This is a genomic window from Propionivibrio soli, assembly GCF_025770765.1.
Taxonomy (GTDB): domain Bacteria; phylum Pseudomonadota; class Gammaproteobacteria; order Burkholderiales; family Rhodocyclaceae; genus Propionivibrio; species Propionivibrio soli.
The window spans coordinates 170,620-227,473 of the sequence record NZ_JANZKY010000009.1; the positions used below are offsets into that span (position 1 = coordinate 170,620).

The window sequence follows — 56,854 nt, forward strand, 5'->3', positions numbered from 1 at the left end:
GATGTTTGGGAGCCTGCTAGATGCTGCGCGTCGGGTCCGGCGTGCGGGCGTAGTGGATCAGGTTATGGAAGACTGCCGGCTCCGCCGACGGGTTGCGGTAACCATGCGGGCGGTCGGCCGGAAAGCGCACGGCTTCGCCCTCGCCCAGCGCAATCCAGGATTCCTCGACGAGCACCTCCATCGTCCCGCGCACGACGAGCACCGATTCGGTGACGCCTGGCTCATGCGCTTCCGACAGGCGCTCGTACCCCGGCGGCAGGGTCAGCTCGAAAACCTCGAAACCGAATCGCGCCTCGTAGGGAAAAAGCGGCGCAACGAGCATGCCGCCATTGCCCGGCTGGGTGCGGAGAGCGTCAGCGGAGCGGAAGAGATGGCCACCCTCCGCCGCTGGTGGCACGGGTTCAAGAAAGGTCGAGAGCGAGGTGGCGAAACCCGTGGCGATCTTCCACAGCGTGGCCACCGTCGGACTCGACTCGCCGCGCTCGATCTGCCCGAGCATGGCCTTGCTGACCCCGGTTTCCCGGGCCGCCCGGTCGAGACTCCAGCCGCGCTCGTTGCGCAGGGTACGCAGCGTAGCGGCAAGGTGGTCGTTACGTTCTTGCGGGTTCACGGTGCTTGCTTCGTTCGGGTTCATTGATTCGTGATATTCGACTTGTGCGTTATAGCGCACAAGTGTTAGTCTCGCGCTGTTGGCTTTGTGCGTTATGGCGCACGACCAATTACACCATACCGAGGCACTCATGGGACGACTTTTCGGGTTCTCGCACCTTTCGGCCGGCTTGATCGCGGTGCTCGTCGGCTATTCGAGTTCGGCGGCGATCGTTTTCCAGGCGGCGACCGCGGCGGGCGCGGGTCCGGCGGACATCACGTCGTGGCTGCTGGCGCTCGGGCTGGGCATGGGAATAACGTGCATCGGGCTGTCGCTCTACTATCGCGCGCCGGTGCTGACGGCCTGGTCGACGCCCGGGGCGGCTCTTCTGACGACGGCGCTCGTTGGTGTGCCGATGGGCGAGGCGATCGGTGCCTTCATCGTCGCCTCGGCTTTGATTACCTTGTGCGGCGTTGCGGGCTGGTTCGAAGCGATCATGAAGCACGTACCGAAGTCGCTCGCGGGTGGGATGCTCGCCGGTGTGCTGTTGCGCTTTGGGCTCAATGTCTTTGTATCGCTCGGTTCGCAGTTCGGTCTCGTGGCGTTGATGCTGGTCGTGTACTTTGCCGGTCGCCGCCTCAGGTCACGTTACACCGTACCGCTAACCTTCCTTGCCGGGCTCGGATGGGCGGCGGTGAGCGGACTGATCCATTTCGACGCCGTGACGGTGACGCTCGCACAGCCGGTGTTCACGATGCCTGTGTTCTCCATCGCGAGCGCCATCGGCGTCGGGTTGCCGCTGTTCGTCGTTACGATGGCTTCGCAAAACGTGCCCGGAATCGCGGTCCTGCGCGCCAACGGTTACACGACGCCGGTATCACCGTTGATTTCGTGGACGGGTTTGACGGGCCTTGTTCTCGCGCCTTTCGGTGGCTTTTCGTTCAACCTTGCGGCCATCACGGCCGCCATCTGCATGAGTCCGGAGGCGGATCGCGACCCGCAACGTCGTTACCTTGCCGCCGTCTGCGCCGGGCTTTTCTATATCGCGACCGGACTGCTCGGCGCGACCGTCGCCAGCCTGTTTGCGGCCCTGCCCAAGGAGTTGATCGCCGCCATCGCCGGCATTGCGCTCTTCGGCACGATCGGCAACAGTCTCGCCGGCGCGCTGCATCATGAGGGCGAGCGGGATGCCGCGCTGATCACCTTCCTGGTCACTGCCTCTGGGTTGACGTTCGGCGGGTTGGGCAGCGCTTTTTGGGGCCTATTGCTCGGGATCGCCGTACATCGGATGCGGCTCAACGGCTGATCGCTACACTCTGCGGCGTACTCGCCCACCGTGCGCCGCTTGAGCGGAAACGGTGGCGGGCCGTGGCGGCGGCGAAAACCGGTCCGGCTCGGCATTTTGCGGGCCTACCGTATAATCGGTCTGTGGAACCAACGACCAGACGCCTTCTGAAACCTTCGAGTCTTGCTTCGGCATGGCAGCGGTTGCGCGGCCGGGCACACGACCGCTCTCTGCTCGACGACTTGCCGCGCATCGCCGTTCCGGCGAAAGACTTCACGACGTTGAGCGGGCCGACCAACTACCGTGAAACCCTGCTGGCTTTAATCGCCGGCGCGCAACGGCGCATCCTGATTGCCGCGCTTTACTTGCAGGACGACGACGGCGGGCGCGAAATCCTCTCCGCCCTCTACGACGCCAAGGCCGCGCGCCCGCAATTGGAAATCGCGGTCTTCGTCGACTGGCATCGGGCGCAGCGCGGGCTGATCGGAAAAGCGAAATCGGCCGGCAATTCCGCCTTGTACCGCGATATGGCGAGGCGCCTCGGGCCGGGTGTCAATATCTACGGCGTGCCGGTGCAGCGGCGCGAATTCCTCGGCGTCATGCACCTCAAGGGGTTTGTGGTCGACGACACGGTGCTCTACAGCGGCGCCAGCCTGAATGACGTCTACTTGCAGCGGCACGAGCGCTACCGCCTCGACCGGTACCATGTGATCCGCAGCCGAGCGCTGGCTGACAGCCTGGCCGGTCTGCTGACGGAAATCGTACGCGGTAATCCGGCGGTGCATCCGTTCGGGCCCGGCCGGCCGCCGGCCACGGCGGCCATCGGCAACGCGATCATCCGCTTCCGCCGCCTGCTCGCGAAAAGCCGATACCAGTTTGCTCCGGGAAAACCCGGTTCCGGAGAGGTTGGCATCACGCCGTTGGTCGGTCTTGGCATGCGCAACAACGAGCTGAATGCCACGATCCTGAAGCTGCTCGCGCGCGCCGAAAAACACCTTGTACTCTTCACGCCGTACTTCAACTTGCCGACGCCGATGCGCAAGGCCATCGGCAATCGCATCAAGGCCGGATGCCAGGTGACGATCATCCTCGGCGACAAAACGGCGAACGATTTCTACATTCCGCCGGATGAGCCGTTCAAGACAATCGGTGCCCTGCCTTATCTGTACGAAGCCAACCTGCGCCGGTTCTGCCGTACTTTTCAGAAGGCGATCGACAACGGCTTGCTCAACGTGCACCTGTGGAAGCACGACGACAATACCTTCCACCTCAAAGGCATGCTCGTCGACTCCGATTACGCGTTGCTCACCGGCAACAACTTCAACCCGCGCGCGTGGCGGCTGGACGTCGAGAACGGTCTGGTGATCCACGATCCGGAGAACCTGCTGCTCGGTCAGCATCTCGCCGAACTCGACCGTATCCTCGAGCACGCCCGGCGACTGAATAACCACCAGGCGCTTGATGCCGTCGAGAGCTATCCGCTGCCCGTGCAGCGCCTGATCAAGCGGTTGGCGCGCGTACGCGCGGACCGTCTGGTCAATCAAATGCTGTAGGTCGTTCGAGCATTACCCGAGCAGCCCGGCATGATCGCGTGCAGAGGCAAGGAACGCTAAGAAGCAGCAGTTAATTCCGGCCCCTCCGCTGCCAAGTCCCGCGTTCTCAGTGAACGCCCCCCTATCGCGGCGTTTGTGAGCCTATCTCGTTCGGGCTCGTGCCGTTGCCTTGAAGAAGCCGACCGCTCGATCAGCGGTCGGCGAGCGCGACGCCGCCGATTCGCCGGTTACTCGCTCATCCCCGGTGCGGAACACCGAGGTCGCTCGCCCGAATATGACTGCGTCGCTGGATCTACTGCCAGAACTTCCACCAGTGCCTGGCTTCCTCCGCCCGCGCGACGTTGCCTGCTGTATCCGGTGTCGACGTTCTGTGTCGTATGGACTTGATAAAAAAGGCGCCGAACTGTTTGTCCACGACTTGTATGTGCTGCGTAAGCCAGTTCTTCAGAAAATGAAGCAACTCGAACGAAATCCCGGTTTCTCCGGCAGCGACCTTTTTCTGCAGCGCGACAACTTGCTGGATCAACGCCTCGTGCTTGACCTTGTGCGAGTCATACTCCGGATAGCTTGACGCTTGCATCAGGCTTTCCTCGGTAGCGAAGTGGACGCGCGTGTATTCCGTCAAATCGCGAAGCATATCGCGCGCCACACTCGACCCGTGGTGTTCGCGAATCGCCCGATGCAGGTTGTTGAGCAGTTCCACCAAATGCTTGTGCTGCTTATCAACTTCTTGAATGCCAACCGAAAGGTCATCTGACCACGAAATCAACTCCTCCGTCATATCGACACCTCCCCGGGACTGAGTAACGTTTTGGATTGGAACTCGCCAGCTAACGATATAGATATACATTAGCAGCGATTGCCACGAAAACGGCTACGCCGAGGTCTGAATCCGGCGCTTGTCTTGTTTGCGCGCCAAAAAGAAGACGGTTGGCCAAGTAAAGACCGGTGGCGTCATTGAGGGTCACGCAGCAAATGTCGACGCATTCGGTAGGGCTTCCTTCTCTCCATTTCATGAACCGAGCGGAGAACGACGGTGCATCAGGCCGGGGCCAACAATTCCTGCATCAGGCATTGCCGCGCGGCAACGTCACCGTCATGCACAGGCCGCCTTCGGGGCGGTTCGCCGCGTCGATGCGGCCGCCATGGTTCTCGACGACCTGGCGCGCGATGGCGAGGCCCAGGCCGTAACCCTTGGCATCCGGCGTGGGCGCGCTGCGGAAAAAGGGGACGAAGAGGCGTTCGAGATCGAAGCCCGAAACCCCCGGTCCGCGGTCCTCGACGCGGATCGTGACGGCTTCTGCCGACGACGACGCGGTGATCCCGATCCAGCCTCCTGCGTGGGCGTAGGCCAGCGCGTTGCGCAGCAGATTGTCGAATACGCGGTGCAACATCTCCGGGTCGCCGGCGACAATGACGTCGCGGCCTACCGCAAGCTCGATTCGGCAACCGGCGAGTTCCGCCTCCGGTACCGCATCCTCGACGACGTCGGCAAGCAGCTCGGCGAGGTCGACCGCTTCGTTGGCGCGTTCCTGCATCCGCGATTCGAGGCGCGACAACGTCAGCAATTCACTGAGCAACCGGTCCATGCGCGATGACTCATGTTCCAGCCGCGACAGGCAATCGTCGAGTCGGCCGGGCTGTTGCCGCATCAGGCCGATGATGGCGTTCAGGCGCGCGAGTGGCGACCGCAGTTCGTGCGACACGTCGTGGAGCAAACGCCGCTGGCTCTGCATCAACTGGGCGAGATGTTGCGCCATGCGATCGAAATCGCGGCCGAGGTCGGCGAGTTCGTCGCGCCGGTTTCCCATCGCGGCGCCCGCGCCGGGCGTAAGTTGGCCATTGGCCGCCATCTGCAGGGCGTGGCGCAAGCGACGAATCGGCCGCGCCACGTAGGCGGCGAGCAGGCCGGCGAAGACGAGGCTGACCAGGGCCCCGGTCAGCAGGTGGGCTACCGGAATGCGGGCGCGCGGTGGCGGAGGAAACCGGCGCAGTTCCGGTGGTGGCTCTCCGGGCCGCTCGGGGCGCGGTGCCGCGAAGGGTGGCGGTTCGGTGGGGCTGGGTCCGAAATCGCGGTCCGCCGTCCAGATCCAGATGGCCAGGCCGATGCCGAGAACAGCCGTTACCTGTGCGAGGAAGAAGAAGACCAGGAATTTCCAGAACAAGCGGCCGAACGGCAGAAAAGACATTTAAGCTATCCGCGAAAACAGGAGACGGCGAGGTGCGAACGCCTAGGCCGGACGACTGGGGTGTGAGACTCGCCTGGGATGCCAGAAAGCAAGCTGTATCGTCTCATCGTCGGCGGCGGTCGGCAGAGCTACCCCGTAAGCAGTTGATAACCCTTGCGCAGCACCGCCTGGATGCGCGGACGTCCGTCGGGGAGAGGCGGCATCTTGCGCCGGATGCTGCTCAGGTGCACATCGATGCTGCGATCATAACGTTCGAACGGCCGCCCGAGCCCTTGCTCGGAAAGCACATTCTTGCTCACGACGTGCCCAGCCTTTTGGATCAGAATTTCGAGCAGGTTGAATTCGGCATTGGTCAGCGGCAGGTCCTTGTCGTCCCAGGTGATGCGCCGTTGCCCCGAGTAGAGCGTGAGTTCGCCGAGGCGTACGCCGTCGCGCGCGCCGCCGCTCGCCACGGAAGGCGCCTGCGTCCGGCGCAGGATCGCGCGCAGGCGGGCGCTGAGCTCGCGCGGCGTACAAGGCTTCGGGACGTAGTCGTCAGCGCCGAGATCGAGGCCGAGAACGCGGCTTTCTTCATCGCCGCGTGCGGTGAGCATAAGGACTGGCAGGCTGCTGCGCGCGCGTATACGCCGTAGCACTTCGATGCCGCTGAAGCCCGGCATCATGACGTCGATGACAGCGATATCGGGCAGTTGGGTCGCTACCGCCTTGATCGCCGCCTCGCCGTCATGCGCGGTGGATACCCGAAATCCATCGCTGACCAGATAGGCGTCGAGCAGGCCAACCAGCTCGACGTCGTCATCGACGAGCAAGACGTGCGCAGGATCGGTAAGCGTCATCTTTCACAAAACGAGTTGCAGTCGGCAAATGATACCGCTGGACGGTATGTCGCATCCGGCCGCTTTACGCGGATTTACGGCGCCGGCCAAACTTGCCGAGACTCCCGGCAAATGCGGCGTATGCCCATGAAATAGTTCAAGAAAATACGGTAGTGGATTGCCGCTTCCGGCGCCCGGTGGATCGTCATGGGTGCTATCCATGACTCCCTCGATTCTCTTATGCGAAATTCCAGCTGATTAGGCCGCTTTGCTTCACGCAGTTTTACTCGGCTTAACCCGAAACGCCCTGATTGGCAGGGATTTCTGGCCGATAACTTGCCAGTAGGCGAGTGGTTCCGCGTGTTGGCCAAGGCGACCTGCCGGCCGGCGTAACCAATTGAGAGGAGGCAATCATGAGCTCAGTGAGCAGCATCGGCAGCAGTTTCAGCGTCAGTGCCCTGTATTCGAAACTCGATACCAGCGGAAAGGGCTATTTCGAAGTCAGCGATCTTGAAACCGCGCTGTCCAGTTTGGATTCGAGCAGCTCGGATAAAGAGGTGACCGCCGCAAGCGAACTGTTCTCGCAACTCGACAGCGATGGCGACGGCAAGGTGACCGAGAGCGAGTTGACCACGAGTCTGAACAAACTCGCCGAGACACTCGACAACCAGTTCAATATGTCGCGCATGGAAGGGGCGATGCCCCCGCCACCCCCACCGGAGGACGACGAAGGGTTCACGGAAGACGAGTTGAACAGCCAACTCGAGGAGATCGGCAGCACCGATTCGGCGCGGTCGACGTTGATCAGCAGCATCGTCGAGAACTTCGACGCCGCCGACACCAACGAGGACGGCAAGGTGAGCAATGCCGAGGCGATGGCGTATGCGCAGGCGAACAACATCTTACCGGCTTCGGGTTCGTCGGCTTCGAACTCGGAAAGCGCCTCGTCAGCGTCGAGCAATACGAACTCGCAAAGCACGGTGAGCGATGCGCAGGTTTACCGCCAGTTGATGGACTTGATGCGTGCCTATGGTTCAGACGATACAGCGAACACCTTCGCTGAGACTTTGTCGAGCTTGTCGGCGCTCGCTTGAGCCGCGCCTACGACGTCCGCTCCCCGGCGTTTGCCGCCTCGCCTCGCGACTGTTCAGCCAACGAAAAGGCAGGCGGCGATGCCGGTGGCGACGCCGTCCGCCATGCGCGTCTGCAATACCGGATCGCGCAGCGCCATCTCCTCCGCCCTGTGCTTGATGATGCCGGCCTCGAGGAGTACGGCCGGCAGAGTCGTTCGGTACAGCACGATGAGCTTGTCGTAGTAGTGCACCGAGTTGGCGGCGTCGGCGTATGGGCGCGGCCGCCCGGGTATCGAATCGGCATGATGCGTGGCGCCGACGAAGCCGAGGCGGCGTAGTCGCGCGCCGATCGACGACGCGCAGCGCAAGCTCGTCGCCAGGTCGGGGTTGTCGTGCGAAACGAAAAGGGAGAAGCCGATGTAGCGGTCGCTGTACGTCTGTGGCTTGCCTTCCCATTGCCACGTTTCGAGCAGGCTTTCCTGGACTGAGTCGTGGTGCACTGAGAGAAAGAAATCGGTGCCGGCCGCCTGCCGAGGACGTTCGTCGAGGCTCGCCACGCGGCCGTCGAAGTTGATCGGACGCACCGTGATGCCGCGCTCGGCCAGTGCCACGGCGACGCGTTCGGCCAGCACCCGGTTGAAGTCGAACTCGCGGCCACCGCGAGCGCTCACCGCACCGGTCGCCGCCAGCGTATGGCCGACGTCGACCGCGACCTCAAGCGCGTGGCCAGATAGAGGAACCGAGCAGGCGCATGCAAGAAGGATCGCCGCCATTGCCCCACCACCGCCTGGTACCGCGGATCGGCGTGGCGGAGTATCTGCCGTATCGGGCGAACATCCGGATGAACTGCTGTTAGAAATCTTTCGCCGCCTCCCAGACGATGTAGCCCTTCTCCTTCTGGGTCAGCTCCATCAGATGGATCAGCGGATACGCGCGCTGCGCGAGATGGACCCGGTTACGTCCGGCGCGACGTTTCTCTTCGTCTTCCGCGCGGCCGTCCTCGCCCTCTTCGTCCTCATCTTCGCCTTCTTCGCGGGCCTTGCGTTCCGCCTCCTGCGCTGCGGTCTTGTCGTCCTCCGCGGCCTGCCGCAGCTTCTCGATCGCTTCGGGGAGCTGCTCAAGGGTAAAGATGCCGCGTGCCGTTCCGGTCTTTCCCATGATGTCGAACAGGGGACGTAGGTGTTCGGCCAGCATGACCATTTCCCCCGATTTACTCGAAGTCAGCCTGACCAGCATAGTGATCCTCCGTAAAGTCGTGCGTGAGGGTTAGGCGCGAATCCGGCGACAGGTTCCCGGGAGCGAATCAACATCGTCAGGCGCAAAGGAGAAAGACGAAGCCAACGACAGGGCTTCGCCGCCCGGCTGCCAGGGAGTGGCCGACGCTATGCGCCGCGTCAACTTGATTTTACACGCCGCTGGATATGCCGGTGGCGATCGTTGCCGTGCGAGGCGGGGAGGCTACCTCCCCGCGTGCGCAGGAGGAAAGGCTAGAACGGCGTCCATTTGGCCGTCGAATGGGCAGACTCGACGGTTTTCTCGATGAATCGCACTCCGCGTGCGCCGTCCTGAAGCGTCGGAAAATCGGCTTCAAGATGAGCCGGCGAGCGCCGCTCGTGACGTGCTCGAATCGCCTCGCCGGCCCCGGCGTAGATATTGGCGAACGCTTCGAAAAAGGCCTCTGGATGTCCGGCCGGAAGGCGCGTCGCCTTGATGGCTTCTGCGCACAACCACGGTGAGCCGCGCGTGAACAGCCGTGGAGGAGCGTCGAGCGGTGCGTGCCACAGGCGATTCGGGTTTTCCTGCTGCCAGGTCAACGAGCCCTGGGTTCCGAAGATGCGGATACGCAAGTCGTTTTCGCAACCGATCTCGATCTGCGAGGAGATTAGGATGCCACGCGCGCCGTTGGTGTACCGCAGCAGCAGATTGCCGTCGTCATCGAGCTTGCGGCCCGACACGAAGGTGGTCAGATCGGCGCACAATGCATCGATCTCCAGCCCGGTGATGGTCGCCGCCAGATTCTCGGCGTGCGACCCGATGTCGCCGATGCAGCCGGCGATGCCGCTGCGGGCGGGGTCGGTGCGCCAGTCGGCCTGCTTGTTTCCGGAGCCTTCCAGCAGGGTCGACAGCCAGCCCTGGTTGTACTCGATGATCACCTTGCGTATTTCGCCAAGCTCCCCGCTGCGCACCATGTGCCTCGCCTGGCGGACGAGGGGATAGCCCGTGTAGTTGTAGGTAACGGCGAAGACGACTCCCGACTTGGCCGCTGCCTCGATGAGGTCCTGCGCCTGGGCCGAGGTGTGCACCAGCGGTTTGTCGCAGACGACGTTGATGCCGACGTCGACGAAGGCCTTGGCCACCGGGTAATGCATGTGGTTGGGGGTAACGATGCTGACGAAGTCGATCCGTTCGCCGGTCGGGCGGCGCAGTTCGTCATCCAACAGATCCTGCCAGCAGGCATGGTTCCGGTCGTCGGCGAGGCCGAGTTCGCGGCCAGAGGCAAGCGCCTTGTCCGGGCTCGACGACAGCGCGCCGGCCACCAGCTCCATTTGCCCGTCAAGGGCCATGGCTTTGCGATGAACGCCGCCGATGAACGCTCCCTGACCGCCTCCTACCATGGCATAGCGCAGTTTTCGCATGTGGGTCTTCCTCCCTATTTTTCGAATGCCGCGTCGAAGGCTACGCCGGACGGTTTGAAATCCAGCCGCCGGCAGAACGCCGCGCTCTCCGTCGCACCGTGCACGCGGTCCATGCGGCTGTCTTCCCACTCGACCGACAGCGGACCGTGGTAGCCGATGTCGTTGAGCGCGACGATGATCGTTTCGAAATCGATCTGGCCGCGTCCGACACTGCGGAAGTCCCAGTAACGGCGCGCGTCGCCGAAACTCGTATGGCCGCCGAAGACACCGACGGAGCCGTCGCCCTTGCCCCACCATGCGTCCTTCATGTGCACGTTGTAGATGCGTTCGCCAAAGGTGCGCAGGAGCTTCACGTAGTCGACGCCCTGGTAGCCGAGGTGGCTCGGGTCGAAATTGACGCCGAAGCGGCGGTGATGTTTGACGGCCTCCAGCGCACGCTGCATGGAAACGATGTCGAAGGCGATTTCGGTGGGGTGGATTTCCAGCGCAAAGTTGACGTCGACCTGGTCGAACACGTCGAGGATCGGCGTCCAGCGCGCGGCGAAGTCGGCGTAGCCCTTGGCCCAATAATCCTGGGTAGTCGGAGGAAAGGCATAGTTTGAATGCCAGATCGACGAACCGGTGAAACCGGTAACCGTCTTGACGCCGAACTTCGCGGCCGCGCGGGCACAGTCCATCATCTCCGCGGCTGCGCGCTGACGCACGCCTTCCGGATCGCCGTCGCCCCACACGTGTGGCGGCAGGATGCCCTGATGACGCTCGTCGATGCGGTCGCAGACCGCCTGACCCACGAGATGACAGCCGACGGCGAAACATTGCAGTCCGTGCTGCTCGAGCAATGCGCGCTTCTCGCGTAGATAGGCATCGGATTTGAGTGCCGCCTGGATGTCGAAGTGGTCTCCCCAGCAGGCGAGTTCGAGTCCGTCGTAGCCCATCGACTTGGCGAGTGGCGCGAGTTCGGCCAGGGGCAGGTCGCCCCATTGGCCAGTAAAGAGTGTGATCGGTCGGGTCATGCTTGTCCTCCTCATGCAACGTGCTTGATGCTCCACTGACTGGGCCACGGACCACCGGGCCGCCGCGGCGCCGGACAACGGCAAGCCTCGGCGTCCCGGCGGCCCTGCCGCCATCCGTCTTCAGAACGGCGAATCGGGGAAGTAGTACTTGGCGGCGTTTTCCTTGGTGATCAGGATCGACGGGATGATGGTGGTTGCCGGCATGCTGGTGCCCTTGACGCGGGCTTCGGCGGTGAGCTTCATGGCATCCGCGATCATGCTCGGCGAATACGTGACGTTGGCCTTGACGATCGGGTCGCCGTCCATCACTTTCTTCACATAGCCTTTGGCGCCGGCGCCGCCGATGACCAGCTTGATATCGGTGCGCTTGGCCTGCTCGATGGCTTTTTGCACACCGACGGCCATATCGTCGTCGGACGCCCATACCGCGTCGATCTTCTTGAAGCGGGTGAGGTAGTCCTGCATGACCTTGAACGCATCGTCGCGGTTCCAGTTGCCGTGCTTGGCATCGAGTACTTTCATCCCCGGATGCGATTTGATGACTTCATTGAAGGCATCGACGCGCTGGTTGTCGATGACGGTCGGGATTCCGCGCAGTATGACGATGTCGCCCTTTCCGCCCAGCTCCTTGGCCATGAACTCGGCGGCCACCTTGCCGAACCCCGGGTTGTCGCCCGCGACGTAGGCGTCCTGCGCAGCGGCATCGGTCAGGCCGCGGTCGACCACGGTAACGAAGACGCCCTTGCTCTTGATCTGGGCCACCGGTTGCGTCAGCGGCGCCGACTCGAACGGCAGGATGACGAGCGTGTTGATCTTGTTGACCGTCTGCAGATCCTGGATCTGGTTGGCCTGTTCGGCCGCCGAGCCGGCGGTTTTGACCACCACCTTGATGCCCGGGTACTGTTTCTCCAGCTCGCCCTTGGTGCGATTGGCCCAATACACGACGCCGCCTGCCCAACCGTGCGTGGCGGCGGGAATGGAGACGCCCATCACCACCTTGTCGGCCTGGGCGAAGGCGACGGAGGAAGCGACGAGCGCGCCGGATACCAACAACTTGCGAACGATCGATTTCATGGTCCTCTCCTGTAAGAGTCCTGCCGGCTAGTGCGGGAACGGCGCGATCGGCGCCAACGCGGCGTCCGATCGCGTCCGGCCAGAACGGTTGAAACGGTCAGAACGGCGAATCCGGGAAGTAAAACTGTTTCGCGTTCTCGCGGGTGATCAGTACCGACGGGATGATGTAGGTGGCCGGCAGCTTCTCGCCCTTGGCGCGAGCCTCGCCAGTCAGCTTGATCGCGTCGTACATGAACTTCGGCGAGTACGAGACGTTGGCCTGGATGCGCGGGTCCTTGCCGTCCATCAGGGTCTTGATCATGCCCTTGGCGCCAGCACCGCCGAAGACGATCTTGATGTCCTTGCGCTTCGACTGGTCGATGGCCTTCAACACGCCGACCGCCATGTCGTCGTCGGCCGCCCATACGGCGTCAATTTCCTTGAAGCGCGTCAGGTAGTCCTGCATCACCTTGAAGGCGTCGTCGCGGTTCCAGTTGGCATACTTGGCGTCGAGGATCTTGATGTCCGGGTAGTTCTTCATGACGCCCGTGAATGCGTCCCAACGCTCGTTGTCGAGGGTGGTGGCGATGCCGCGCAAGGCGACCAGGTTGCCCTTGCCGTTCATCGCCTTGGCCAGGTACTCGGCCGGAATCTTGCCGAAAGCGGTGTTGTCGCCGGAGACGTAGGCGTCCTGCGCGCTGGTGTCGGTCAGTCCGCGATCGACCACCGTCACGTACACGCCCTTGTTGTGCACCTCGGCCACCGGCTTGGTCAACGCCGCTGATTCGAACGGGAAGACGACCAGCGTATTGATCTTGCTCACCGCCAGCAGGTCTTGCAGCTGGTTGGCTTGCTCGGCCGCGTTGGCCGCCGTCTTTACGATCACCTTCATCCCGGGATGGGCCTTCTCCAGATCCTTCTTCGCCTGGTTGGCCCAGAACACGATACCGCCGGTGAAGCCGTGCGTGGCGGCCGGAATGGCCACGCCGAGCACGACGTTGCTTTGCGCCATGGCGGGAAGTGCCGCCAGCGACGTGAGTACCAACGCGCCTAGCGCCAGTTTGCGAAATGCTGATTTCATGTCGAACGCCTCCTCTTGTTGCGGTTGGAAGGGGATAGTCCGCCGGACGTCCCGGCGGCTACCCGTTGATGAACTTCAGGTACGGAAGAAACCGGGTCATCGCCGACTGCGCTGCATGAATGCAACGATGATGATGACCACGCCCTGCACGGCGGCGTTGAGATACACGCTGATGATGCTGGTCAGGTTGAGAATGTTGCTGATCACCGAAAGCAGGATGGCGCCGATCACAGTGCCCGCAATCCGGCCCTCGCCGCCCTTGAGCGCGGTGCCGCCGACGATGACCGATGCGATGGCCTCGAGCTCCCAGAGCAACCCGGTGGTCGGCGACGCGGAACCCAGACGCGGCACGTAGAGTACGGTAGCGACCCCGACGCAGATGCCAAGGATGACGTAGGTGGCGATCTTGATGCGGTCGACCTCGACCGCCGCGTAGCGCGCCACCTGCTCGTTGGAACCGATGGCCTGAACGTAGCGGCCGTATTTCGTGCGATTGAGCACCAGGCCGCCGACCAGCGCCGTCACCAGAAAGACCCAGATCGGTATCGGCACGCCGAGCAGGCTGCTGTAATACACCGGGCTGTAGACGTCGGACACTTCGTTGTCGAGCGTTATCGCGCCGCCGTTGGCGAAGTAGGTCAGGTAGGCGCGGAATATCCCGAGCGTGCCGAGTGTGACGATGAAGGGCTCGATGCGGCCCTTGGTGATCAGCAACCCGTGGGCGAGACCGAACAACGCGCCCAACACCAGCGCGAAAACGATACCGATGACGACCACGAGAACCGGCGAGGCGATCGATTCGGCGATCGCATTCATGAGCAGGATCATGCTGCCCGCGATCAGTGCCGCCATCGATCCCACGGAGAGATCGATGCCGCCGGAAATGATCACGAACGTCATGCCGATGGCGATGATGCCGATGAACGCAGTGCGCGTGAGCACGTTGAGGATGTTGTCCACGGTGGCGAAGTCGGGGTTCAGATACGTACCCGCGATTCCCAACAGGACGAGACCGATGAGCGGGCCGACTTCGTGGATGCGCCGCGACAGGACGCGGGCGAAGTCGCCCGCCCGGCTTGATTCAGCGGTGGTCGTGGGTGCCGGTGGCATGAGCGATCAACTCCTCTTCGGTAAGCCGGTCGCCGGCCAGCGTGCCTTGCACGCGACCTGCGCGCATGACGACGACACGATGGCAGAGACCGATGAGTTCGACGAGTTCGGACGAGATGACGATGACGGCACGGCCCTCGCGGGCGAGCCGCTGCACGAGAAAGTAGATGTCGCGCTTGGCGCCGACATCGACGCCGCGCGTCGGTTCGTCGAGAACGATGATTTTCGGGTCGACATGCAGGAATTTGGCGAGCGCCAGCTTCTGCTGGTTGCCCCCCGAGAGCGAGGCGGCGCGGTTTTCGAGGTCGCCGGTCCGGATGCCGAACTCGGCTACCTTGTCGCGCAACGCACGGCGTTCCGCCGCCGGGTCGAGCAGTGGATGGGCGTAACGATCGAGCGCCACCAGCGTCAGGTTCTCGCGCAGGCCGAGCGTGACGTGCAGGCCCTTGCCCTTGCGGTCCTCGGAAAGATAGGCGATGCCATGACGGACGCCGTCGCGCGGCGTATCGAGCACGGCCTCGTGGCCATCGATCTCGACGCGGCCGGCACGGCGCGGGCGCAGGCCGAGCAAGCCTTCGAAGAGTTCCGTCCGTCCGGCGCCGACCAGCCCGGCAAAGCCGAGGATTTCGCCGGGGCGTACGTCGAAGCTCACGTCCTCGGCCCAACCGGGGACCGAGAAGCCGCTTACCTTCAGAAGCGGTGCGGCGTTGGGCACCGGATCCTTGACCGGGTACATGTCGGATACGTCGCGGCCGACCATCAGGTTGGCCATCTGCTGGCGGGAGGTGCCGCGCGTCGGCACGGCGGTGACGAAGCTGCCGTCGCGCATGATGACGAGCTCGTCGGTGATGCGCTCGACCTCGTCGAGCTTGTGCGAAATATAGACGATGGTGACCCCGCGCGCCTTGAGCTGCCCGATCAGCGCGAACAGGCGTTCGGTCTCCGACGGCGTGAGCGTCGCGGTGGGTTCGTCCATCACCAGCAAGCGCGCGTTGCGTGACAGGGCCTTGGCGATCTCAACGAGCTGCTTCTCGGCGACGATCAGGTCGCGCACGCGCGTCGCGGGGGAAACGGTCAGTCCAACTTGCTGCATCGCCTCGCGCGCCGCCGCGTTCATCGCCTCATCGTCGAGCAGCCAGCCCTTCACGCGCTCGTGGCCGAGGAAGATGTTCTCGGCGATCGTGAGGTGCTCGGCGAGGTTGAATTCCTGGTGGATGAGAACGACGCCTTCGTGCTCGGCCTCGCGCGACGAGGCGAAGCTGTGCGGCGTGCTGTTGATCGTGAAGTCGCCGCCCGTCGCCTGCTCGTAACCCGAGAGGATTTTCACCAGCGTGGACTTGCCCGCGCCGTTTTCACCCAGGAGGCCGACAACGCGTCCCGGCTCGATGCGAAAGCTGACGCCATGCAGCACTTCGACCGGGCCGAAGCGCTTGACCACCGAGCGGAATTCGACGGCGAGGCTCATTCGACGGTCCTCACGGCAAGACTCCGCGCACGCGCATGGTTTCCTGCAATGCCATCGCCGCGCAGCCGATGACGCCGGCACGGTCGCCGAGCGGCGCGTAGGCAATCTCCAGGTGTCGCGTCGACAAAGGCAGCGAGCGCTGGTAGATGCTCTGGCGGATCGACGCGAGGAAAAGCGGCCCGATGTGCGAGATGCCGCCGCACAGGAACACATGCGAGGGATTGAAGAAATTGACCACCGAGGCGAGCATTTGGCCGATCAGTTTGCCCGAGAGCTTAATGATCGCATTGGCCGCCACGTCCCCACCGCGGCTTGCCTGTCCGACGTCTTCCGGGCGGATGCGTCCCTGCGTTTCGAGCACTTGGGCGAGTACGGCGCTCTTGCCCGCTTTGGCCGCTTCGGTACCCATGCGCGCGATGGCGGGCCCGGCGGCCATAACCTCGACGCAACCCTGGTTGCCGCAATGGCAACGCTCGCCGGCCGGATCGACGCAGATATGGCCGACGTCGCCCGCCGAGCCGTTCGCACCGCGGTAGATCGTGTGGTTGCAGACAATGCCGCAGCCGATACCGGTACCGATCTTGACGACCAGGAAGTTGGGCAGTTCGCGATGCAGACGCCACATTTCGCCCATCGCCATCACGTTAACGTCGTTGTCGATGAACACCGGGGCGCGGTACTCCTCGCCCAGGTAATCGCGGATCGAAAAGCCTTCCCAGCCAGGCATGATGGGCGGTGCGACGAGCAATCCGCGTTCGAACTCGACAGGGCCCGGAACACCCATGCCGATACCGATCACCTGCTCGCTACGCACGCCGCAGCGCTGGCGCAGGTCGGCGAGAATTTCGCGTACACGGGAAAGTACGATGCCTGGACCGTCGCTAACCTCGATCGGTTCCGCGTGGTGGGCGAGCGTGGTCATGTCGGGTGAGAACAGGGCGACGTCGACGCTCGACGCCCCGAGGTCAATGCCGGCAAGGAGGCCCATGGACGACGAAAGGGTCAGCGTCTCCGGACGGCGACCGCCAGACGATGCTTGCGGGCCGGTTTCGTCGAGCATGCCGCGGGCGATCAGCGACGAGGCGGCCGTGTTCGCCTTGCTGCGCGAAAAGCCGGTTTGCTCGGCGAGTTCAGCGCGCGACATGCCGGCGGACCAGAAAACGGCCTCCAGCGCAGTCATTTCAGCAGGCGTTAAATCGTCCCAACGTATCAACACGACGCCCCCCGGCTAGGCCGCATGCGGAATGCGATGCGACTTGCAGCGTATCCTAGAGAGCGCCTCTTTTGCCGGTCAAGACCGAACTTAGCGCAAAATTGAGCAAAAGTAGTGATGTCATTGGGAAGAAGACGCCTTGCTTCGTGCGTTGGCGCCCGTCGGCCGGTGAATAGCGGCTTCGGAGAGGCGCGCAGACAGCATCGGGGACGGGCGAGAAACGGCGGCTTCGGCTACCATGGCATTCTGTCCGGACAAGGCGGGCTCCGGCCTTGTCCGGAACCGGTCTTTTGAAGCTTTGACGCGTTCGGGTGCGCCAACCGACGTTCGGCACATTGCGACGCGTGCGTCGCGCCTCTGCGCTGGACGAAGACCGGACATCTGATCGGGGCGAACCGCGTTGTTCTTGGCTATCCTACCGCTTGACCATGCTCTGGATCCGTCTGTTTCTGCCCTTCGCCGGCGCCTATTTTCTTTCCTACCATTTCCGTACGCTGAACGCCGTCGTCGGGCCGGTTCTCAGTGCAGAACTCGCCTTGGGCGCGGCCGACCTCGGCCTGCTCACGAGCGCGTATTTCCTGGCGTTCGGGGCCGCACAGCTGCCGCTCGGCGTACTTCTCGATCGTTTCGGCGCCCGGCGCATCAACGCCGTGATGCTTCTTGTCGCCGCGGCCGGTGCGGCGGTGTTCGCCCACGGCAATAACATCACCGTTCTGGCCGTCGGTCGTGGAATGATCGGCTTCGGGGTTTCGGCCTGCCTGATGTCGTCGTTCAAATCATTCTCGCAATGGTTCCCGGCCGAGAGTCAGGCATCGCTGACCGGCTGGATCATGACCTCCGGCACGCTAGGGGCGCTTGCCGCCTCGGCTCCGCTCGACGCCGCACTGCACGTCGCGAGCTGGCGGACGGTGTTCCTGGCGCTGTCGGGCGTTACCGTCGCCGTTGCGGCGTGGGTTTTCTTGAGCGTCCCGGATAAGGCGGGCGTCCCGCGCCCGCAGCCGCTCGCGGAACAGTGGTCCGGTATTCGCGAAGTCTTGCGTACGCCTCATTTTTGGCGCTTTGCGCCGCTTTCGTTTGCCCAGATCGGCGGTTTCATGGCCGTACAGAGCTTGTGGTCGAGTGCTTGGCTGATGCAGGTGAACGGCTACTCACGCACCGCTGCCGCCGATCATCTGGCGGCAATGAGCGTCGCGATGGTGGTGGCCTACGCGTTGATCGGGCTGCTCGCCACCCGGCTGGCGCGGCGCGGCATCGGCCCTGTGTACCTGCTCGGCGGCGGCATGATCCTCGCGCTTACGACATTGTTTTTGATCATCACCCAGGCGGTCGACCAACATTACGCGCTGTGGGTAGCCTACGGGACGTTTTCCAGCTTCGGGACGCTCACTTACTCGGTCACGTCCGCCGGTTTCCCAGTCGCCTTGTCGGGACGGGTGAACACCACGCTCAATCTCGCCGCCTTCCTTGGCGCCTTCAGCATGCAGTGGGGGATGGGCCTGCTCATCGATGCGCAGACGGCGGCCGGCGCCACCAGCGCTATCGCGCACCGCAACGCTTTCCTTGCCTTGTTCGCGGTACAGGCGGCGGCATGCCTGTGGCTGGTCATCGGCATGAGGCGCGCTTCCCGCGCACGCGGGCGGGCGGGCGAAGCGCTGGAGCCGCTTAGCGCGGGGGATTGAGTGCGGCGATCAGTCCGTCGATAAGCGCCAGGTCGGTCGCATCTCCGCTCTGTTCGAGGCGAAGATAGACATTGCGGGCCAGGTTGCGCAACCTCCAAGTCACCTCGTCGAGAACGATGCAAACCTCGCCCATGACGGCCGGGTCGCGCTCCAGCACTTCGAGTTGCGAAAGGTCGTAGACGCCGGTTGCCCGCAGACAGCGGTCGATGCTGCGGATGGCGTCGAGCGCGAACAGCCCGACGGCGGCGACGCGCGGCGTGCTCGTCGCGTTGGAGAGGTCCTCGGCCAGAAGGCGCGCCTTGCGCAATTGCTGCAGCGTGGGCAGCACGCGTTGCGCAAAACTTTCCGAAACGGCCGGTGGGCCGGCATCCTCGAACGCGGCCAACGCTTGCGTGAAGAAGGAGACGGCGCGGCGTGGAAATTCCTCGGGGACGATGCGCAAAGCCACCGCGACGCGGTCGCGTAGACCGGGGCCGCCGCGCATGATGATTGATGCCACCGAGTCGGCGACGCACATGACCTTCCCGAGCGGGCTCATGCTGGCGCCGGAAAGCTGGAAGGGATAACCGCTGCCGTCGAGCCGTTCGTGGTGGTGCAGCACACAGTCCCCAACGGCAGGCGGGAAGGTCGTGAATTCCTTCAGAAAAGCCTGCCCCACACAGGGGTGGGAGGCGACGTGTTTCCACTCCGACGGCTGTAGTTGACGAGAACCGTCGAGGTATTCCGGATTGATGTACATCTCGCCGATATCGTGGACGAGCGCCGAGAGCACGAGCAGCGTGCTGTCGCGTTCATTGAGGCCGATGCCGTTGGCGAGCCCGGCACTGACGACGATGCCGGCAATCGTCGTGTCGTAGTTCTGCCGCTTATGCTCGCGGCTGGAGGTCAACAGTAGCTTCAACGGTCCCGGCAACGGCTGGCCGCGCACGGAGCGCAAGATGCTCCGTGCGCCGCTGGCCCCTCCCAGGACCCCCAGAAACCGGTTCGCTTCGATCTGCTCGAAACAGTCGCCGACGACCGTTTCGAGCGTGACGCCATGCTCGACGTCGAGGCTCAACTCAAGCGGTTTCTGCAGTCGCCGCAGGAGCATTTTCTCCTGCAGCGACCGCGATACCGCCGCTCCCTTGGCCCACAACTTTGTTCCGCGTTCGTCGTAGATGTCGCTCGACGCCATGACTTCCATGTCGTCGGACAGGCGAACGATGTTGTGCAAGCAGTGCGGGTTCACCGCACAGAATGACTCCACCTCGTTAGCGGGATTTCCGCCCACAGTGCCCGACATAAACTCTTCTTCTCCACGCCGTCCACGGATACGTGGAAAGCATGATGGCAAAAGCGGGAACCGCTGAAAATCCGTAGTTTGCGCCAACGGTTGCGGAAACTACGTAGTACCGAGACGACGCCTAAGCGTCGTCCGGCCTCCCGCTATACTGCCAGATCGACCTGCTGTACCGACCCGACCTGCCCGTTTTCGCACAAATAGATTCCACTTGCGCGGACCTGGCCAAGCGTACGGTTTTCGCCATCAGTCACCGTAAATGGCGTAGCCGTGGCGGTCAGACAGATGGCGCCGATGCCGTCCGCTCTCAAGGTTTCACCCGTGCCTCCGGTGTCTTCTTGGGGTCGCCACACGCGCAAGGAGGCAAACGCCGGATCAGCTTCGTCGAGCCAGTGGTTACCGTCGCTGTCGAGTCGGGCCAAGTCGGCAAAACCGTTTCCGGAGGCGGTACCGAAAAGCTCGCTGCCGTCGTTGATCCGTCCGTCGGCATTGCGGTCGAACGCCAAATAGCCGCTCCCGCCGGCCAGCGCCGGAATCGATTCGGAAAACCCATCGGCGTCGAGGTCGAAGTCGAAACGGCGCCCCGAAAGGTCAATCGGCGCTCCTCCAAGGTTGATGATGAGCGGGTCACGCAGAACCGCAGTCTGGGTCTCCGTGACTTCTCGGGCGTATTCGAAGTTTCGGCACATCGAGAGGCCGAAACTGAAATCGAAACACCGGCCGTCGGTGGTGACGACCTTGCCCGTGGATGCAAAATCGGTCTGTTCGTGCTCGCGCACCGTTTCGGTATACCTCGTTTGCCAGGTGATCGTGGGGGCTGTGGCGCTGGTTTCCTTGGAGTCGGCCGCGCGCTCGTCGGTGGTGGAAGCGGCCCGCTGCATTCCAGTCTGCAGGAAATCGGCGAGCCCGTCGCTTCGCGTTCGTCGTTGCGGGTCGAGGAGGTCAAGCAACTGTGCGACCAGCCGCTTGATCACGATCACCAGTTGGGTTTCGGAATCCTGATCACTGTTCGTAGCTGAGACAGACGCCGGAGATTGCGATACTCCGGCGAGGATCGAGCGAAAGGAGACTGATTCGAACGTCATCTCGCTTTCGCTCGCCAACTCGTGGCTTGAATGCATGGCAACCGCCGCTTGATCGATCTTCATTGCGCGCTCCTTCTCGGTTAGGGAGTGGGGCGCCGCAAGGTGCATGCCAAGCGTGCTGCACGTTCACGAGGTACAAGAGAGCCAGCATCTGCGGGCAGACGCGGCGCCTGGCGTGCCGGTAGAGTGGGGATGTGCGGCAAAGCCTGCCGCCCGGGCGGCAAGCGCGGCTAGCCGACGGTAGAGCCGAAATTGTTCGGGGCGGTTCCGGTGGGGCTAGGCGAAAATCAAGCCGGGGACCAGTCCCGGCTCCAACTAGAAGGAGGCCCCGTCAATCAGGGTGAAGGGCAGGCGGCTTGGCTCGACGCCGTCCACGCAGCCAGCGTTGATTCGGTAATGGCCCGGTTTGCTCATCGTCTGATGAAATGGGTAAATCCCGCAGCGTCGGCAAAAGTGATGCTTGGCGATGTGGCGCCCGAATTCATACGTTCCGAGCGCGTCGCTGTCCACCTCAATTTCGATGTCCTCGGGAGCGACGGTGAACGCGGTCATCAGCGCCCCTTTTCGCCGGCAAATCGAACAGTTGCACCGCAGGCCGTTCTCGATTTCCGGTCCGCGGAACCGGAAACGGATGGCGCCGCAGTGGCAGCTCCCAGTGTGCTCTTTCATTCGATTTCTCCCTTTCATATCAGCTAGTTATAGGGCGGCTCGACGCGACTCGTCGATCCGGCAGCTTTGTGGGAGCGGTTTTTGCCCCTCATCAACTGAGGCGAGCGGAAACGCCGCGACCCTCTAATTTGCCATATTCCGCGTTCGACGCATAAAGGAGAACACGATGAATAGCTGGACTAAATCGATTGCGCTGGTGGCGATCCTGACGACGCTCGGCGCATGTTCCAACATGACGCCACAAGAGCGCAACACGGCTATTGGGGCGGGTGCCGGCGCCGTGGCTGGCTCGGTCCTGTCCGGTGGCAGCGGTGTCGGTACGGTAGGCGGGGCTGTCGTCGGCGGCGTCGTCGGTAACCAGATCAAACGCTGATCTCTCGTACATCTCACGCCAGACCCTCGGGCGGTCGCTTCTCACGGACCGCCCTAACATTTCCCCCTCTTCGTATAGTTTCCTAAAAGCAGCTTGTACCGCGTCGACGTACAATGCGTCTCGATAATAAGGAGACGTACGTGTCGTTGCCCGATTTTCCCCTGGCGTTCTATCCGGTCGCCATTCTCGCCATTTTGCTGGCGGGCATTTCCAAGGGCGGTTTCGGGGGAGCCGCCGGCGGCCTCGCTGTACCCCTCATGTCGATTCTCATTGCGCCGCCAGAAGCAGCCGGCATCATGCTGCCGATCCTGTGCGCGATGGACATCTTCAGCGTATATGCCTACCGCGGCCAGTGGTCGCGCCATCACTTGCGCGTTCTCTTGCCTGGTTCGATCATCGGCGTCGCGCTGGGCGGCGTGGCTTTCGGCATGCTCTCGGTGAATCTAATCCGGCTGCTGCTCGGGCTCATTTCCGTCATCTACACGCTGAACAAATGGCTGCGCCTCTCCGAGCGCATCAGCCAACGGCTTGCGATGCGGGAGAGGGCGCCGGGGCCGGTAACCGGCGCCGTCTGCGGCCTTCTCTCAGGCTTCACCAGCACGCTCGCGCATTCGGGCGGGCCGCCATTTGCCGTCTATATCTACTCGCAGAAACTCGACAAAACGCTGATCGTCGCTACGTCGGCGGTGTTTTTTTGCGTCGGCAACTACCTCAAGCTGATCCCGTACTATCTCGTCGGTCAACTCAATACGGGCAACCTGGCCACCTCGCTCGTGTTCGCGCCGCTGGCGCCGCTCGGTGTCTGGCTCGGCGTCTGGCTGCATAAACGCGTAAGCGCCGAGGCCTTCTTCGGTGTCAGTTACACCCTGCTTTTCATCAGCGGCGTGAAGCTCATCTACGACGCGCTGGTCTGATCGCCTGGGGGCGGACGGTCGGCTTGTTGGCGTGCCGTCCGCTCTTCGGTCTTCCTATTTCCACATCTCGGCGAGGCGCGCTGCGATATCCGCCCGGGCTTTTTGCGCATCGGTCGTCGCCTGCGCGGCGCTTTCCGGCATTGGCGGCCACGTCGTGTGCTCGAAGTGGCGGGCGACGCCGTTGGTGATGAAGCGGCTGCGTGTGGCATATACGTGCCGATCGCCGGAACGCGTCTGTTGTTGCACGTAAAAGCGCTGCGGTACGATGAGCTGTAGATCGTCGCGGGCGCGCGTCATAGCGACGTAGAGAAGCCGGCGCTCCTCATCGATTTCGGCTTCCGAACCCGTGGCGAGATCCGAAGGCAGGCAGCCGTCGACGACGTTGAGTACCGACACCGATCGCCACTCTTGGCCTTTCGCCGAATGAATCGTAGACAGGATCAGGTAGTCGTCGTCACGGTACGGTGCGCCGGATTCGTCGCTGGTGGCGTCCGGCGGGTCGAGCGTGAGTTCGGTGAGAAAGCGCTCGCGGGTAGCGAAGGTGGCGGCGATGCGCTGCAGTTGTAGAAGATCTGCCTGCCGAACGGCGGCGTCGTCGTAGCGGCGCATCAGGTGTTCCTCGTACCAAGCGACGACCTGCTCGACATCAGCCGGCCAGCTCGCATTGGAACGCAGTTCGGCATAGAGCTTCATGAAGCCGCGCCAGCTTTCCTCGGCGGCGCCCGGAACGCGAACCTCAGCCAGGGCGGCGAGCGGGTCCGGGCTCACATCGACGGCATCGAGGATGCGGGTGGCGGTGGCCGGCCCGATCCCCGAAATGAGCAGGGCGACGCGAAACCCCGCAAGGCGGCCGCGCGGGTTTTCTGCCCAGCGCAGAACGGCGAGGACATCTTTGATGTGTGCAGCCTCAAGGAATTTGAGGCCGCCGAACTTCACGAACGGGATATTGCGCCGCGTGAGTTCGAGTTCCAGCGGCGCGCTGTGGCTCGACGTGCGGAAGAGTACCGCCTGTGACTTGAGTGTCAGACCGCGCTCACGACCTTCAAGGACGTTTTCCGCGACGTAGCGCGCCTGATCGGTCTCGTCACGTACCGAGACGAGACGCGGCCTGCCGCCGCCGACCCGCTCGGTCCACAGGTTTTTGGTGAAGCGCTCGGCGGCGAGGCCGATGACGGCGTTCGATGCGTCGAGGATCGGTTGCGTCGACCGGTAGTTGCGTTCGAGCGTGGCCACGTGCGCCGGTGGCTCGAATTGCGTCGGAAAGTCGAGAATATTGCGCACCGTCGCGGCGCGGAACGAGTAGATCGACTGCGCGTCGTCGCCGACTACCGTCAGGCCGCGTCCCTGCGGTTTGAGACCCAGCAGAATGGCCGCCTGCAGGCGGTTCGTATCCTGGTATTCGTCGACCAGGACGTGATCGAAGCGCTCGCCGATTTCGCCGGCGAAGGCGGGTTCGGCCGCCAGGCGCGCCCAGTAGAGCAGGAGATCGTCGTAGTCGAGCACGTTCTGGGCTTGCTTGGCCTGAACGTAGTTCTGGAACAGACGCTTGAGCTGAATTTCCCACATCGCGTACCTGGGAAAATTCTCGGCGAGCACCTGCGCCAGCGGTTGTTCGCTGTTTACCGCGCGCGAGTAGATCGCCATGCAGGCGCCCTTGGTGGGAAAACGCTTTTCGGTGGTGTCGAGCTCCAGTTCGTGCCGGACGATGGCGAGCAGGTCTTCTGAATCGGTGCGGTCGTGGATGGTGAACGATGCATGCAGACCGATGCGTTCGGCATAGTCGCGCAGTAAGCGCGCGCCCATGGCGTGAAATGTTCCCGCCCAGGGAAAGCTCGGCGGGCGCTGGTCGGCCGGTGCGCCGATCACGCGATTGATGATCAGGCCGACGCGCCGCGCCATTTCGGCCGCGGCCCGACGGGAAAAGGTCAGTAGAAGAATGCGCTGCGGATCGGCACCGCGTACAACGAGATGGGCGACCCGATGCGCGAGCGTATTCGTCTTGCCCGATCCGGCACCGGCGATCACAAGCAGCGGTCCGTGTTCGCCGTCGTATTCGACGGCATGGCGCTGCTCGTCGTTCAAGGAAGCGAGATAGTCGGCCTCGGGGCGCAAGCGAACGGCGGCGATGCTCATGCGACAGAATCGGTGGCGTTAAGCCGTAGCCGTTTTGCCGGTCTCGGCAACTGAACTGCCGGCGACGGAAGGAAAAAAGCCATTTCGCGGTCTTCCTGTATGACTGAATCTCGTTGTGCGAGGCTCATGGCGCCCACGGCGGGCGCCGGCCCTGGAGGACGATTATCTCCCGGTTGAGCTTCCGAAAGGTGGATTGCTCTCCAACCCTTCACGGCGACCGGGCCGTTGTTTGCGTGGGCCCGCTCATGTGCCCACTTTCCAAGCTACTTCTTGTGATAGCGGTGGAACGCGTGCGTGGCGCACCTGTCCACTTCGGCGGTAAGCTGCACGGAGTACGAAACAATCGAATACCGCGCGATAATCAGATGTAATAATGCTCGTTCTCGCGGCGGAGAAAAGCCCGCCGCATCGTTGTAATTGCAGCTTGGTAAGTGGAAATGGCAGACAGTGTGGGTAGGGTGGCAGTAAACGGCCAGGACGAGAAAACCGGCCGCGGGGGCGTACCGAAGAAACTTTGGAAACGCCGCATCATCATCTGGGGCGGCCTTGCGTTGATGGGTGGCGCAGCGGCGACAGCCGGGCTATGGGAAGCGCGGGATTCCCGTTTGCAGGCCCGCTACTTCTCAGAATTTGCGCGCACGATCCGCTGGAGCGTCGAGCCGGGCCCTAATGCCAGCCTATGGCTGCCGCAGGACGGACCCTACGATGTCCGGCTCGGCTACGTACACATGAAGGACATGTTGCCGCGGCTTGATCAAGCCGGTTACGCGGTCGTCAGCCAGGCGCGGCAGTCGGACGGCTTCCGTGAGAGCGTCGAACGTGGTTTTTACCCCATTTACCGTGAGAAATCGCAAGCCGGTCTGAGGCTACTCGATCGGCACGGCAAGCCGTTGTACGCCAGCCGGTACCCTCAACGCCAGTACCGCAGTTTTGACGAAATCCCGCCGGTACTCGTCGACGCCTTGCTGTACATCGAGAACCGGGGACTGCTGGACCCCGAACATCCAATGCGTAACCCGGCTGTCGATTGGGGCCGATTCACCCGCGCCGCCTTCGGTCACACATTGCGCGCGTTCGACCTCGAAGGTGAACGTGGCGGTGGAAGTACGCTGGCAACGCAGATTGAGAAATTCCGCCATTCCCCCGGCGGGCGCACACGCAACACCGACGACAAGCTGCGGCAGATGATTTCGGCTTCGCTGCGCGCCTACAGCGACGGCGAGGAAACACTCGTTGCCCGGCAGCGCATCGTGCTCGATTACCTCAACTCGGTGCCGCTCGCCGGGCTGGCAGGGTATGGCGAGGTTAACGGGATCGGCGACGGGTTGTGGGCGTGGTACGGACGTGATTTCGCCGAAGCCAACCGGGTACTGGCCGATCCCTCGGCCGACCCCGCGCTGCGTGCGCAGGTGTTCCGCGAAATGCTGTCGCTAATCGTCGCGCAGCGGCGGCCGTCAGGACTACTGCTCGAATCCACCGAGCGCCTCGACCGGTTGACCGACAGCTATCTGCGGTTGCTCGCCAGCGACGGCGGAGTGCCGGAAGGCTTACGCGACGCGGCACTGAAGACGCGGCTTGATCCCGCGCGGCGGATGCGCACGGGCGACGCCATCTCGTTCGTCGAGCGCAAGGCCATCAACGATGCTCGGGGCACCCTGGGCGATTTGCTCGGCGTCGAAGACCTTTATGCACTCGATCGCTTTGATCTCGAAGCGCGCACGACGCTCGATACGGCGGCGCAGGCGGGGGTGACCGCGTACTTCAGCCGCCTGGCGCAAGAAGACTACCTGCGATGCGCCGGGTTCAAGGAGAAGCGCCTGCTCGATCGTGGCGATCCGACCGGCGTGAACTACAGCTTCACGTTGTATGAGCGTACGGCGCTCGGCAATGTGCTGCGCGTGCAGGCCGACAACCTCAACCAGCCGCTCGACATCAATGCCGGCACCAAACTGGACTTGGGCTCAAGCGCCAAGTTCCGGACCCTGATTTCGTATCTCTCGGTCGTCGCCGACTTGCACCGCCGCTACGCCGACGTGGAAAGCGCTGCACTAGCACGCGTCGAAACGCGGTCGTCCGACAAACTCACGAACTGGGCGCTCGGCTATCTACGGGAGCACAAAGACCGGGATCTCACGGCGATGCTCGAAGCGGCGATGGAACGTCGCTATTCGGCGAATCCGAACGAAACGTTCTTTACCGGCGGCGGCGTGCATCGCTTTTCGAACTTCAAGCACGAAGATGATGGCCAGATGCCGAGCGTCGCTGGCGCACTCGAGCAATCGATCAATCTCGTTTTCGTGCGCATCATGGACGACGTGGTGCACTACCACGCGTACGAAGCCGAGGACGCGCCGGCACGTTCGCTGCGCGAAGGCGACGACAAGGCCCGTCAGGATTTCCTCAACCGTTTCGCCGAGCGCGAAGGCATCGGTTTCCTGCGGACTTTCTGGCACAAATATCGGGATGTGCCGCCCGACGAGCGGCTCGAGGTGCTTGCCGATTCAGTGCCCGCGAAACAGGCGCCGCTGGCCGCGGCGTATCTCGCCGTCGTTCCGGAGGCCGACTTCGCGACCTTCGAGGCCTTCATGCGCGAACACCTGGGCGACAAGGCCGGGACGGAGGGCGGATTGCGCCGCATCCACGAACTACACGCCACACGCAACTTCAACCTCTCGGACCAGGGTTACCTGGCGCGCGTGCATCCGCTTGAGTTGTGGCTTGTGCGCTATTTGCGCGCCCACCCGGACGCCGATCTGCGGACGGTTGTCGCCGAGAGCGTGAACGAGCGCCGCGAGGCGTCGCGCTGGCTCTTTTCGTCCCGGTTTCGGCATGCGCAGCAAGTGCGTATCGATATCGTGGTGGAGGTCGCAGCGTTCGAGCGCATTGCGGCCGAATGGCGCCGCCTCGGCTACCCCTTCGAGCACTTGGTGCCCTCGCTCGCCACGTCGATCGGCAGCTCTGCCGACCGCCCGGCAGCGCTGGCGGAGTTGATGGGCATTGTGGTGAACGACGGCGTGCGTCGCCCGACCGTGCGTATCGACCGCTTGCACTTTGCCGCCGCCACGCCGTACGAAACGCTCGTCGAACGACGCACGGAAGCGGGTGAGCAGGTTCTGCCGCCTGAGATTGCTCGGGTTGCCCGCCGGGCGCTGCTGCGCGTTGTCGACAGCGGTACGGCGCGTCGCGTCAAGGATATATACCTGGATGCCGACGATCATGCGCTGACGGTAGGCGGCAAGACGGGGACCGGGGATCACCGCTTCGACGTAGTTGCCGCCGACGGCACGGTGAAGAGTTCACGCGTCATGAACCGCGCCGCGACCTTCGCCTTCTACATCGGCGACCGCTTTTTCGGCGTCGTCACAGCGTTCGTTCCGGGAGGTAAGGCCGCCGGCTACGACTTCACCTCGGCGTTACCGGTGCAGATTCTCAAGGAATTGCAGCCGGTGCTGCGGCCGCTGATTGCCGGCAAGGATGGAGTGCCGGGACGTTGTGCGGAAGCTGGCAAGAGCGACCCGCGTTGGGTTGAAGTCGCGGATCGCGCGGCGAAGACAAACTTGTCCGACGTACCAACAAGCGCCAAGAACTGAAGCAGCCGGCATCGGCCGTTCGGGTTCCCACTGCAATGGCAGCGGGAACCTTCTCCCACTCTCCTTAGCGCCTTTCGAGTTTGAGTTTCCTCTGGTGCGCGGGCGGTGGAGATCAGGCCGTGGCGTTGGTGTGTGCGCCCTTGGCAGCGGGCTTGCTCTACGACTTGGCTTGCTCGGAGCGCATGAAGTCCGTTACCGATGAATGCAGGCTGCCGGGCGGCAGTTTACCCAGAACACCCGCGCGCACGAGTTTGCGCCGTACGTTGTTGCGCAAGCCGCAGATGATCAGGCGCGTTTTGAAATGGCGGCAATCGTCGATGATTTCGCTCAACGACTGGATGCCTGTAGCGTCGACAAACGGTACGTGCCGCATGCGCAGGATCAGCGTGTCGGTGTGCGCCTGGATGCTCTCCAGCGTACGTTCGAGTTTGTCTGCGGCGGCGAAGAAGAACGGCCCCTCGATGTCGTAAATCATGGTGCCTTTCGGCAGCACGAAGTTCTCGTGCGCGCGGGCGGCAAGGAAGTTCTCGTTGTCGTTCTCGATCTGTACGGCGGTCGCCATGCGGCGCATGAAAATCAGCGAGGCGAGGACAACACCGACGTTTACGGCGATCACCAAGTCGGAGAAGACGGTGAGCAGGAAGGTCAGCACGAGCACACCCACGTCCGCTCGCGACGAGGTACGGGCGAGGTGGATGAAGTGGTGAATCTCGCTCATGTTATAGGCGACGACGAAGAGTATCGCCGCCAGCGTGCACAGCGGAATGTACGCAGCGAGCGGTGCCAGGGCCAGCACGATGGCGAGCAGCGTCAGCGCATGAATGACGCCCGACAGTGGGCTGTTGCCGCCGTTGCGGATGTTGGCCGCCGTACGGGCGATGGCGCCGGTTGCCGCGAAACCGCCGAACAGCGGCGAAACGATGTTGGCGATACCCTGGCCGATCAGTTCCTGGTCCGAATCGTGGCGCGTACCGCCCATGCCGTCCGCGACCACGGCGGATAGCAGCGATTCAATCGCGCCGAGCAAGGCGATCGTGAAGGCCGGACCGATCAAGCGCATGACGTCCGAAAACGAGATGGCCGGCACTTCGAAATGCGGCAACGACTGCGGGATGCCGCCGAATGCGCTACCGATCGTCGCCACGCCGTCGAACTTGAAGATGGCCTGTACCAGGGTCGTTACCACCATCGCGACGAGCGGTCCCGGTACGCGCTTGAGCAAACGGGGAATGATCAGCAACAGCGCCAGGCTCAGCAAAGCAAGCCCCGTCGTCGCTATATGCAGGTCGGCAAAGGCGAGAATCAACTGCCACAACTTCTCGTGGAAATGGTCGCCTGCGGCACCCGGTTTGAGGCCGAAGAAGTCCTTCCACTGCCCGACCCAGATGATGACGCCGATGCCCGATGTAAAGCCGATGATTACGGGATCGGGTATGTACTTGATGGCGCCGCCGAGGCGGGCAAAGCCCATCGCAACAAGGATCAAGCCGGCCATGAGCGTGGCGACCTGCAGACCGACGATTCCGTACTTGGCCGTGATCCCGGAAAGAATGACGATAAAGGCCCCCGTCGGCCCTGAAATCTGGAAACGGCTGCCACCGAAGAGGGCGGCGAGCAGGCCGGCGACGATGGCGGTGTAGATACCCTGCTCGGGTTTGGCGCCGGAGGCGATCGCGAACGCCATGGCCAGGGGCAGGGCAATGATGCCGACGGTTATGCCGGCAACGAGGTTCTTGGCGAAATATTTCTTATCGAGCAGCCCGGCGCGGGCGGCTTCAAGCACGGCAATCATTGAGGGACTCTTGGGAAATGTCGGCCGGCGCGTAGGCGCGTTGGCGACGTGTCGTCATTGGGGAGAGAAGAAATCCTAATGCAAAAACCGATGTGCCTACGATGTGCGTACCATTATAATACGGTTAGCCTTGAAGATTAATGGCGGCGACAAGAAGAAGCTGAAGTAGCCACTGTCTGCCGCCTGGGATCGCTGGCGGCTGGGGTGGCAGCCAAAGCGGATCTCGGGCTCACTGACATTGATTCCGCAAGGGAGACCGCCATGGAAAGCCGTACGGCCCGTTTGACTATCCTGATCGATCCGCGCAAGAAGAAGTTGTTCGAGGACCTCTGCGCGCGCCAGGACCTCAACACCTCGCAGGTCATCCGCAAGCTCATGCGCCAGTATCTGCTCGACAATCTGTCGCCGAACGAAGTCCCGGACTGGCTGGCGTCGCACGCCGCGCGAGCCGAAGAAGGAAAGAAATGACCCTGGGTGCCCGGCGCTTGACCTTGGTATCTGGATAGAACTTGAGGGCGCGGTCTGGTCTGCAGTTGTAGATCGGATGCATTCCTGGCTATGCGGCGGGTCCCGCCGAAACCTACGTAGAATTCATTCTTCCCCTGCGCCGACTCCCGAGGTGCAGAGTAATCGTCTACCATCGCGGGTTTCGCAACACTGCTGCTCGTGAATCCCTCGTCCCCCAACTCCCCGCAATCCGTTCTGCAGCGCGTGTTCGGCTACGCCGCGTTTCGTGGCGCACAGGCCGCGATCGTCGATCACATTGTCGATGGCGGCGACGCTCTGGTGCTCATGCCGACCGGCGGCGGCAAAAGCCTTTGCTATCAGATCCCGGCCATCGTGCGTCACGGTGCGGGACGAGGCGTGGCGCTTGTGATCAGCCCATTGATTGCGTTAATGCACGATCAGGTCGGAGCGCTTGAAGAGGCCGGTGTACATGCGGCCTTCCTGAACTCGACGCTGAGCCTGGACAAGGCGCAGCGCATCGAACGCGAAATGCTAAGCGGCCGGCTCGTTCTGCTCTATGTGGCGCCCGAGCGGCTCACGGCGCCGCGGATGCTGGCGCAGCTCGACTCGCTTCACGCGCGCGGCCTGCTCAGCCTGTTCGCGATCGACGAGGCGCATTGCGTGAGCCAATGGGGCCATGATTTCCGCGCCGACTATCTCGCCCTCAATGTTCTGCACGAGCGCTACCCGGGCGTCCCGCGCGTGGCGCTTACGGCGACGGCCGACGTCCTGACCCGGGCCGACATCGTCGAACGTCTCGATCTTGGCGAGGCCCGCGTTTTCGTCAGTAGCTTCGACCGCCCGAACATCCGCTACGCGATCGCCGAAAAGACCGACGCGCGTCATCAGCTGCGTGCTTTCATTGAGGAAGAGCACGAAGGCGACGCCGGCATCGTCTATTGCCAGTCGCGCCGCAAAGTCGAGGAGACGGCGGCCTGGCTGGGAAGCGAAGGCGTTGTCGCTTTGCCCTACCACGCCGGGCTCGACGCCGAGACGCGGCGCCGCCATCAGGATCGCTTCCTGCGCGAGGACGGGGTCGTGATGGTGGCCACGATCGCCTTCGGCATGGGCATCGACAAGCCCGACGTTCGCTTTGTCGCCCACCTCGACCTGCCGAAGAATATCGAAAGCTACTACCAGGAGACTGGCAGAGCGGGGCGGGACGGTTTGCCTGCCGACGCCTGGATGGCCTACGGCCTGGCCGATGTCGTCAATCAACGGCGCATGATCGATGAGAGCCCGGCCGCGGAGGAATTTAAGCGCGCGCAGCGGGGCAAGCTGGACGCCTTGCTGGCGCTTGCCGAGGCGCATGATTGCCGGCGTGCCCGCTTGCTCGCCTATTTTGGTGAAGAAGCGGGACCATGCGGCGCGCACCAGAATGCTTGCGACAACTGCCGGCAGCCGCCGGTGACCTGGGACGCCACCGAGGCGGCACGCAAGGCGCTGTCGTGCATCTATCGGTTCCACCAGAACGGCGGGCAGCGCTTCGGCGCCGGCCATCTGATCGACGTGCTGCGCGGCAAGACGACCGAGAAAGTCGAGCAATACGGCCACGCCGCGCTATCCACCTTCGGCGTCGGTGCGGAGCTCGGCGACCAGCAGTGGCGGGCCGTCGTGCGGCAGCTCGTCGCGCTCGGTTGCATTCGGGCCGAGGGTGAATTCAACACGCTGGAACTCACGTCCGCCGCGCGCGAAGTTTTGCGAGGCGAAGTCAATCTGCAATTGCGCCAGCAGAGCGTGCAGGCCAAACGATCGACGCGTGGCGGCAAGAAGGGAGGCGGGCGCAAGAGCCGGCCCCCTCTGCCGCTCGATGCGGCAGGGTTGGCGCGTTTCGAGGCGCTCAAGGCGTGGCGCGCCGACGTCGCGCGCGAGCATAACGTCCCTGCTTACGTGGTATTCCATGATGCGACGCTAGCCGAAATGGCTCAACGAATGCCCACTTCCCTGGCCGCGTTGGGCGAGATCGCCGGCGTCGGCGTACGCAAGCTGGAGGCTTACGGACACTCGATCCTGCGCCTGCTCAACGACTGAGGCACCCGGAGCAGCATGGTAGAATCCAAGGCTATGGAGATCACCATCAACGGCGAGTCTCGCCAATTTCCCGAACCATTCACCGTGGCCGAGTTGGTCGAGACCCTTGGATACGTCGGCAAGCGCATTGCGATCGAACGCAACGGCGAGATCGTTCCGCGCAGCCGTCATGGCGCCGTCGAACTCGCTGCCGGCGACCGGCTGGAAATCGTTGTCGCCGTGGGTGGCGGTTAATCCGCCTGGTTGAAGTCCCGCGTGCTTTTCGTGAACCCGTTTTCCGAGGAAAACCCATGCCCACGCCCATTCATAACCTGACAGTTGCCGACAAGACTTACCGTTCGCGGCTGCTCGTCGGAACCGGTAAGTACAAGAATTTCCAAGAAACGCGGGCGGCGATCGACGCCTCAGGCGCCGAAATCGTCACGGTCGCCATTCGCCGCGTCAACATCGGCCAGAACCCCGGCGAGCCGAATCTGCTCGACGTGCTGCCGACGTCCGAATTTACGATCCTGCCTAACACCGCGGGCTGCTATACGGCCGACGATGCCGTGCGTACCCTGCGCCTCGGCCGGGAACTGCTCGATGGCCATCCGTTGTGCAAGCTCGAAGTGCTCGGCGATTCGAAGACGCTCTTCCCCAACATGCCGGAAACCTTGAAGGCGGCCGAGATCCTGGTGAAAGACGGTTTTCAGGTCATGGTGTACTGCGCCGACGACCCGATCCAGGCCAAGATACTCGAAGACCTCGGTTGTGTTGCCGTGATGCCGCTGGCGTCACTGATCGGTTCCGGGATGGGCATCGTCAACCCGTGGAACCTGCGCCTGATCATCGACAGCCTGAAGGTCCCCGTGCTCGTCGACGCCGGAGTCGGAACCGCCTCCGACGCGGCGATTGCCATGGAACTGGGATGCGACGGCGTGCTCATGAACACGGCCATCGCCCATGCCAAGGATCCTGTCCTGATGGCTAGTGCGATGAAGAAGGCCGTCGAAGCGGGGCGCGAAGCCTTTCTGGCCGGCCGCATGGCTCGCAAGTATTATTCGGCCGATCCTTCGTCTCCGACTAGCGGCCTGATCGGCTCTTGAGCGTGAGCGAAGCGATCGATACGTCGGTGAACACGCCGACGGTGGGCGAGGAGCGCCCCGAGAACGTCTATACCGCCGGGCGCGCCGGGCACATCCGCAGTTTCGTGCTGCGGCAGGGTCGTGTTTCGAGTGCGCAGCAGCGTTATTACGACAGCATGATGGTCAAGATCGGCGTGCCGTATGCGGCGGCGCCCTGCGATCTCGAAGCCTTGTTCGGTCGACCGGGCTCCGTCGCCCCGAAGATTCTCGAAATCGGTTTCGGCATGGGCGAGACGACCGCAACGATTGCGACCGCGAATCCGGACAAGGATTATCTGGGAATCGAGGTTCACACCCCGGGGGTCGGCAGCCTCTGCAAACAGATCGCCGAAGGCGGGCTGAGTAACGTGCGCATCGTTCAACACGACGCCGTAGATGTCCTGCGCGAGATGATCGTGCCGGAATCATTGGACGGCGTGCACATCTTCTTTCCAGATCCGTGGCCCAAGGCGCGGCACCATAAGCGACGCCTGATCCAGCCGCCGCTCGTGGCCCTGATTGCGAGCCGCCTGCGATCCGGCGCGTACATTCACTGCGCGACCGATTGGGAAAACTATGCCGAGCAGATGCTTGCGGTGCTTTCGGCGGAACCGTCGCTCGTCAATACCGCCGACGGTTACGCGCCGCGCCCCGACTACCGGCCGCTGACCAAGTTCGAACAGCGCGGCCTGCGTCTTGGCCACGGCGTGTGGGACGTCATTTTCCGGAAGAAAGCATAAAGCTTCTGCTCGCGGGCGTTGCTTGGGCAGCGAGAAGGTTTGTCGTCGATGACAAAGTGCTATTGCAGGCGGAAAACCACGGGCAGGATCAGCTCTCGGGAACTGCCGCCGCCCAAATGCCCCATCGCGTACGCCGCCCGGATCGCCGCATTGTCGAGAATTGCATGGCCGCTGCTTGCCGCGATGGTCACATCCTCGACCGCGCCGTTGGCGTCCAGACGGACGATCAGCCGCACCTCGCCCTCGATGCCTTTGGCTAATGCTTCGGGTGGGTAGTAGAGGTGCTGAGCGAGCTTGCGTTGTGCAACCTGTGTCTCGCGCTTGTTCGCCGTTTTCGGCCGCGCATCTTTCTTGGGCGCCGCTGATGGAGGTGGTGGGGCCGGAACCGGCTTCGGTTCCTCGTTGGCGTCGAGCGTGTTCTTGACCAGCGGTTCAGGTGGAGGAGCCGGCTCCGCAGGAAGCCTTAACCGCGCGACGAGCGCGTTGCGCGGCGGCGGTGCGGAAAGGCGCTTGAAAACGTCCGGAAAGAGCAACCCGGCGTGCAGAGCAAGCGAAAGCGCGATAGCGAAGATCAGACGGTACGGCATCAGCCCCGTATTGTGCAATAAAACCGGCGCCGACATCCTGTATGGTATACGGCTTGAAGGAGTTTTCAGATGTACCCGTTTCTCGCTGCGCTGCGTTTGTCGTTTCTTGTATTGGTCCTTTGCGCCGCTCCCGCGTTGGCGGCTACGCCCGACCCGATTGCCTTTGGCTGGGCCGTCGAACGCGGCGACGTCGGCAAGGTGAGGTCCTGGCTCGACGAAGGGCTTGATCCGGAGTTCCAGGGAAATCAGCTGGGCACCGGGCTCATGATAGCCGCATGGAACGGCAACATCGAGATGATGTCGCTTTTCCTCGAACGCGGAGCGAATCCAAGGCGTGCCAACCGCAACGGTGAGCAGCCGTTGCAGCTCGCGGCCTGGAATGGGCATACGGAGGCGGTGAAGTGGCTGCTTGCCCACGGTGCCGTCCTCAACCGCGACGGCAATTATTGGGGCGCGCTTCACTACGCCGTATTCAACGGGCATCAGGAACTCGCCAAATACCTGATCGAACGCGGTGCCAACGTTAACGCGCGTTCACCGAACGGCTCAACGCCGATCATGATGGCGGCGCGTGAGGGCCGAGAGGAACTCGTCAAAACCCTTCTCGAGGCCGGTGCCGACCCGCAATTGAAGAGCGACTGGGGCGACAACGCCTTAACCATGGCCATGCGCTACGACCACTACCGCATCGGCAAAATGATTGCCTCGCCCGAAGAGTTCGAGATCGCGGTCAAGGCGCCGAAAGAAACGTTCGGCGAACCCGTGCGCTCGGCATCGGCGCCGAGCGAAATCGAGAACATCCTGCGTCAGATCCGCGAAGCCGAAGCCGAAGGCCGGCCGAGCGAGGCGCTGCACAAGCAACTGATGGAGGCCGTGAACAACTTCCGGCGTAACGCCACCGTGCAGAACGCGACGGTGGCACGGCGGCCGATGCCGATTCCATTCCAGCCGCGTACGCTGGTGATTACGGGAAGGCGCGGCAGCCCGGGGGCCGAGCGGGTTCAGATCACCGGCGAGCGCAAGCCGGCTGTGCAAGCTGCGCCGGCGTCCCCGCCGGGTAAACCGGGTTCGATCACAATTACGCCGGTCAACGATCAACGCGCGATTCAGGCGCGCATCGCCGACCTGATGCGCCAGATCCGCCTTAATGAGGCGCAAGGACGGCCGGCGACCGATCTGCGCCGGGAACTGTCGGAAGCGGTCGATTCTTTGAAATAGCCCGCGGAGGAGGGGCCTGAAGAGGTTGTGGCTGGCCTAAGCGGCCGGGTCGGCAAGAAAGCGTTCAAGCAGCCGATTGAGAAAGCGTCGGCCTCGTTCGGTCGGCGCTAGATGGGAGGCCTCGCGCACGATCATCCCATCCGCCGCCGCGGCGCGCAGGATCGGCTCGACGACATGCAGCGGCCGCCCGGTGCGTGCCTGGAACAGCGAGACATCGAAGCCTTGGTTGAGGCGCAAGGCGTTCATCATGAATTCGAACGGCAGTTCATCCAACGGAACGGCGAATTCCTGCTGCACCGGATGGCCGGCGGCGACCTGGGCGAGGTACTGCTTCGGCTGCTTCCAGCGCATCTGACGCCGGATTTCCCATCCTCCTCCTGTCGGCAATGTGAGCTTGCCGTGCGCCCCGGCGCCGATGCCGAGGTAGTCGCCAAAGGTCCAGTAATTAAGGTTGTGCCGGCATTCGTAACCAGGTCGGGCGAACGCCGACGTTTCGTAATGTACGTAACCTTCGCTGGCCAGGCGAGCCTCAAGGGCGTCCTGCATGTCAGCGCAGCGATCGGGTTCGGGGAGCGTGGGCGGTGCCGCAGCGAACGCAGTATTCGGCTCGATGGTCAATTGATAACACGACAGGTGCGGGGGTGCGAACACCAGCGCGGTCTCAATGTCGGCCTCAGCCTCGGCGAGCGTCTGCCCCGGCAGTCCGTACATCAGGTCGAGGTTGAAGCTCGCGAAATGCCGTGCCGCAATCTCGATCGCGCGCCGTGCCTCGGCGTCGTCGTGGATGCGTCCGAGCGCCCGCAAATGCGCGGGGTTGAAACTCTGGATGCCGAGCGACAGGCGATTGACGCCGGCGGCGCGGAACGCCGCAAATTTCTCCGCTTCCACGGTGCCGGGGTTGGCCTCAAGCGTGATTTCGGCATCCGGGCTTACCGGCAAGCGCGTACGGATCGCGGTCAGCAGGGTGTCCAGTGCTGCTCCAGAGAGCAGGCTCGGCGTGCCGCCACCGAGAAAGACGGTATTCACGCGCCGTCCCCAGACCTGCGGCAGGGCGGACTCGAGGTCGGCGATCAACGCCTCTATGTAGGCCTCTTCCGGCAACCCGTCGCGGATCTGATGCGAGTTGAAATCGCAGTACGGACATTTCTGTACGCACCACGGCACGTGGACGTACAACGACAGGGGCAATGGTTCCCGAAAATCGGGACTGTCGTCGCTGGCGGTCTGTCGGTGACCGGCAACCTGAATCGGGATGACCCGTGCCGCCTTTTCTCGGCTCATGAACGCCGGTTCTTGAGCCGCTCGACGAGCAGCGCCAAGGCCTGGCCGCGGTGCGAGCGGCGGTTCTTCTCCGCGGCGTCGAGTTCAGCGGCGGTCAGTCCGAGTTCCGGAATCAGGACGTAGGGGTCGTAACCGAAGCCGCCTTGTCCGCGCGGAGTGTCAACGATTTCGCCATGCCATTCCCCTTCGGCGATCAACGGCTGGGGGTCATCCGCGTGGCGCACGAAAACCAGCACGCAGACGTAATGTGCCCGGCGGTCGCTTCTTCCTGAAAGTTCGGCGACGAGCTTCGCATTGTTACGTTCGTCCGACTTCGGTTCGCCGGCGTAGCGAGCCGAATAAACGCCGGGCGCGCCTCCGAGCGAATGTACGCACAGGCCCGAGTCGTCCGCCAGCGCGGGTAACCCGGTGCTCGCCGAGGCATGCCGGGCTTTGGCAAGCGCGTTCTCGACGAAGGTTCCGTGCGGTTCTTCGCATTCGGTGACGCCGAGTTCGCGCTGGGGAATCGTCTCCCAGCCGAGGGGCGCCAGCAGTTCACCGAATTCACGCAGTTTGCCTGGGTTGTTGGAGGCGACGACAAGTCTCATGGGTGCTCTTCACTTCGTGGATTTGAAAGGACCGCGCAAAGCCCACTGCAGCAACGAACAGAGGAGCGATTCGGCCAAAGCAAAGGCCGGAAGGTAACACGCTTTCGACCGCTCGGCGGGAATGGGGTGCCCGGAGGTTGTTGCAGACCATGCCGGCGCCCGCTTCAATGCCGCGGGCGGAGCGACGCCAACTATTGAGTTGCGAGCGCTTCCTTCTGCCGAGCGACGAGTTCGCGGATGCCGGCCTCGGCCATGTCCACCAATTGATCCATCTGTGCCCGGGTAAACGGCTCGCCTTCGGCCGTTCCCTGGATCTCGACGATGCCGCCCGCGCCCGTCATGATGACGTTCATGTCGGTGTCGCAATCGGAGTCTTCCACATAGTCGAGGTCGAGGACCGGCGTTCCTTTGTAGATGCCGACCGACACCGCAGCCACATGGTCGCGTATCGGGCTCGCCGTTAAGACGCCGCGTGCGACGAGGCCGGCGCAGGCGTCATGGAGCGCCACCCAGGCGCCGGTGATCGAAGCGCAACGGGTGCCGCCGTCGGCTTGCAGCACGTCGCAATCGAGCGTGATCTGCCGTTCGCCGAGGGCGGCAAGGTCAGTCACGGCGCGCAGCGAACGCCCGATCAGGCGTTGGATTTCAAGCGTTCGGCCGCTTTGTTTGCCCTTTGCAGCTTCGCGCGCCGTACGCGTATGCGTCGAGCGCGGCAGCATGCCGTATTCGGCAGTCACCCAACCTTGCCCTTGGCCGCGCAGGAAGGACGGAACAAATTCCTCGACGCTGGCGGTGCACAGAACCCGTGTGTCGCCCATCTCGACGAGCACCGATCCTTCGGCATGGCGGGTGAAGCGGCGGGTGATGCGGACATTGCGCAGTTGCGTGGATTCTCTTTGGCTTGGACGCATGGGGATTTCCTGTATTCCTACTTCGAGTATTTGTGGATGGCGGCCTGGATTTCCTCGATCGCCTTTTCGATCTCCTCATCCGACAGTTCGGTTTTGTAGTGCGGATTGCGGCCGAAGGCATCGAGGCGCGTGGTGACGGTATCGCGCGGCATGGTTTGCGTCGAGATGAAGCTGGACGAGGACTCGCCCTCATCGACATAACTGTCGGACCAACGCACGGCGACCACGGACAAGTTGTCGGCATTCGGTCCGCCGCGGGTTTCCGCCTGGTCGAGCAGCAGCGGCACGGCCTTGATCAGGTTCTCGCTCTGCATGGCGGCGATCAGCATCTCGGCGGGGATATTTCCCCAGACGCCGTCAGTGCACAGCACGAGCGAATCGCCAGCTTCGAGGGGCGTCTTGCGCGAGAACTCGATCTCGGGCATTTGACGGCCGCCGAGGCAACTGTAGACCTTGTTGCGATCCGGATGCGTCGCTGCTTCGCTTTTCTCGATGATTCCCTGATCGATAAGGAGCTGCACGCGAGAATGGTCCCGCGTCTGCGCATGGATCTTTCCCGCGCGAATCAGGTAGAGGCGGGAATCGCCGGCATGCGCCCAATAGGCGACATTGTCCTGGACCAAACAGGCGACGCAGGTGGTGCGCGGCGAATCCTTTAAATTATGCAGATCGGTGAAATCGAGGATCGCGTGGTGCGCGTTCATCATCTCCGTCTGCAGGAACATGAACGGATCGCGCAATGTTGGCGTGGCCATGCGCTGGAAGGCTTCGGCCAGCGTCTGTACCGCAATCTGCGCCGCGACTTCACCGTAGTAGTGCCCGCCCATGCCGTCCGCGATCAGCATCAGGAGAGCGTCACGCGAGTAGCAATGCGCCAGGCGGTCCTCGTTGTTCGCGCGCTTACCGACGCGACTTTCCTGGTAAATCGTGAACTTCACTTCAACCCCGACTTTCTCGTAAACCGGCCCATCACACTGCCTAACCAATTGTTCTTCTCCACGACCTTGGGCTTGCTATTTACTTTCTCGGTCAGCGCTTTTTGTAATGCGAAGACGCTTTGCGGGCGATAGAGGTGGTTTAGGCACAAACACCAATCGATCGTTTCGAGCAGCTGGTCCGAGTACTGGCCTTCCCAGCGCACCATCGCCGGAATCAGGCGATCCTTTTCCTGGCGGCTGTCGGCAGATTGCGGGGCCGTCGCGGCCAAGCACGCGTACATCGATGCGCCGACGCTGTAGATGTCACTCCACGGGCCGAGCAGTTCGCGCTGTCGGTAATGTTCTGGCGATGCGAAGCCCGGTGTGTACATGGGTTTGAGCATGGGCGTGTCGCGCGCCAGGGTTTGTCGCGCGGCGCCGAAGTCGATAAGCACCGGGGTGTAGTCGTTGCGCATGTAGATGTTCGACGGCTTGAGGTCGAGGTGCAGCAGCTTGTGTGAATGAACTTCACGCAGCCCATTGAGAAGCTTGGTAAAAACGTTGCGGATGAAGTTCTCGGTGATCAGGGTACGGTTCTTCTGGATGAACTCCTGCAGCGTCCGTCCCTGTTCGTACTCCATCACCATGTACACGGTCCCGTTGGCGCGGAAGAAATTCAGCACGCGCACGACGTTGGGATGGGAGAGCTTCGCCAGGGCGCGACCTTCCTCGAAGAAACACTTCATTCCATAGCGGAACGCTGGCATGTGCTCGTCGGTGATGACCGGTTCGATCTCCCCTTCACCGCGCAGGGCGAGACTATTCGGCAGGTACTCCTTGATGGCGACGAACTTGTCTTCGGCATCGGTCGCCAGATAAACGATCGAAAACCCGCCAAGGGAGAGCTGATGCTCGATGCGGTAAGCATCGAGTTGGTAACCGGGCGGCAGGGCGTGGTTCGCTTGTTGTGTCATCGATAAGGAAGCTATGATGCGTTCTTTGGGCCATTTTCGGGGTTTGTTCCAAGGCTGTAAAGCCGAGCGGACGCCCGATGCAACCATTCTCCAGGAACTCCATGATTTTTAGCATGACGGGTTATGCCGCGAGAACGCTCGATGTCGAGCGCGGCGCTTTGCACATCGAGCTGAAGAGCGTGAACTCGCGCTATCTCGATATCCAATTCCGCATTTGCGAGGAATTGCGTTCGGTCGAGCCCGCGTTGCGTGAGCTGTTCACCGCTCGCTTGGCGCGCGGGAAACTGGAGTGCCGGCTGGGGTTCACCGCCGTCGCGGCACGCGCGCAACCGGCGCTGCTCAACGCCGAACTGCTGCAGCGGCTGAAGGCATTCGAAGCGCAGGTAAAGAACGAATTGCCGCACGCGCCGGGCCTCTCGGTGAGCGACGTGCTCCGTTGGCCAGGCATGTTCGGTGACGATTCGCTCGATATCGAGACGCTGGCTCCCGCGTGTCTCGATCTTGCGAAAAACGCGCTGGACGATTTCACGGCGAGTCGGCAGCGCGAAGGCGCGAAGCTCGCCGCCGTCATTGGCGAACGCGTCGCCCGCATGCGTGCGCTCGTGCGGGAAGTGGAGCCGAGGATTCCGGTGGCACAGGGGGCATTCCAGGAAAAGCTGAAACAGCGTCTGGTCGAGGCGATCGGCAGCGCCGACGACGATCGGATACGTCAGGAAGTCGCCGTTTTCGCCGTGCGCATCGACGTTGCAGAAGAACTCGCTCGCTTGATGACCCACCTCGACGAAGTCGAGCGCGTTCTAGAAGCCGGCGGTTCGACAGGCAAACGCCTCGACTTCCTGATGCAGGAACTTAACCGCGAGGCAAACACGCTTGGCTCGAAATCCGTGGTTGCCGAGGTGTCGCAGACAGCAATGGAATTGAAGCTGTTGATCGAACAGATGCGCGAGCAAGTGCAGAACCTCGAGTAAGCAGCACTCGCATTCGCGAAAAAATAAAGCGCGGAGTTCCGCGCTTTATTTTTTTTGATGACTCCCGAAGATTGGCCGGTCCGAGCTCAATCGGCGACGGCTTTTTCGAACTGTGCCTCCATCTCCGCCATTCGTGCTTCAACCTTCTGGTGCCCCCGGATCGACAGGATCAGCGAGATGACCGCCAGTACCATGAGGCCGATCGCAATCGGACGGCTTACCAGGATCGACGGGTCGCCGCCGGAGATAACCATCGCGCGGCGAAGGTTCGCTTCCGCCATCGGGCCCAGGATGAGAGCGAGAAGGATCGGCGACAGCGGGTAGTCGTAGCGCGTCATCACGTAACCCAGAATACCGAACGCCAGGGTCGTGTAGACGTCGAAGATGTTGCTACGCATCGCGAACGCGCCGACAACCGAGAGCACGAAGATCGCCGGCGTCAGGATCGCCCGATCCACCATGATCACTCGGGCGAAGAGCTGGATGCCGGCCATGCCGATGAACTGCATGGCGAACTGGGCGAGCATCATCGACGCGAAAATCTGATAGACGATGTCGATGTGTTCCTTGTACAGCATGGGGCCGGGTTGCAATCCCTGAATCACGAACGCTCCGAGCAGGACGGCAGTGACCGCGTCGCCCGGCACGCCGAGCGAAAGCAACGGAATCATTGCGCCGCCTGAGCACGAGTTGTTCGCGCACTCGCTGGCGGCCAGCCCTTCGATCTCGCCGTGTCCGTAGCGTTCCGGGTTCTTGGAGGCGCGCTTGGCTTCGCCGTAAGAGATGAAAGCCGCGATGTCGCCGCCGGCACCCGGGATGGCGCCGATGACGGTACCGATGATGCTCGACCGGCAGAGTTCCCTGAAGCAGTACTTGATGTCCTGCCAGCTCGGAAGATACTGGTCCAGCTTGGCTTTTACCTGTTGTGTGACGCCGGACTTCTGGACCTCGTTGAAGACTTCCGAAACCGCGAACAAGCCGATCAGGGTGGGAATGAAGGGGGGACCTTCCATCATTTCCACCATGCCGAAGGTAAAGCGCGGGAAGCCCGAAATCGGATCGAACCCGATCGCCGAGATGAGCAGACCGAAAAAGCCGGCCATCATCCCTTTGATCAAGGACCGCCCAGAGATGGAGATGATGACGGAGAGCCCGAAAATCGCGAGCGCAAAATATTCCACAGGCCCGAACTCAAGCGCAATGCTCGATATGAAGGGCGATGCGAAAGTCATGATGACCGCGCCCACGACCCCACCGAAGAATGACGCGAAGAGTGCCATCGCCATGGCACGGCCCGCTTCCCCGCGTTTGGCCATGGGATAGCCTTCCATTACGGTCGCTGCAGCGGCCGGGGTACCCGGGGTACGGATGAGAATCGCGGAAATGGCGCCGCCATACATCGCGCCGCAGTAGATGCCCATCAGCATGGACAGGCTTTCCAGTGGCGGGCGCCCGAAAGTGAGGGGAACCAGCAACGCGACCCCCATCGTGGCGGTAAGACCTGGCAAAGCGCCGATGACGATCCCGGCCGTCGTGCCGACGCAGATCATGAACAGAATGCCCGGCGTGAATACTGCCGCGTAGCTCGAAAACATCAAGCCCCAGTTGAATTCCATGGCGGATCTCCGGCTACAGCATGTCGGCCAGGAGACCGGCCGGCATTGAAAGGTTGAGAATCTTCTCGAACACCAGCCAGACGCTGACCGTGATAAGCGGTGGAGCGATCAGAATAGGAATCGGTTTGCGCTTGCCCATGACGACCATCATGAAGGCGAGGAACGCGATGGAGGAGGGAATGAAGCCAACGGGCTCGAGGATGACGCAGAACACCAAAGACGCCGCGAGCGTTATCAGGCCGCGTTGCACGCCTTTGTCTGCCAAGCGCATCGGTTCAACGGTTCCTTTGCTCTTTCCGCGCACCGCGTTAATGACGAGCACCACGCTGAAGAGGATCAGGAACCCAGCCAAAAAATTCGGAAAGAAACTCGGGCCGATTTTCATCACCACGTCGGTTGGCATCTTCGTGCCTTCCCATATGGCATACAAGCCGATCAGGATGCCGACGAGCCCGCCGACGATATCTGCGATCTTCATGGTTGCGCAACTCTCCCAGCGCTGAAGCTTTATCTACCTAGACAAAAAGGGCGGCCAACGAGGCCGCCCTTTCCCGGATAACTGCCGTTACTTCTTGGCGAGTCCGAGGCTCTTCATCACAGCCTCGACGTCTTTGTAGTTCTGATCGAGGAACTTCGTGAAATCAGCACTGTTTTGGTAAGCCAGATTGAGCGATGCCTTCGCTGCAAATTCCTGGAATTCCGGCGAGTCGTACGCTTTCTTGAACGCGTCCGCCAGCTTTGTCTTGATAGGTGCCGGAACGCCCTTCGGCAGGCCGAGACCGCGCCAGGTGTAGAACTGCACGTCGACGCCCTGCTCCTTGAACGTCGGAACGTCTGGGAAGATCTTGTCGCGATCGGCCGACATGACGCCAAGAAGCTTCAAGTTGCCGGCTTGCACCTGACCTTTCACTTCAGCAACCGACACGGCAACCGCCTTGATGTGGCCACCTACCAGCGCTGTGACCGCCGGTTGTGCACCGTCGAACGGAACGTGCTTGACCTGGACACCGGTCTTTTCCGCCGCCAGACCCGCCGCAATATGCCATACGGATCCCGGCGCAGAGTTACCGATGGTGATTTCACCCGGGTGTGCCTTCGCGTAGTCCATGAAGCCGCGCACGGTGTTGTATGGAGCGTCTTGGCGTACCGTCAATGCCGCCGGGTCCGAATTGATGCGCATCAACGGGTCGAAGTCCTTCCAGGTGAAGGGAACGAGGCCCTGTGGCGGCAAGGAATTCAGCTCGAAGGTGATCATGCCCAGTGTGTAGCCGTCCGGGCGCGCGGCACGAATGGCGTTATGTCCAATGGCACCGGCGCCGCCAGTTTGGTTTACCACGTTGATCGTCTGACCGAGGTGCTTCTCGGCGGCTTTTGCCAGCGCACGGAGCAGGACGTCCGTCCCACCGCCTGCCGTCCAAGGGCAGATGACTGTTACCGGCTTATCCGGATACGCCGCCAAGGCGGGAGTGACAATAATGCCGGCGGCTAAAGCGACGGCACCTGCGAGCATCGTTCTGCGTTTCATGACTGGGCCTCCTCGTTCTAGTATTTGTCCATCAGGGATGACTCTGAATAGCCGCCGACGCTTTTGGCACCGCCGGCGCCACGGGAATCACTTTATGGCCGGGCCAATCGGACGTCAACTCTCGATTGGTAAAGTTGTCAGGCCGCAATCTGCGTTGCGAGATCCTTTCTGCCGGGGCGGGACTACTTCGCGATCGGGTCGTTTCGTCCCGAGAAGCGATCGCTCATGCGAAAAGCGGCATCGCTGAAAAGACCCGTAGGTTTCTCGGCACAGTAACGGTCCACGAAGTTCTCTACCGTTCCGCGAGACATTGCCGATACCTGCTGCTTCTGATTTGCGTAATTATGTCCTGTCAATACGCCGCGAATCCAGGACACAAGCTCTTTGCGTTGGTCGGGGTCATCTTTAGATTTGACCCAGGTCTGGCACGACATTTCGTCGAAACCGACGATCACCACCGGCGCGGCCGACGCCCCGTACACGGTAGCGAACAGCACGCAGGGGAGTAACAGGCGCAACGGCTTGCTCAACATCTTTTTCATTCCATCAGCACAGGGATTTGCTGCTGATTCATTCTGACCCGAACGGCGGCCGGCGTCCACAATCCGCATCGGGTTACAATCGACCGATCGCCATCGGAACGATCTCCGCATTCTCATGAACGGTCATCTTTATATTGTGGCGGCGCCGTCCGGCGCCGGAAAAACAACGCTTGTTCGCCTCTTGTTGGAGAACGATTCGGGTATCCGCGTGTCCATTTCGACAACCACGCGCGCTCCGCGTCCAGGAGAAGCCGACGGCCGCGAGTACCATTTCGTGGACGTTAACCGGTTCTTGGACATGGTGAGCCGTGGCGATTTTCTCGAGTGGGCTGAGGTGCACGGCAACTACTACGGGACATCGAAAGGCTGGATTGAGTCCGAACTGATGTCCGGACGCGACATCCTGCTCGAGATCGATTGGCAGGGCGCGCAGCAGGTACGGAAAGCGTTTCCCAACGCGATCGGTGTGTTCATCCTGCCGCCTTCGCTCGAAACGCTGAAGGAGCGACTGGCGGATCGGGGGACGGACTCGCAGGAGACGATCGCCCGTCGGCTGGCGGCAGCGCGGGACGAGATGCGGCATGTCGATGAATTCGACTATGTTATTATCAACGACGATCTGCGGCAGGCCTTGGACAACCTTCTTTCGGTCGTCCGCGCCTCGCGGCTTCGCTATGCTACGCAGCGTCAGCGGCACGCCTCGCTGTTCGCGGCGCTCCTATGATTTCAGGAAGAAGAGAACGATGGCACGTATTACTGTAGACGACTGCATGGAGAACATTCCCAACCGCTTTCAGATGACGCTGGCGGCCACCTACCGCGCCCGTCAGATCACGGCCGGCGCGTCGCCGATGGTCGACCCGGATCGCGATAAACCCACGGTGATCGCATTGCGTGAACTGGCGCAAGGCATGTACGGTCTGGAAGTCCTCAACCGCGGCCACGCTTGACCGAGTAGAAGCACTGAGTGGTGAGCGATAGTGGACTCGAACGCTATGGCCACCGATTCGACAAGCGGCCCGACGGCCAACGAAACGGAACAAGACGGTCGCGTTGATGAGCACAACGGACCGGGTAAAGTCGTTTACGAATACGAGGATCCGGCGTACCGGGTCTTCGTAGACACCCTCAACTACCTCGAGCCCGAGGAGATCGAGCAAGTCCTGGCAGCCTATCGTTTCGGCGAGAAGGCGCATCAGGGGCAGACTCGCCTGTCGGGAGAACCCTACATCACGCATCCGCTCGCCGTGGCCGGGGCGCTCGCCGAATGGCGGATGGATGCGCCCGCCATCATCGCCGCGTTACTGCACGACGTGATGGAAGATACTTCGGTGTCCAAGGCGGAGATCGCGGAGCGTTTCGGCAAGCAGGTTGCCGATCTCGTTGACGGTCTTTCGAAGCTGGACCGGATCGAGTTCCAGTCGTACCAGGATGCGCAAGCGGAAAACTTCCGCAAGATGCTGATGGCCATGGCGACCGATTTGCGCATCGTGCTCATCAAGCTTGCCGACCGCCGTCATAACCTACAGACGATGGCGCCGGTGCGGCCTGACAAGCGGCGCCGGATCGCGCACGAAACGCTGGAAATCTATGCGCCGATCGCGACCCGGCTTGGCCTGAACAATATTTCCCGCCAGTTGCAGGATCTATCGTTCAAGCACATCTATCCGATGCGCTTTCGAGTGCTGACGCGGGCGGTCAAGGCGGTAAGGGGCAATCGGCGCGAACTGCTGTCGAAAATCCTCGACGGCATCCGCAGCAAGTTGCAGGAGTCGAACATCGAAGCCGGCGTCTTCGGCCGCGAGAAGAGCCTCTACTCGATTTACCACAAGATGGTCGACAAGCACCTGAGCTTCTCGCAGGTGCTCGATATCTACGGCTTTCGCGTCATCGTGCGCGACGTGCCTACCTGTTACCTCGCGCTCGGTGCGCTGCACTCGCGCTACAAGCCCGTCCCCGGCAAGTTCAAGGACTACATCGCGATTCCGAAGGCGAACGGTTACCAGTCCTTGCATACGACGCTGATCGGGCCGTACGGGACGCCGATCGAAATCCAGATCCGCACGCAGAGCATGCACCACCTCGCCGAGGAGGGGATCGCCTCGCACTGGCTGTATAAGGACAGCGAGGAAAGCGGCGCCGACTTGCAGGTGAAGACGCACAAGTGGCTGCAATCGCTCCTTGAACTGCAAGGCGCGAGCGGCGACTCGTCGGAGTTCCTCGAGCACGTGAAAGTCGACCTCTTCCCGGACGAGGTGTACGTCTTCACGCCGAAGGGAAAAATTCTTGCATTGCCGCGCGGTGCGACAGTCATCGACTTTGCCTATGCGGTGCATACCGACATTGGCCACCGCTGCGTGGCGGCGCGCATCGACCACGAGTTGATTCCTCTGTCTGCGGAGTTGAACAACGGCAACCAGGTCGAGATCATCACCGCCCCGCACGCCAACCCGAATCCGGCATGGCTGAATTACGTGAAAACGAGCCGGGCGCGCAGCAAGATCCGTCAGTTCCTGAAGGCCATCCAGCAGGACAGTTCGAGCGCGTTGGGCGAGAACATGCTCAATCAGGAGCTACAAGCCCTGGGCGTAGTGCCGTCGGAAATTCCAGCGGCCGTCTGGGAGCGCGTGATCCGCGACTCGGGAAAGAAATCCCGGCGCGAAATCCTCACCGACATCGGCCTCGGCCGCAGTTTGGCCGCCGTCTTCGCTCGCCGCCTGGTAGCCAATGACGAGGTGCCGCAGAACGAAGTCAGCGAATCGAAGCCGTTGGTGATCCGGGGTACCGAGGGCATGGCGGTGCAGCTGGCGCCGTGTTGCCAGCCGATCCCGGGTGACCCGATCGTCGGCCTGCTTCGCAACGGCCAGGGCCTGCGTATCCATACGCATGCCTGCCAGGCAACCCGAAAATCCCGCACGACCGAGCCGCAAAACTGGATCAACGTTGAGTGGGAGCCTGATCCCGATCAGTGTTTCGACGTCCGCATCCGGGTGACGGCCAAGAAGGTCCGCGGACTCCTTGGGCGGGTTGCGACCGGCATTTCGCAAGCCGGCGCGAACATCGAACATGTCAACATGGACGGCAAGAAACCCGGTCTCTTTATCGACCTGCATTTCCTCGTTCAGGTTTCCGGTCGTCCCCACCTCGCTGCGCTCATGCGCAGTCTGCGCCGCATTCCCGATGTGGTGCGTATCGTCCGCGAACAGGAGTAGTTTTGAAAGTCTTGATTCTTGGCGCCGGCGTCGTCGGCGTCAGCAGTGCGTGGTACCTCGCCAAAGATGGGCACGAAGTAACTGTTGTCGATCGCCAGCCTGGCGCCGGTCTTGAAACCAGTTTCGCCAACGGCGGCCAGATTTCGGTTTCCCACGCGGAACCCTGGTCCAACCCGCATGCCCCCGCCCGTGCGCTGTCGTGGTTCGGCCGCGAGGATGCGCCGCTACTTTTCCGTCTGCGCTGGGATACGGCGCTTTTCGACTGGAGCGTGCGCTTTCTGCGCGAATGCACGCCGGGCCGCACGCGGTCGAACATTCGGGACATCGTGACCCTGGCGCTCTATAGCCGGGAGCAGCTCAAGGCGCTGCGGCAAGAAACGGCGATCGAGTACGACCACCTCGAACGCGGCATTCTTCATGTGTACACGGACCCGAAAGAGTTCGCGTCCGCGGTGGAGGCTTCCAAGGTCTTGCGCGAGTTTGGCTGTGACCGGCGCACCGTGGATGCGGACGAATGCGTTGCGATCGAGCCGGCGCTGAAGGCGGCACGGCCACTCCTTGTCGGCGGGGACTATACCGTGGCTGATGAATCGGGAGACGCTCAATGCTTCACCCGTAAGCTGGCGGAACTATGCGAAAGCAAAGGGGTGAAATTCCGCTACGGCGTATCGGTTGAGCGGTTAGCCACCGACGGTAGCGGTGTCGGAGGCGTCATCGCTAAAACGCCTCGCGGAGACGAGACGATCAGCGCTGATGCATACGTTGTTGCTCTGGGCAGCTACTCCCCCCGCATGGTCCGACCTTTGGGAATCCGCCTGCCGGTTTATCCGGCCAAAGGCTATTCGGCGACCGTCCCGCTCGGCGAATCCAGCGTCGCGCCGACTGTCGCCATGACCGACGACGGCCACAAGCTTGTGTTCTCCCGCCTCGGGCAGCGGTTGCGCATCGCCGGCACGGCAGAGTTCAATGGCTACAACACCGAACTCAATCAAGTACGGTGCGAGGCGCTCATGTCGCGGACGCATGAACTTTTCCCCGAACTTCGCCCCGCAGGAAAGCCCGAGTTCTGGTGCGGTCTGCGTCCGTCAACGCCGTCCAATGTCCCCTACATCGGGCGTAGCGGAATACCCAACCTGTTCCTCAATACGGGCCACGGAACGCTGGGCTGGACGATGGCCTGCGGCTCGGGGACGGCGCTTGCGGACATTGTCGCGGGCCGAAAGCCGGAGGTTCCTCTGCGCGCGATGTGACCAACCTTCTCGCGCACGTTACGCGGGAATGGCGATCTGCAAGCACGTGGTGGGCGGGCAGCGAAGACACGAAATGGCCAGGAGGTCTGCATGCCCGCAACGCTTTTGATCGACACCCATTGCCATCTCGATGCCGGCGAGTTTGCCGATGACCGCGACGGGGTTGCCGCTGCGGCCCGGCATGTCGGCGTGGGTACGATCGTTGTTCCGTCCGTCGCGGCGAGCAACTTCACGGTAGTTCGGGCATGTGCCGAGTGCTACTCGCACTGCCGGATTGCCTACGGGATCCATCCTCTCTACATAGAACAAGCGCTCGATGACGACCTCCTGCGCTTGCGCGACTGGTTGCGATGCGAAGAGAGCGGGGCATTGCGCCCCGTCGCCGTAGGGGAAATCGGACTCGATTACTACGTGCCTGGGGTCGACGTTGCCCGCCAAGAGAGATTCTTCATCGAGCAATTGAAAATCGCCCGTGACTTCGACCTTCCTGTGCTGTTGCATGTTCGGCGCGCGATAGATCAAGTGCTCAAATGCTTACGGCGTGTCGGGGTGCGCGGAGGAATTGCCCACGCATTCAATGGCAGCCGGCAACAGGCGGACCAATTTCTCGCGCTGGGTTTCAAGCTGGGTTTTGGCGGCGCAATGACGTATCCCCGTGCCACCCGCCTTCGCACCCTGGCGGCAGATTTACCCCTCGAAGCGCTCGTACTCGAAACCGACGCTCCCGATATCCCTCCGGCGTGGATCGGCAGAGGTCGCAACAGCCCGGCTGAGCTGCCTCGCATCGCTGAGGCGCTGGCGGACTTGCGCGGCATAGAAACCGCCGAAGTGGCCGCCATGACGACAAGCAACGCCAAGTCGGTACTCTTTCTCTCTTGACTCGCGGTTTTCCGCCGCGCAACGGCTCTATTGCAGGCGCTCGATGCGCTCAAAACATCCCGGTTTCTTGTCCGGCAGGAAGGGGCCGCGCCTCTTGGCTTGCGGCCATCCCAAGTTGTCGGACAATGAAAAAGACGCCATAATCGCGGGCTGTTGAGCATAGAGCACCGTCGGGAAGCGCTCTGGCGGGGTCACAGTGCGCTAATCGTAGCTGAGTTCGCGTAAAGCGAGAAAGGATTGAGCGTGGAAATCTACAAAGCGGACGTAGTCATCGTGGGAGGGGGGGGCGCCGGCTTACGTGCAGCAATTGCCGTCGCTGAATCCGATCCGTCATTAAAGATCGCCCTGGTATCGAAGGTCTATCCGATGCGCAGCCACACCGTGGCGGCCGAAGGCGGTGCGGCGGGCGTCAAGCGCCCGGACGACAGCTTCGATTATCACTTCCATGACACAGTAGGCGGCGGTGACTGGCTATGCGAGCAGGACGTCGTCGAGTACTTCGTGCATCAGGCGCCGGTCGAACTGACCCGCCTCGAGCACTGGGGATGTCCGTGGAGCCGCACACCCGACGGCCACGTCAACGTTCGCCCATTCGGCGGCATGAAGATTCAGCGGACCTGGTTCGCGGCCGACAAATCCGGTTTCCACATCCTGCATACCCTGTTTCAGACTTCGATCAAGTATCCCTCGATCAAGCGCTTCGACGAATATTTCTGCGTCGACCTGCTCGAGGAGGATGGGCGCGTTCAGGGTGTCGTCGCCATCGAGATGGCGACTGGTGAGTTCACTATGATCGAAGGCAAGTCGGTCATTCTCGCCACGGGCGGCGCCGGGCGCGTGTTCCGTGAAAGCACGCTGGGCGGCATCGTCACCGGCGACGGTATGGCGCTGGCCTTCCGTCACGGCGTCGCGTTGCGCGACATGGAGTTCGTGCAGTACCACCCGACCTGTATGCCGATCACCGGGCTGCTCTTTACCGAAGCCTGCCGCGGAGAAGGCGGTTACCTGGTGAACAAGGACGGCTACCGTTACCTGCAGGACTACGGTCTGGGACCGCTACAGGACAAGCCGAAGAACAAGTACATGGAACTCGGCCCGCGCGATCGTCTGAGCCAAGCCTTCTGGTATGAACAGCAGAAGGGCCGCACGATCGAGCACCCGGTGCTCGGTTCAGTGGTCCATCTCGACCTGCGTCACCTCGGCGAAGCCTATCTGCATGAGCGTCTGCCGCTGATCTACGAGATGGCCGAAACCTTCATGGGTATCGACCCGGCCAAGGAACCGATCCCGGTGCGTCCAGGCGTCCACTACACGATGGGCGGCGTTCGCGTCGACGGCAATTGCGAAACGTCGTTGCCGGGGCTCTACGCGATCGGCGAATGTGCGAGCGTGGGTATCCACGGCGCCAACCGCCTCGGTTCGAACTCGCTGACCGAACTCCTGGTATTCGGCAAGAAGGCCGGCGATGAAGCGGCCGCCCGCGCCAAGTCTACTGGACCGGGCAATTCGGCCAGTCTGCTCAAGCAGGCGCAGGCTGCCGAGCAGCGTGTCATGGCGCTGAAGACCAAGACCGGCGGCACCGAGCGCATCTCGACGATTCGCAAGGAGATGGTCAAGTCGATGGAAGACGGGTGCGGCATCTACCGCGTCGAAGACACCATGCAGGCGACCTGCGACAAGCTCACCCAGCTGCGTGAACGTTTCAAGAACATCAACCTCGACGACAAGAGCAGCGTGTGGAACACCGATTGGCTGATGGCCATCGAGCTCGATTACCAGCTCGACGTGGCGCAGGCGATGGCGCACTCGGCGGTCAACCGCAAAGAATCGCGCGGCGCGCACCAGCGTCTCGACGGTCCGGACGGTGCCTACACCAAGCGCGATGACGTCAACTTCCTGAAGCATTCTGACGCGTACTACGTGCCGGGCAGCGCGCCGCGCATAACCTATGGCGACGTGAAGATCACCAAGTCCCCACCGGCAGCTCGCGTCTATGGCGCTGCCGGCGAAAAAGCAGACCAGGAAAGGAAAGAATCCCATGTCTGAGCAAAAAATCATTGAAATCGAGGTCTTGCGCTACCTGCCGGAGTCGGACCAAGCCCCGCATTCCGAGATATACAAGGTTCCCTTCACCGACGACATGTCGGTGTTGCAGGGTGCGCAATACATCAAGGACAACTTCGATGGCTCGCTGACCTTCCGCTGGTCGTGCCGGATGGCGATCTGCGGCAGCTGCGGCATGATGATCAACGGCGTTCCTAAGCTGTCGTGCGAGACCTTCATCCGCGACTACTATCCGAACCGGATCACGATTGAAGCGCTCGCCAACTTCCCGATCGAGAAGGATCTCGTCGTCGATCTGTCGAGCTTCATCGAGAAACTCGAAGCGATCCAGCCCTACATCATTCCGAAGGAACCGCGGACCGTCGAGCAAGGCGAGTACATTCAGTCGCCCGCCCAGTTCGCCGAGTACATCCAGTACACCTCGTGCATCAACTGCACGTTGTGCTATGCCGCATGCCCGCAAGTCGGTCTCAACCAGAACTTCCTTGGGCCGGCCGTCATCGCTCTCGCGCATCGCTACAACATGGACTCGCGTGACGGTGGCCAGGATCAGCGCATGGAATTGCTCGCCTCCATGGACGGCGTCTACAACTGCAGCGCCGTCGGCTACTGTTCAGAAGTCTGTCCGAAGCATGTCGACCCGGGCAACGCGGTTAACGTCAACAAGATCAATGCAGCGAAGGATTACTTCCTGCGCTTCCTGTCGCCGAAAGGGGGTTCCAAGTGAGCAAGCGTCGTCCTTATGTCCGTTCAATGGACGGATGGTGGAAGAAGAATCCCTACTACGTCGAGTACATGGTTCACGAGAGCACGGCGTTCTTTGTCGCCGCTTACGCGATCGTTCTGCTCGTCGGCTTGCTCCGGTTGAGCCAGGGCGAGGCGGCGTGGAACGGTTTTCTCGAAGCGCTGAAGAGCCCGCTGTCGATCGTTGTCCATCTCGTTTTCCTGGTTGCCATCGCTTATCACGCCTTCACGTGGTTCAAGCTGTTCCCGCTGACGATGCCCCCAATGATCGTCAACGGCAAGCGGGTTGAGCCGGGCGTAGTCGTCGGCACCGGCTGGACGGCGGCCATCGTCGCGTCGCTGGTGTTGCTTGGTCTGGTTTGGAGGATTGCAGCATGATCAATCGTAAGCGTTCGAACGCACCGATCTTCTGGGGTCTGTTTGGCGCCGGCGGCATGATCGCCGCGCTATTCGGAACGATGCTCGTCTTCATCACCGGCATCGCGGTTCCGATGGGGTTGCTGTTGCCGGCCAATACGATGAGCTATCCGAAGATGCTCGCTTTTGCGCAGAACTTCATCGGCAAGGGCTTCATCTTCGTCGTCATCGCCCTGATGCTCTGGCATGCCGGTCACCGGATATTCCACTCGCTGCATGAAATCGGGATCCACCCTGGCTTTTTCGCTCGTCTGATTTGCTACGGTGGCCCGCTGGTCGCCACGATCATCTCGGCGGCGCTGCTTCTCGGCCTCGGGTTCTGAACGAAACGACGCAAACGACCGTGTAGGTACTCGCTACACGCCGCTTGCCGGAAGCGAGTCCGCTCCAAAAACGCCAACCAGATCGGTTGGCGTTTTTTTTCACCCTTCGCATACTTTCCTACCCTCCCGGGTGGCCATGGTTGGCGAAGCCAAGCCAAGCCCGGGACCACGCCGCCTCAATACCCTTCCTGGTTCGCGGTCCACTTCCCTCGAGCGCCCACGAGTTCGAACCCCTGGTTTCGTTCGACGCCCTTCCGCGTGTCGACTGCAAGTTGCTCTCATCGGCTCCGGGGCTGAGAGCATCTGGAAACAAACAGAAACGAACTCTGCCAACGGGCCTCTGGACCGGGACGAAGATCGAACGCGCGTTCGAATAGTGAATTCGAAGTTCGATTGAACGTTCATGCGAAATCGCTTTCTGATTGTCTTCTTCCGGGCACCGACTCGCTCTTGAGGAGCGATCCGTTGTTGCTGCCTCACATCACAGCGTGGTGGCGTGGAGGCGGAAGCTGGTATCAGTTCTTTGTGGATGGGCAGCGCGACACGTTGAAGACCAACGACAAAGGGTGGAGTCATGCAGTTGATTCTGGAAAACGTCAGCAAGACGGTCGGTCCGGAGACTTGGTTGCACGATATGACCATCGCGCCGAGCACAAATGCCGTGACTGTGCTCCTCGGCGCGACGCAGGCGGGCAAAACCAGCCTCATGCGCGTCATGGCCGGACTCGATGCGCCATCCGCAGGGCGGGTGAGCGTCGACGGGCGTGATGTCGTCGGCGTTCCTGTCCGCGAGCGCAATGTCGCGATGGTGTACCAGCAATTCATCAACTACGCGTCGCTGAGGGTCTTCGACAACATCGCTTCGCCGTTGAAGCTGCGGGGCGAAAAAAACGTCGCCAATCGGGTGCGCGAACTGGCGGCAAAGCTCCACATCGAAACTTTTCTCGACCGCTACCCAGCCGAGCTCTCCGGCGGGCAGCAGCAACGTGTCGCGTTAGCACGGGCGCTGGCGAAGGGCGCGCCCCTGATGCTCCTCGACGAGCCGCTGGTCAACCTCGACTACAAGTTGCGCGAAGAACTGCGTGACGAGTTGACCGCCTTGTTCGCTGAAGGCAACTCGACAGTGGTCTATGCGACGACGGAGCCCAGCGAAGCCTTGCTGCTGGGCGGTTATACGGCGGTACTCGACGCAGGAGAGTTGCTCCAGTACGGGCCGACGGCGGAGGTATTCAACCACCCTAAATCGCTGCGCGTTGCTCGGGCGTTCAGCGATCCGCCCATGAATCTGCTCCCCGGCGTTCGCTGCGAGTCGGGTGTCCAATTGCAAGACGGCCCCGTACTCGGCGTGGCGTTGCCGGGCGATGCGTCGCAACGGTTGACCGTCGGCATACGCGCGAGTGCGTTGAGGGTACAGGCCCGGCAAGGCGACGTTACCTTGCCCGGCAAGGTTGAACTAGCGGAAATCTCAGGCTCGGATACCTTCGTTCATCTCGCGACTCCGGTGGGCGAAGTCGTCGCTCAACTCACCGGTGTGCATTATTTCGAGTTGGGAACACCCGTCCAACTGTACTTCGACCCGGCGCAGATTTACCTATTCGACGCCTCCGGTTCGCTGCTGTTATCTCCTCGGCGCCGCGGAGGACGCTGATATGGCGCGTATCGAACTTGAGCTCGCGCATTCTTACAAAGCCGATCCACGCGACGAAAGCGACTACGCACTACTTCCACTGAATATCACGTTCGAAGACGGGGGAGCGTATGCGTTGCTCGGGCCGTCGGGCTGCGGCAAGACGACGATGCTCAACATCATGTCGGGCTTGGTGGCGCCCTCGCAGGGCACCGTGAAGTTCGACGGTCGCGACGTCACGC

The 56,854-nt window shown here is 62.2% G+C and carries 53 protein-coding genes; 25 read left to right on the forward strand and 28 right to left on the reverse strand.

Annotated features, from left to right (window positions below):
* Positions 1-16 precede the first annotated feature (16 nt).
* Positions 17-634, reverse strand: coding sequence for a helix-turn-helix domain-containing protein (locus NZ453_RS12425; protein ID WP_263770925.1), 618 nt, complete (start codon positions 632-634; stop codon positions 17-19).
* A 106-nt stretch (positions 635-740) separates the two neighbouring features.
* On the opposite strand from NZ453_RS12425, the gene NZ453_RS12430 reads away from it, so the two are divergent.
* Together NZ453_RS12430 and pssA are read left to right on the forward strand one after the other, a co-directional pair.
* The gene (locus NZ453_RS12430) at positions 741-1,895 is read left to right on the forward strand and encodes a benzoate/H(+) symporter BenE family transporter (RefSeq protein WP_263770926.1); all 1,155 of its coding nucleotides are present in this window, start codon (positions 741-743) and stop codon (positions 1,893-1,895) included.
* A gap of 122 nt (positions 1,896-2,017) precedes the next feature.
* The gene (gene pssA / locus NZ453_RS12435; protein WP_263770927.1) at positions 2,018-3,427 is read left to right on the forward strand and encodes a CDP-diacylglycerol--serine O-phosphatidyltransferase; all 1,410 of its coding nucleotides are present in this window, start codon (positions 2,018-2,020) and stop codon (positions 3,425-3,427) included.
* Positions 3,428-3,719: 292 nt separating this feature from the next.
* Here the strand turns inward: pssA and NZ453_RS12440 are convergent, their stop codons facing one another.
* From NZ453_RS12440 to NZ453_RS12450, 3 genes are all read right to left on the reverse strand, one after another.
* Positions 3,720-4,208, reverse strand: a complete 489-nt coding sequence (locus NZ453_RS12440; protein WP_263770928.1) for a bacteriohemerythrin — start codon at positions 4,206-4,208, stop codon at positions 3,720-3,722.
* A gap of 286 nt (positions 4,209-4,494) precedes the next feature.
* Positions 4,495-5,616 (reverse strand): HAMP domain-containing sensor histidine kinase, encoded by a 1,122-nt coding sequence (locus NZ453_RS12445; protein WP_263770929.1) that lies wholly within the window; start codon positions 5,614-5,616, stop codon positions 4,495-4,497.
* Positions 5,617-5,744: 128 nt separating this feature from the next.
* Positions 5,745-6,452 (reverse strand): response regulator transcription factor, encoded by a 708-nt coding sequence (locus NZ453_RS12450; RefSeq protein ID WP_263770930.1) that lies wholly within the window; start codon positions 6,450-6,452, stop codon positions 5,745-5,747.
* A gap of 392 nt (positions 6,453-6,844) precedes the next feature.
* On the opposite strand from NZ453_RS12450, the gene NZ453_RS12455 reads away from it, so the two are divergent.
* Entirely contained in the window at positions 6,845-7,525 is a 681-nt protein-coding gene (locus NZ453_RS12455) for an EF-hand domain-containing protein (RefSeq protein WP_263770931.1), read from the forward strand.
* A gap of 53 nt (positions 7,526-7,578) precedes the next feature.
* On the opposite strand, the gene NZ453_RS12460 is transcribed toward NZ453_RS12455, so the two are convergent.
* The 9 genes from NZ453_RS12460 to NZ453_RS12500 all read right to left on the reverse strand — a co-directional run bounded on the left by NZ453_RS12460 (position 7,579) and on the right by NZ453_RS12500 (position 17,078).
* The gene (locus NZ453_RS12460) at positions 7,579-8,277 is read right to left on the reverse strand and encodes an N-acetylmuramoyl-L-alanine amidase (protein WP_263770932.1); all 699 of its coding nucleotides are present in this window, start codon (positions 8,275-8,277) and stop codon (positions 7,579-7,581) included.
* Between the two features lie 79 nt (positions 8,278-8,356).
* Complete coding sequence (locus NZ453_RS12465; RefSeq protein ID WP_263770933.1) at positions 8,357-8,740, reverse strand: DUF1840 domain-containing protein; 384 nt, start codon at positions 8,738-8,740, stop codon at positions 8,357-8,359.
* Positions 8,741-8,991: 251 nt separating this feature from the next.
* Positions 8,992-10,140, reverse strand: a complete 1,149-nt coding sequence (locus NZ453_RS12470; protein ID WP_338051163.1) for a Gfo/Idh/MocA family protein — start codon at positions 10,138-10,140, stop codon at positions 8,992-8,994.
* 14 nt (positions 10,141-10,154) lie between these two features.
* Entirely contained in the window at positions 10,155-11,153 is a 999-nt protein-coding gene (locus tag NZ453_RS12475) for a sugar phosphate isomerase/epimerase family protein (protein ID WP_263770934.1), read from the reverse strand.
* 120 nt (positions 11,154-11,273) lie between these two features.
* Positions 11,274-12,227: a substrate-binding domain-containing protein gene (locus NZ453_RS12480; RefSeq protein WP_263770935.1), complete on the reverse strand. Its 954-nt coding sequence runs from the start codon at positions 12,225-12,227 to the stop codon at positions 11,274-11,276.
* A 97-nt stretch (positions 12,228-12,324) separates the two neighbouring features.
* The gene (locus NZ453_RS12485; protein WP_263770936.1) at positions 12,325-13,287 is read right to left on the reverse strand and encodes a substrate-binding domain-containing protein; all 963 of its coding nucleotides are present in this window, start codon (positions 13,285-13,287) and stop codon (positions 12,325-12,327) included.
* A gap of 96 nt (positions 13,288-13,383) precedes the next feature.
* On the reverse strand, positions 13,384-14,397 hold the full coding sequence (locus tag NZ453_RS12490; protein WP_263770937.1) for an ABC transporter permease: 1,014 nt from the start codon (positions 14,395-14,397) through the stop codon (positions 13,384-13,386).
* A complete protein-coding gene (locus NZ453_RS12495; protein ID WP_263770938.1) occupies positions 14,369-15,862 on the reverse strand; it encodes a sugar ABC transporter ATP-binding protein in 1,494 nt (497 codons plus the stop codon). The genes NZ453_RS12490 and NZ453_RS12495 overlap by 29 nt, the downstream gene beginning before the upstream one ends.
* Positions 15,863-15,872: 10 nt before the next feature.
* Positions 15,873-17,078: an ROK family transcriptional regulator gene (locus NZ453_RS12500; RefSeq protein ID WP_263770939.1), complete on the reverse strand. Its 1,206-nt coding sequence runs from the start codon at positions 17,076-17,078 to the stop codon at positions 15,873-15,875.
* Between the two features lie 425 nt (positions 17,079-17,503).
* Between NZ453_RS12500 and NZ453_RS12505 the strand changes: the two genes are divergently transcribed.
* On the forward strand, positions 17,504-18,754 hold the full coding sequence (locus NZ453_RS12505) for an MFS transporter (RefSeq protein WP_263770940.1): 1,251 nt from the start codon (positions 17,504-17,506) through the stop codon (positions 18,752-18,754).
* On the opposite strand, the gene NZ453_RS12510 is transcribed toward NZ453_RS12505, so the two are convergent.
* The 3 genes from NZ453_RS12510 to NZ453_RS12520 form a co-directional block, all read right to left on the reverse strand.
* Positions 18,738-20,036 carry an HD-GYP domain-containing protein gene (locus tag NZ453_RS12510; protein ID WP_263770941.1) on the reverse strand — a complete coding sequence of 433 codons (1,299 nt, stop codon included), beginning with the start codon at positions 20,034-20,036 and terminating at the stop codon, positions 18,738-18,740. The genes NZ453_RS12505 and NZ453_RS12510 overlap by 17 nt on opposite strands.
* Before the next feature lie 143 nt (positions 20,037-20,179).
* Positions 20,180-21,181: a hypothetical protein gene (locus NZ453_RS12515; RefSeq protein ID WP_263770942.1), complete on the reverse strand. Its 1,002-nt coding sequence runs from the start codon at positions 21,179-21,181 to the stop codon at positions 20,180-20,182.
* A 252-nt stretch (positions 21,182-21,433) separates the two neighbouring features.
* Positions 21,434-21,787 carry a GFA family protein gene (locus NZ453_RS12520; RefSeq protein ID WP_263770944.1) on the reverse strand — a complete coding sequence of 118 codons (354 nt, stop codon included), beginning with the start codon at positions 21,785-21,787 and terminating at the stop codon, positions 21,434-21,436.
* A gap of 166 nt (positions 21,788-21,953) precedes the next feature.
* Here NZ453_RS12520 and NZ453_RS12525 point away from each other — a divergent pair, with 166 nt between their 5' ends.
* Positions 21,954-22,160, forward strand: coding sequence for a glycine zipper 2TM domain-containing protein (locus NZ453_RS12525; RefSeq protein ID WP_263770945.1), 207 nt, complete (start codon positions 21,954-21,956; stop codon positions 22,158-22,160).
* A gap of 140 nt (positions 22,161-22,300) precedes the next feature.
* Complete coding sequence (locus tag NZ453_RS12530; protein WP_263770946.1) at positions 22,301-23,074, forward strand: sulfite exporter TauE/SafE family protein; 774 nt, start codon at positions 22,301-22,303, stop codon at positions 23,072-23,074.
* A 54-nt stretch (positions 23,075-23,128) separates the two neighbouring features.
* Here NZ453_RS12530 and NZ453_RS12535 read toward each other — a convergent pair whose 3' ends face one another.
* Positions 23,129-25,207: an ATP-dependent helicase gene (locus NZ453_RS12535; protein WP_263770947.1), complete on the reverse strand. Its 2,079-nt coding sequence runs from the start codon at positions 25,205-25,207 to the stop codon at positions 23,129-23,131.
* Between the two features lie 437 nt (positions 25,208-25,644).
* On the opposite strand from NZ453_RS12535, the gene NZ453_RS12540 reads away from it, so the two are divergent.
* The gene (locus NZ453_RS12540; RefSeq protein ID WP_263770948.1) at positions 25,645-28,797 is read left to right on the forward strand and encodes a transglycosylase domain-containing protein; all 3,153 of its coding nucleotides are present in this window, start codon (positions 25,645-25,647) and stop codon (positions 28,795-28,797) included.
* Positions 28,798-28,954: 157 nt separating this feature from the next.
* On the opposite strand, the gene NZ453_RS12545 is transcribed toward NZ453_RS12540, so the two are convergent.
* Positions 28,955-30,589, reverse strand: coding sequence for a SulP family inorganic anion transporter (locus tag NZ453_RS12545; RefSeq protein WP_263770949.1), 1,635 nt, complete (start codon positions 30,587-30,589; stop codon positions 28,955-28,957).
* A gap of 261 nt (positions 30,590-30,850) precedes the next feature.
* Between NZ453_RS12545 and NZ453_RS12550 the strand changes: the two genes are divergently transcribed.
* From NZ453_RS12550 to trmB, 5 genes are all read left to right on the forward strand, one after another.
* Positions 30,851-31,057 carry a CopG family transcriptional regulator gene (locus NZ453_RS12550; protein WP_263770950.1) on the forward strand — a complete coding sequence of 69 codons (207 nt, stop codon included), beginning with the start codon at positions 30,851-30,853 and terminating at the stop codon, positions 31,055-31,057.
* A 189-nt stretch (positions 31,058-31,246) separates the two neighbouring features.
* On the forward strand, positions 31,247-33,127 hold the full coding sequence (recQ, locus tag NZ453_RS12555) for a DNA helicase RecQ (protein ID WP_275983184.1): 1,881 nt from the start codon (positions 31,247-31,249) through the stop codon (positions 33,125-33,127).
* A gap of 15 nt (positions 33,128-33,142) precedes the next feature.
* Complete coding sequence (thiS, locus tag NZ453_RS12560) at positions 33,143-33,361, forward strand: sulfur carrier protein ThiS (RefSeq protein ID WP_420851635.1); 219 nt, start codon at positions 33,143-33,145, stop codon at positions 33,359-33,361.
* Positions 33,362-33,417: 56 nt separating this feature from the next.
* Positions 33,418-34,212, forward strand: coding sequence for a thiazole synthase (locus NZ453_RS12565; RefSeq protein WP_263770952.1), 795 nt, complete (start codon positions 33,418-33,420; stop codon positions 34,210-34,212).
* Between the two features lie 2 nt (positions 34,213-34,214).
* Complete coding sequence (gene trmB, locus NZ453_RS12570; protein ID WP_420851636.1) at positions 34,215-34,970, forward strand: tRNA (guanosine(46)-N7)-methyltransferase TrmB; 756 nt, start codon at positions 34,215-34,217, stop codon at positions 34,968-34,970.
* 59 nt (positions 34,971-35,029) lie between these two features.
* Here trmB and NZ453_RS12575 read toward each other — a convergent pair whose 3' ends face one another.
* Positions 35,030-35,557: an energy transducer TonB gene (locus NZ453_RS12575; protein WP_263770953.1), complete on the reverse strand. Its 528-nt coding sequence runs from the start codon at positions 35,555-35,557 to the stop codon at positions 35,030-35,032.
* A gap of 69 nt (positions 35,558-35,626) precedes the next feature.
* On the opposite strand from NZ453_RS12575, the gene NZ453_RS12580 reads away from it, so the two are divergent.
* The gene (locus NZ453_RS12580; RefSeq protein ID WP_263770954.1) at positions 35,627-36,775 is read left to right on the forward strand and encodes an ankyrin repeat domain-containing protein; all 1,149 of its coding nucleotides are present in this window, start codon (positions 35,627-35,629) and stop codon (positions 36,773-36,775) included.
* Positions 36,776-36,811: 36 nt separating this feature from the next.
* Here the strand turns inward: NZ453_RS12580 and hemW are convergent, their stop codons facing one another.
* The 5 genes from hemW to NZ453_RS12605 form a co-directional block, all read right to left on the reverse strand.
* On the reverse strand, positions 36,812-38,056 hold the full coding sequence (gene hemW, locus NZ453_RS12585) for a radical SAM family heme chaperone HemW (protein WP_263770955.1): 1,245 nt from the start codon (positions 38,054-38,056) through the stop codon (positions 36,812-36,814).
* On the reverse strand, positions 38,053-38,643 hold the full coding sequence (gene rdgB, locus NZ453_RS12590; RefSeq protein ID WP_263770956.1) for an RdgB/HAM1 family non-canonical purine NTP pyrophosphatase: 591 nt from the start codon (positions 38,641-38,643) through the stop codon (positions 38,053-38,055). The genes hemW and rdgB overlap by 4 nt, the downstream gene beginning before the upstream one ends.
* Before the next feature lie 191 nt (positions 38,644-38,834).
* Positions 38,835-39,554, reverse strand: coding sequence for a ribonuclease PH (gene rph, locus NZ453_RS12595; RefSeq protein ID WP_263770957.1), 720 nt, complete (start codon positions 39,552-39,554; stop codon positions 38,835-38,837).
* 17 nt (positions 39,555-39,571) lie between these two features.
* Positions 39,572-40,492 carry a PP2C family protein-serine/threonine phosphatase gene (locus NZ453_RS12600; protein ID WP_263770958.1) on the reverse strand — a complete coding sequence of 307 codons (921 nt, stop codon included), beginning with the start codon at positions 40,490-40,492 and terminating at the stop codon, positions 39,572-39,574.
* Positions 40,489-41,445, reverse strand: a complete 957-nt coding sequence (locus NZ453_RS12605; RefSeq protein ID WP_263770959.1) for a serine/threonine protein kinase — start codon at positions 41,443-41,445, stop codon at positions 40,489-40,491. The genes NZ453_RS12600 and NZ453_RS12605 overlap by 4 nt, the downstream gene beginning before the upstream one ends.
* A gap of 101 nt (positions 41,446-41,546) precedes the next feature.
* On the opposite strand from NZ453_RS12605, the gene NZ453_RS12610 reads away from it, so the two are divergent.
* A complete protein-coding gene (locus NZ453_RS12610; RefSeq protein WP_263770960.1) occupies positions 41,547-42,413 on the forward strand; it encodes a YicC/YloC family endoribonuclease in 867 nt (288 codons plus the stop codon).
* 86 nt (positions 42,414-42,499) lie between these two features.
* Here NZ453_RS12610 and NZ453_RS12615 read toward each other — a convergent pair whose 3' ends face one another.
* From NZ453_RS12615 to NZ453_RS12630, 4 genes are all read right to left on the reverse strand, one after another.
* The gene (locus NZ453_RS12615; RefSeq protein ID WP_263770961.1) at positions 42,500-44,029 is read right to left on the reverse strand and encodes a tripartite tricarboxylate transporter permease; all 1,530 of its coding nucleotides are present in this window, start codon (positions 44,027-44,029) and stop codon (positions 42,500-42,502) included.
* A gap of 13 nt (positions 44,030-44,042) precedes the next feature.
* Positions 44,043-44,507 (reverse strand): tripartite tricarboxylate transporter TctB family protein, encoded by a 465-nt coding sequence (locus tag NZ453_RS12620; RefSeq protein ID WP_263770962.1) that lies wholly within the window; start codon positions 44,505-44,507, stop codon positions 44,043-44,045.
* An 87-nt stretch (positions 44,508-44,594) separates the two neighbouring features.
* Positions 44,595-45,554: a tripartite tricarboxylate transporter substrate binding protein gene (locus NZ453_RS12625; RefSeq protein WP_263770963.1), complete on the reverse strand. Its 960-nt coding sequence runs from the start codon at positions 45,552-45,554 to the stop codon at positions 44,595-44,597.
* Between the two features lie 182 nt (positions 45,555-45,736).
* Entirely contained in the window at positions 45,737-46,165 is a 429-nt protein-coding gene (locus NZ453_RS12630) for a hypothetical protein (protein ID WP_263770964.1), read from the reverse strand.
* Positions 46,166-46,211: 46 nt separating this feature from the next.
* Here NZ453_RS12630 and gmk point away from each other — a divergent pair, with 46 nt between their 5' ends.
* From gmk to NZ453_RS12685, 11 genes are all read left to right on the forward strand, one after another.
* Entirely contained in the window at positions 46,212-46,820 is a 609-nt protein-coding gene (gene gmk / locus NZ453_RS12635; RefSeq protein WP_263770965.1) for a guanylate kinase, read from the forward strand.
* A 19-nt stretch (positions 46,821-46,839) separates the two neighbouring features.
* Complete coding sequence (gene rpoZ, locus NZ453_RS12640) at positions 46,840-47,046, forward strand: DNA-directed RNA polymerase subunit omega (protein ID WP_263770966.1); 207 nt, start codon at positions 46,840-46,842, stop codon at positions 47,044-47,046.
* Between the two features lie 30 nt (positions 47,047-47,076).
* Positions 47,077-49,308 (forward strand): RelA/SpoT family protein, encoded by a 2,232-nt coding sequence (locus NZ453_RS12645; protein ID WP_263770967.1) that lies wholly within the window; start codon positions 47,077-47,079, stop codon positions 49,306-49,308.
* A gap of 2 nt (positions 49,309-49,310) precedes the next feature.
* A complete protein-coding gene (locus NZ453_RS12650) occupies positions 49,311-50,558 on the forward strand; it encodes a D-amino acid dehydrogenase (protein ID WP_263770968.1) in 1,248 nt (415 codons plus the stop codon).
* Between the two features lie 90 nt (positions 50,559-50,648).
* On the forward strand, positions 50,649-51,437 hold the full coding sequence (locus tag NZ453_RS12655; RefSeq protein ID WP_263770970.1) for a TatD family hydrolase: 789 nt from the start codon (positions 50,649-50,651) through the stop codon (positions 51,435-51,437).
* A gap of 243 nt (positions 51,438-51,680) precedes the next feature.
* A complete protein-coding gene (frdA, locus tag NZ453_RS12660) occupies positions 51,681-53,483 on the forward strand; it encodes a fumarate reductase (quinol) flavoprotein subunit (protein WP_263770971.1) in 1,803 nt (600 codons plus the stop codon).
* Positions 53,476-54,228, forward strand: a complete 753-nt coding sequence (locus tag NZ453_RS12665) for a succinate dehydrogenase/fumarate reductase iron-sulfur subunit (RefSeq protein ID WP_263770972.1) — start codon at positions 53,476-53,478, stop codon at positions 54,226-54,228. The genes frdA and NZ453_RS12665 overlap by 8 nt, the downstream gene beginning before the upstream one ends.
* Positions 54,225-54,623: a fumarate reductase subunit C gene (locus NZ453_RS12670; RefSeq protein ID WP_263770973.1), complete on the forward strand. Its 399-nt coding sequence runs from the start codon at positions 54,225-54,227 to the stop codon at positions 54,621-54,623. The genes NZ453_RS12665 and NZ453_RS12670 overlap by 4 nt, the downstream gene beginning before the upstream one ends.
* Positions 54,620-54,985: a fumarate reductase subunit FrdD gene (gene frdD, locus NZ453_RS12675; RefSeq protein WP_263770974.1), complete on the forward strand. Its 366-nt coding sequence runs from the start codon at positions 54,620-54,622 to the stop codon at positions 54,983-54,985. Before NZ453_RS12670 ends, frdD begins: the two co-directional genes overlap by 4 nt.
* 574 nt (positions 54,986-55,559) lie before the next feature.
* A complete protein-coding gene (locus NZ453_RS12680) occupies positions 55,560-56,633 on the forward strand; it encodes an ABC transporter ATP-binding protein (protein ID WP_263770975.1) in 1,074 nt (357 codons plus the stop codon).
* A 1-nt stretch (position 56,634) separates the two neighbouring features.
* Positions 56,635-56,854 (forward strand): ATP-binding cassette domain-containing protein (locus NZ453_RS12685; RefSeq protein ID WP_263770976.1); only part of this gene is annotated, 220 nt, incomplete at its 3' end.

What these genes read in the sequence shown, in the direction of transcription:
- NZ453_RS12425 (WP_263770925.1), bottom strand. Translation starts at nt 634, where the DNA reads ATGAACCCGAACGAAGCAAGCACCGTGAACCCGCAAGAACGTAACGAC.
- NZ453_RS12430 (WP_263770926.1), top strand. Translation starts at nt 741, where the DNA reads ATGGGACGACTTTTCGGGTTCTCGCACCTTTCGGCCGGCTTGATCGCG.
- NZ453_RS12440 (WP_263770928.1), bottom strand. Translation starts at nt 4,208, where the DNA reads ATGACGGAGGAGTTGATTTCGTGGTCAGATGACCTTTCGGTTGGCATT.
- NZ453_RS12445 (WP_263770929.1), bottom strand. Translation starts at nt 5,616, where the DNA reads ATGTCTTTTCTGCCGTTCGGCCGCTTGTTCTGGAAATTCCTGGTCTTC.
- NZ453_RS12450 (WP_263770930.1), bottom strand. Translation starts at nt 6,452, where the DNA reads ATGACGCTTACCGATCCTGCGCACGTCTTGCTCGTCGATGACGACGTC.
- NZ453_RS12455 (WP_263770931.1), top strand. Translation starts at nt 6,845, where the DNA reads ATGAGCTCAGTGAGCAGCATCGGCAGCAGTTTCAGCGTCAGTGCCCTG.
- NZ453_RS12460 (WP_263770932.1), bottom strand. Translation starts at nt 8,277, where the DNA reads ATGGCGGCGATCCTTCTTGCATGCGCCTGCTCGGTTCCTCTATCTGGC.
- NZ453_RS12465 (WP_263770933.1), bottom strand. Translation starts at nt 8,740, where the DNA reads ATGCTGGTCAGGCTGACTTCGAGTAAATCGGGGGAAATGGTCATGCTG.
- NZ453_RS12470 (WP_338051163.1), bottom strand. Translation starts at nt 10,140, where the DNA reads ATGCGAAAACTGCGCTATGCCATGGTAGGAGGCGGTCAGGGAGCGTTC.
- NZ453_RS12475 (WP_263770934.1), bottom strand. Translation starts at nt 11,153, where the DNA reads ATGACCCGACCGATCACACTCTTTACTGGCCAATGGGGCGACCTGCCC.
- NZ453_RS12480 (WP_263770935.1), bottom strand. Translation starts at nt 12,227, where the DNA reads ATGAAATCGATCGTTCGCAAGTTGTTGGTATCCGGCGCGCTCGTCGCT.
- NZ453_RS12485 (WP_263770936.1), bottom strand. Translation starts at nt 13,287, where the DNA reads ATGAAATCAGCATTTCGCAAACTGGCGCTAGGCGCGTTGGTACTCACG.
- NZ453_RS12490 (WP_263770937.1), bottom strand. Translation starts at nt 14,397, where the DNA reads ATGCCACCGGCACCCACGACCACCGCTGAATCAAGCCGGGCGGGCGAC.
- NZ453_RS12495 (WP_263770938.1), bottom strand. Translation starts at nt 15,862, where the DNA reads ATGAGCCTCGCCGTCGAATTCCGCTCGGTGGTCAAGCGCTTCGGCCCG.
- NZ453_RS12505 (WP_263770940.1), top strand. Translation starts at nt 17,504, where the DNA reads ATGCTCTGGATCCGTCTGTTTCTGCCCTTCGCCGGCGCCTATTTTCTT.
- NZ453_RS12510 (WP_263770941.1), bottom strand. Translation starts at nt 20,036, where the DNA reads ATGTCGGGCACTGTGGGCGGAAATCCCGCTAACGAGGTGGAGTCATTC.
- NZ453_RS12515 (WP_263770942.1), bottom strand. Translation starts at nt 21,181, where the DNA reads ATGAAGATCGATCAAGCGGCGGTTGCCATGCATTCAAGCCACGAGTTG.
- NZ453_RS12520 (WP_263770944.1), bottom strand. Translation starts at nt 21,787, where the DNA reads ATGAAAGAGCACACTGGGAGCTGCCACTGCGGCGCCATCCGTTTCCGG.
- NZ453_RS12525 (WP_263770945.1), top strand. Translation starts at nt 21,954, where the DNA reads ATGAATAGCTGGACTAAATCGATTGCGCTGGTGGCGATCCTGACGACG.
- NZ453_RS12535 (WP_263770947.1), bottom strand. Translation starts at nt 25,207, where the DNA reads ATGAGCATCGCCGCCGTTCGCTTGCGCCCCGAGGCCGACTATCTCGCT.
- NZ453_RS12540 (WP_263770948.1), top strand. Translation starts at nt 25,645, where the DNA reads ATGGCAGACAGTGTGGGTAGGGTGGCAGTAAACGGCCAGGACGAGAAA.
- NZ453_RS12545 (WP_263770949.1), bottom strand. Translation starts at nt 30,589, where the DNA reads ATGATTGCCGTGCTTGAAGCCGCCCGCGCCGGGCTGCTCGATAAGAAA.
- NZ453_RS12550 (WP_263770950.1), top strand. Translation starts at nt 30,851, where the DNA reads ATGGAAAGCCGTACGGCCCGTTTGACTATCCTGATCGATCCGCGCAAG.
- thiS (WP_420851635.1), top strand. Translation starts at nt 33,143, where the DNA reads ATGGTAGAATCCAAGGCTATGGAGATCACCATCAACGGCGAGTCTCGC.
- NZ453_RS12565 (WP_263770952.1), top strand. Translation starts at nt 33,418, where the DNA reads ATGCCCACGCCCATTCATAACCTGACAGTTGCCGACAAGACTTACCGT.
- NZ453_RS12575 (WP_263770953.1), bottom strand. Translation starts at nt 35,557, where the DNA reads ATGCCGTACCGTCTGATCTTCGCTATCGCGCTTTCGCTTGCTCTGCAC.
- NZ453_RS12580 (WP_263770954.1), top strand. Translation starts at nt 35,627, where the DNA reads ATGTACCCGTTTCTCGCTGCGCTGCGTTTGTCGTTTCTTGTATTGGTC.
- hemW (WP_263770955.1), bottom strand. Translation starts at nt 38,056, where the DNA reads ATGAGCCGAGAAAAGGCGGCACGGGTCATCCCGATTCAGGTTGCCGGT.
- rdgB (WP_263770956.1), bottom strand. Translation starts at nt 38,643, where the DNA reads ATGAGACTTGTCGTCGCCTCCAACAACCCAGGCAAACTGCGTGAATTC.
- rph (WP_263770957.1), bottom strand. Translation starts at nt 39,554, where the DNA reads ATGCGTCCAAGCCAAAGAGAATCCACGCAACTGCGCAATGTCCGCATC.
- NZ453_RS12605 (WP_263770959.1), bottom strand. Translation starts at nt 41,445, where the DNA reads ATGACACAACAAGCGAACCACGCCCTGCCGCCCGGTTACCAACTCGAT.
- NZ453_RS12610 (WP_263770960.1), top strand. Translation starts at nt 41,547, where the DNA reads ATGATTTTTAGCATGACGGGTTATGCCGCGAGAACGCTCGATGTCGAG.
- NZ453_RS12615 (WP_263770961.1), bottom strand. Translation starts at nt 44,029, where the DNA reads ATGGAATTCAACTGGGGCTTGATGTTTTCGAGCTACGCGGCAGTATTC.
- NZ453_RS12620 (WP_263770962.1), bottom strand. Translation starts at nt 44,507, where the DNA reads ATGAAGATCGCAGATATCGTCGGCGGGCTCGTCGGCATCCTGATCGGC.
- NZ453_RS12625 (WP_263770963.1), bottom strand. Translation starts at nt 45,554, where the DNA reads ATGAAACGCAGAACGATGCTCGCAGGTGCCGTCGCTTTAGCCGCCGGC.
- NZ453_RS12630 (WP_263770964.1), bottom strand. Translation starts at nt 46,165, where the DNA reads ATGCGGATTGTGGACGCCGGCCGCCGTTCGGGTCAGAATGAATCAGCA.
- gmk (WP_263770965.1), top strand. Translation starts at nt 46,212, where the DNA reads ATGAACGGTCATCTTTATATTGTGGCGGCGCCGTCCGGCGCCGGAAAA.
- rpoZ (WP_263770966.1), top strand. Translation starts at nt 46,840, where the DNA reads ATGGCACGTATTACTGTAGACGACTGCATGGAGAACATTCCCAACCGC.
- NZ453_RS12655 (WP_263770970.1), top strand. Translation starts at nt 50,649, where the DNA reads ATGCCCGCAACGCTTTTGATCGACACCCATTGCCATCTCGATGCCGGC.
- NZ453_RS12665 (WP_263770972.1), top strand. Translation starts at nt 53,476, where the DNA reads ATGTCTGAGCAAAAAATCATTGAAATCGAGGTCTTGCGCTACCTGCCG.
- frdD (WP_263770974.1), top strand. Translation starts at nt 54,620, where the DNA reads ATGATCAATCGTAAGCGTTCGAACGCACCGATCTTCTGGGGTCTGTTT.
- NZ453_RS12680 (WP_263770975.1), top strand. Translation starts at nt 55,560, where the DNA reads ATGCAGTTGATTCTGGAAAACGTCAGCAAGACGGTCGGTCCGGAGACT.